The 57296-nt window shown below is 71.5% G+C and carries 52 protein-coding genes and 2 tRNA genes (2 of these 54 only partly in view); 27 read left to right on the top strand and 27 right to left on the bottom strand.

Features of this window, described 5'->3' with window-relative positions; all coding sequences use genetic code 11:
* Window positions 1–130 carry the 3' portion of a GNAT family N-acetyltransferase gene (locus OG776_RS24265; protein WP_148008850.1) on the top strand. 356 nt of this gene lie to the left of the window's left edge, so the window shows 130 of its 486 coding nt (coding positions 357–486); the start codon falls outside the window, past its left edge; it ends in the stop codon at window positions 128–130.
* Between the two features lie 93 nt (window positions 131–223).
* On the opposite strand, the gene OG776_RS24260 is transcribed toward OG776_RS24265, so the two are convergent.
* From OG776_RS24260 to galU, 7 genes are all read right to left on the bottom strand, one after another.
* Window positions 224–297: transfer RNA gene (locus OG776_RS24260), tRNA-Ala, on the bottom strand.
* Between the two features lie 129 nt (window positions 298–426).
* Window positions 427–1665 (bottom strand): divisome protein SepX/GlpR, encoded by a 1239-nt coding sequence (gene sepX / locus OG776_RS24255; RefSeq protein WP_148008851.1) that lies wholly within the window; start codon window positions 1663–1665, stop codon window positions 427–429.
* A 221-nt stretch (window positions 1666–1886) separates the two neighbouring features.
* Entirely contained in the window at window positions 1887–2525 is a 639-nt protein-coding gene (locus tag OG776_RS24250; protein ID WP_148008852.1) for a GNAT family N-acetyltransferase, read from the bottom strand.
* Window positions 2522–3034, bottom strand: a complete 513-nt coding sequence (locus tag OG776_RS24245; protein ID WP_148008853.1) for a MogA/MoaB family molybdenum cofactor biosynthesis protein — start codon at window positions 3032–3034, stop codon at window positions 2522–2524. The genes OG776_RS24250 and OG776_RS24245 overlap by 4 nt, the downstream gene beginning before the upstream one ends.
* Window positions 3031–3510, bottom strand: coding sequence for a cyclic pyranopterin monophosphate synthase MoaC (gene moaC, locus OG776_RS24240; protein WP_148008854.1), 480 nt, complete (start codon window positions 3508–3510; stop codon window positions 3031–3033). Before moaC ends, OG776_RS24245 begins: the two co-directional genes overlap by 4 nt.
* Before the next feature lie 119 nt (window positions 3511–3629).
* Window positions 3630–4952 carry a molybdotransferase-like divisome protein Glp gene (glp, locus tag OG776_RS24235; RefSeq protein ID WP_148008855.1) on the bottom strand — a complete coding sequence of 441 codons (1323 nt, stop codon included), beginning with the start codon at window positions 4950–4952 and terminating at the stop codon, window positions 3630–3632.
* Window positions 4949–5860, bottom strand: coding sequence for a UTP--glucose-1-phosphate uridylyltransferase GalU (gene galU / locus OG776_RS24230; protein WP_148008856.1), 912 nt, complete (start codon window positions 5858–5860; stop codon window positions 4949–4951). Before galU ends, glp begins: the two co-directional genes overlap by 4 nt.
* 93 nt (window positions 5861–5953) lie before the next feature.
* On the opposite strand from galU, the gene OG776_RS24225 reads away from it, so the two are divergent.
* Window positions 5954–6568 (top strand): 5-formyltetrahydrofolate cyclo-ligase, encoded by a 615-nt coding sequence (locus OG776_RS24225; RefSeq protein WP_329322526.1) that lies wholly within the window; start codon window positions 5954–5956, stop codon window positions 6566–6568.
* Between the two features lie 92 nt (window positions 6569–6660).
* Here OG776_RS24225 and OG776_RS24220 read toward each other — a convergent pair whose 3' ends face one another.
* A complete protein-coding gene (locus OG776_RS24220; RefSeq protein ID WP_148008858.1) occupies window positions 6661–9432 on the bottom strand; it encodes a penicillin acylase family protein in 2772 nt (923 codons plus the stop codon).
* 225 nt (window positions 9433–9657) lie between these two features.
* Here OG776_RS24220 and OG776_RS24215 point away from each other — a divergent pair, with 225 nt between their 5' ends.
* From OG776_RS24215 to mscL, 6 genes are all read left to right on the top strand, one after another.
* The gene (locus tag OG776_RS24215; protein ID WP_329322525.1) at window positions 9658–11193 is read left to right on the top strand and encodes a potassium/proton antiporter; all 1536 of its coding nucleotides are present in this window, start codon (window positions 9658–9660) and stop codon (window positions 11191–11193) included.
* A gap of 295 nt (window positions 11194–11488) precedes the next feature.
* Complete coding sequence (locus OG776_RS24210) at window positions 11489–12868, top strand: MFS transporter (RefSeq protein WP_148008859.1); 1380 nt, start codon at window positions 11489–11491, stop codon at window positions 12866–12868.
* 68 nt (window positions 12869–12936) lie between these two features.
* Window positions 12937–13269, top strand: coding sequence for an FmdB family zinc ribbon protein (locus OG776_RS24205; RefSeq protein ID WP_148008860.1), 333 nt, complete (start codon window positions 12937–12939; stop codon window positions 13267–13269).
* A gap of 122 nt (window positions 13270–13391) precedes the next feature.
* On the top strand, window positions 13392–14267 hold the full coding sequence (locus OG776_RS24200; protein WP_148008861.1) for an S-methyl-5'-thioadenosine phosphorylase: 876 nt from the start codon (window positions 13392–13394) through the stop codon (window positions 14265–14267).
* Window positions 14268–14423: 156 nt separating this feature from the next.
* The gene (locus OG776_RS24195; RefSeq protein ID WP_329322524.1) at window positions 14424–15272 is read left to right on the top strand and encodes a hypothetical protein; all 849 of its coding nucleotides are present in this window, start codon (window positions 14424–14426) and stop codon (window positions 15270–15272) included.
* A gap of 126 nt (window positions 15273–15398) precedes the next feature.
* Window positions 15399–15869, top strand: a complete 471-nt coding sequence (mscL, locus tag OG776_RS24190; protein ID WP_148008862.1) for a large conductance mechanosensitive channel protein MscL — start codon at window positions 15399–15401, stop codon at window positions 15867–15869.
* Between the two features lie 83 nt (window positions 15870–15952).
* On the opposite strand, the gene OG776_RS24185 is transcribed toward mscL, so the two are convergent.
* Entirely contained in the window at window positions 15953–16183 is a 231-nt protein-coding gene (locus OG776_RS24185; RefSeq protein WP_187285635.1) for a hypothetical protein, read from the bottom strand.
* Window positions 16184–16286: 103 nt separating this feature from the next.
* On the opposite strand from OG776_RS24185, the gene OG776_RS24180 reads away from it, so the two are divergent.
* The 4 genes from OG776_RS24180 (at window position 16287) to OG776_RS24165 (ending at window position 21599) form a co-directional block, all read left to right on the top strand.
* Window positions 16287–17519, top strand: coding sequence for a low temperature requirement protein A (locus OG776_RS24180; RefSeq protein ID WP_148008863.1), 1233 nt, complete (start codon window positions 16287–16289; stop codon window positions 17517–17519).
* 48 nt (window positions 17520–17567) lie between these two features.
* Entirely contained in the window at window positions 17568–18599 is a 1032-nt protein-coding gene (locus OG776_RS24175; RefSeq protein WP_329322523.1) for a P1 family peptidase, read from the top strand.
* A gap of 865 nt (window positions 18600–19464) precedes the next feature.
* Entirely contained in the window at window positions 19465–20691 is a 1227-nt protein-coding gene (locus tag OG776_RS24170) for a L,D-transpeptidase (RefSeq protein ID WP_148008865.1), read from the top strand.
* Window positions 20692–20849: 158 nt separating this feature from the next.
* Complete coding sequence (locus tag OG776_RS24165; protein WP_148008866.1) at window positions 20850–21599, top strand: DUF6227 family protein; 750 nt, start codon at window positions 20850–20852, stop codon at window positions 21597–21599.
* 54 nt (window positions 21600–21653) lie between these two features.
* Here OG776_RS24165 and OG776_RS24160 read toward each other — a convergent pair whose 3' ends face one another.
* From OG776_RS24160 to OG776_RS24140, 5 genes are all read right to left on the bottom strand, one after another.
* Complete coding sequence (locus OG776_RS24160) at window positions 21654–21911, bottom strand: hypothetical protein (protein ID WP_148008867.1); 258 nt, start codon at window positions 21909–21911, stop codon at window positions 21654–21656.
* Between the two features lie 140 nt (window positions 21912–22051).
* Window positions 22052–24253, bottom strand: coding sequence for a PTS fructose transporter subunit IIABC (locus OG776_RS24155; RefSeq protein WP_329322522.1), 2202 nt, complete (start codon window positions 24251–24253; stop codon window positions 22052–22054).
* 256 nt (window positions 24254–24509) lie between these two features.
* Window positions 24510–25463, bottom strand: coding sequence for a 1-phosphofructokinase (gene pfkB / locus OG776_RS24150; protein WP_148008869.1), 954 nt, complete (start codon window positions 25461–25463; stop codon window positions 24510–24512).
* Window positions 25460–26221 carry a DeoR/GlpR family DNA-binding transcription regulator gene (locus OG776_RS24145; RefSeq protein ID WP_148008870.1) on the bottom strand — a complete coding sequence of 254 codons (762 nt, stop codon included), beginning with the start codon at window positions 26219–26221 and terminating at the stop codon, window positions 25460–25462. Before OG776_RS24145 ends, pfkB begins: the two co-directional genes overlap by 4 nt.
* Before the next feature lie 408 nt (window positions 26222–26629).
* The gene (locus OG776_RS24140) at window positions 26630–28219 is read right to left on the bottom strand and encodes an MFS transporter (protein WP_148008871.1); all 1590 of its coding nucleotides are present in this window, start codon (window positions 28217–28219) and stop codon (window positions 26630–26632) included.
* A 62-nt stretch (window positions 28220–28281) separates the two neighbouring features.
* Here OG776_RS24140 and OG776_RS24135 point away from each other — a divergent pair, with 62 nt between their 5' ends.
* On the top strand, window positions 28282–29274 hold the full coding sequence (locus OG776_RS24135; RefSeq protein ID WP_148008872.1) for a helix-turn-helix transcriptional regulator: 993 nt from the start codon (window positions 28282–28284) through the stop codon (window positions 29272–29274).
* Between the two features lie 157 nt (window positions 29275–29431).
* Here the strand turns inward: OG776_RS24135 and OG776_RS24130 are convergent, their stop codons facing one another.
* Window positions 29432–30145, bottom strand: a complete 714-nt coding sequence (locus OG776_RS24130) for a TetR family transcriptional regulator (protein ID WP_148009446.1) — start codon at window positions 30143–30145, stop codon at window positions 29432–29434.
* Between the two features lie 690 nt (window positions 30146–30835).
* Window positions 30836–31837: a sigma-70 family RNA polymerase sigma factor gene (locus tag OG776_RS24125; RefSeq protein ID WP_148008873.1), complete on the bottom strand. Its 1002-nt coding sequence runs from the start codon at window positions 31835–31837 to the stop codon at window positions 30836–30838.
* 172 nt (window positions 31838–32009) lie between these two features.
* On the opposite strand from OG776_RS24125, the gene OG776_RS24120 reads away from it, so the two are divergent.
* On the top strand, window positions 32010–32564 hold the full coding sequence (locus OG776_RS24120) for a GNAT family N-acetyltransferase (protein WP_148008874.1): 555 nt from the start codon (window positions 32010–32012) through the stop codon (window positions 32562–32564).
* A 58-nt stretch (window positions 32565–32622) separates the two neighbouring features.
* Here the strand turns inward: OG776_RS24120 and OG776_RS24115 are convergent, their stop codons facing one another.
* Complete coding sequence (locus OG776_RS24115) at window positions 32623–33435, bottom strand: dioxygenase family protein (protein WP_148008875.1); 813 nt, start codon at window positions 33433–33435, stop codon at window positions 32623–32625.
* Between the two features lie 128 nt (window positions 33436–33563).
* On the opposite strand from OG776_RS24115, the gene OG776_RS24110 reads away from it, so the two are divergent.
* Window positions 33564–34073, top strand: coding sequence for a MarR family winged helix-turn-helix transcriptional regulator (locus OG776_RS24110; RefSeq protein WP_148008876.1), 510 nt, complete (start codon window positions 33564–33566; stop codon window positions 34071–34073).
* Between the two features lie 157 nt (window positions 34074–34230).
* Here OG776_RS24110 and OG776_RS24105 read toward each other — a convergent pair whose 3' ends face one another.
* The gene (locus tag OG776_RS24105; protein WP_148008877.1) at window positions 34231–35772 is read right to left on the bottom strand and encodes an MFS transporter; all 1542 of its coding nucleotides are present in this window, start codon (window positions 35770–35772) and stop codon (window positions 34231–34233) included.
* 286 nt (window positions 35773–36058) lie between these two features.
* Complete coding sequence (locus OG776_RS24100) at window positions 36059–36703, bottom strand: TetR/AcrR family transcriptional regulator (protein WP_148008878.1); 645 nt, start codon at window positions 36701–36703, stop codon at window positions 36059–36061.
* Window positions 36704–36970: 267 nt separating this feature from the next.
* Here OG776_RS24100 and OG776_RS24095 point away from each other — a divergent pair, with 267 nt between their 5' ends.
* The 6 genes from OG776_RS24095 to OG776_RS24070 all read left to right on the top strand — a co-directional run bounded on the left by OG776_RS24095 (window position 36971) and on the right by OG776_RS24070 (window position 44289).
* Entirely contained in the window at window positions 36971–38242 is a 1272-nt protein-coding gene (locus OG776_RS24095) for a M6 family metalloprotease domain-containing protein (protein ID WP_148008879.1), read from the top strand.
* A gap of 553 nt (window positions 38243–38795) precedes the next feature.
* Window positions 38796–40649 carry an IclR family transcriptional regulator domain-containing protein gene (locus OG776_RS24090; protein ID WP_329322521.1) on the top strand — a complete coding sequence of 618 codons (1854 nt, stop codon included), beginning with the start codon at window positions 38796–38798 and terminating at the stop codon, window positions 40647–40649.
* A gap of 389 nt (window positions 40650–41038) precedes the next feature.
* Window positions 41039–41317, top strand: a complete 279-nt coding sequence (locus OG776_RS24085) for a hypothetical protein (RefSeq protein WP_329322520.1) — start codon at window positions 41039–41041, stop codon at window positions 41315–41317.
* Between the two features lie 406 nt (window positions 41318–41723).
* On the top strand, window positions 41724–42761 hold the full coding sequence (locus OG776_RS24080; RefSeq protein ID WP_148008881.1) for an alpha/beta hydrolase: 1038 nt from the start codon (window positions 41724–41726) through the stop codon (window positions 42759–42761).
* Window positions 42758–43681, top strand: a complete 924-nt coding sequence (locus OG776_RS24075) for a hypothetical protein (protein WP_329322519.1) — start codon at window positions 42758–42760, stop codon at window positions 43679–43681. The genes OG776_RS24080 and OG776_RS24075 overlap by 4 nt, the downstream gene beginning before the upstream one ends.
* Window positions 43682–44216: 535 nt before the next feature.
* Window positions 44217–44289: transfer RNA gene (locus OG776_RS24070), tRNA-Arg, on the top strand.
* 374 nt (window positions 44290–44663) lie between these two features.
* On the opposite strand, the gene OG776_RS24065 is transcribed toward OG776_RS24070, so the two are convergent.
* Both OG776_RS24065 and OG776_RS24060 read right to left on the bottom strand, forming a co-directional pair.
* Window positions 44664–45002, bottom strand: a complete 339-nt coding sequence (locus OG776_RS24065; RefSeq protein ID WP_148008882.1) for an XRE family transcriptional regulator — start codon at window positions 45000–45002, stop codon at window positions 44664–44666.
* On the bottom strand, window positions 44999–45385 hold the full coding sequence (locus tag OG776_RS24060; protein ID WP_148008883.1) for a type II toxin-antitoxin system RelE/ParE family toxin: 387 nt from the start codon (window positions 45383–45385) through the stop codon (window positions 44999–45001). The genes OG776_RS24065 and OG776_RS24060 overlap by 4 nt, the downstream gene beginning before the upstream one ends.
* A 325-nt stretch (window positions 45386–45710) precedes the next feature.
* Between OG776_RS24060 and OG776_RS24055 the strand changes: the two genes are divergently transcribed.
* Window positions 45711–46157, top strand: coding sequence for a hypothetical protein (locus tag OG776_RS24055; RefSeq protein WP_148008884.1), 447 nt, complete (start codon window positions 45711–45713; stop codon window positions 46155–46157).
* Window positions 46158–46455: 298 nt separating this feature from the next.
* The gene (locus OG776_RS24050) at window positions 46456–47187 is read left to right on the top strand and encodes a FixH family protein (RefSeq protein ID WP_261994495.1); all 732 of its coding nucleotides are present in this window, start codon (window positions 46456–46458) and stop codon (window positions 47185–47187) included.
* 97 nt (window positions 47188–47284) lie between these two features.
* Here the strand turns inward: OG776_RS24050 and OG776_RS24045 are convergent, their stop codons facing one another.
* Complete coding sequence (locus OG776_RS24045) at window positions 47285–47446, bottom strand: hypothetical protein (RefSeq protein ID WP_329322518.1); 162 nt, start codon at window positions 47444–47446, stop codon at window positions 47285–47287.
* A 50-nt stretch (window positions 47447–47496) separates the two neighbouring features.
* Window positions 47497–47631 carry a hypothetical protein gene (locus OG776_RS24040; RefSeq protein ID WP_261994496.1) on the bottom strand — a complete coding sequence of 45 codons (135 nt, stop codon included), beginning with the start codon at window positions 47629–47631 and terminating at the stop codon, window positions 47497–47499.
* Between the two features lie 352 nt (window positions 47632–47983).
* Here OG776_RS24040 and OG776_RS24035 point away from each other — a divergent pair, with 352 nt between their 5' ends.
* The gene (locus OG776_RS24035) at window positions 47984–48526 is read left to right on the top strand and encodes a GNAT family N-acetyltransferase (RefSeq protein WP_148008886.1); all 543 of its coding nucleotides are present in this window, start codon (window positions 47984–47986) and stop codon (window positions 48524–48526) included.
* A 56-nt stretch (window positions 48527–48582) separates the two neighbouring features.
* On the opposite strand, the gene OG776_RS24030 is transcribed toward OG776_RS24035, so the two are convergent.
* Window positions 48583–49338 carry a rhomboid family intramembrane serine protease gene (locus OG776_RS24030; protein WP_329322517.1) on the bottom strand — a complete coding sequence of 252 codons (756 nt, stop codon included), beginning with the start codon at window positions 49336–49338 and terminating at the stop codon, window positions 48583–48585.
* 170 nt (window positions 49339–49508) lie between these two features.
* Window positions 49509–50780: an MFS transporter gene (locus tag OG776_RS24025; protein ID WP_329322516.1), complete on the bottom strand. Its 1272-nt coding sequence runs from the start codon at window positions 50778–50780 to the stop codon at window positions 49509–49511.
* Window positions 50781–51103: 323 nt separating this feature from the next.
* On the opposite strand from OG776_RS24025, the gene OG776_RS24020 reads away from it, so the two are divergent.
* The 3 genes from OG776_RS24020 to OG776_RS24010 all read left to right on the top strand — a co-directional run bounded on the left by OG776_RS24020 (window position 51104) and on the right by OG776_RS24010 (window position 53672).
* A complete protein-coding gene (locus OG776_RS24020; RefSeq protein ID WP_148008888.1) occupies window positions 51104–52069 on the top strand; it encodes an ArsR/SmtB family transcription factor in 966 nt (321 codons plus the stop codon).
* 47 nt (window positions 52070–52116) lie between these two features.
* On the top strand, window positions 52117–52614 hold the full coding sequence (locus OG776_RS24015) for a glutathione peroxidase (protein WP_148008889.1): 498 nt from the start codon (window positions 52117–52119) through the stop codon (window positions 52612–52614).
* A 209-nt stretch (window positions 52615–52823) separates the two neighbouring features.
* Window positions 52824–53672: a MerR family transcriptional regulator gene (locus tag OG776_RS24010; protein WP_384962845.1), complete on the top strand. Its 849-nt coding sequence runs from the start codon at window positions 52824–52826 to the stop codon at window positions 53670–53672.
* A 206-nt stretch (window positions 53673–53878) separates the two neighbouring features.
* On the opposite strand, the gene OG776_RS24005 is transcribed toward OG776_RS24010, so the two are convergent.
* Both OG776_RS24005 and OG776_RS24000 read right to left on the bottom strand, forming a co-directional pair.
* Window positions 53879–55888: an MFS transporter gene (locus OG776_RS24005; protein WP_148008891.1), complete on the bottom strand. Its 2010-nt coding sequence runs from the start codon at window positions 55886–55888 to the stop codon at window positions 53879–53881.
* A gap of 245 nt (window positions 55889–56133) precedes the next feature.
* A protein-coding gene (locus OG776_RS24000; RefSeq protein ID WP_329326487.1) for a D-alanyl-D-alanine carboxypeptidase crosses the window boundary here: on the bottom strand, window positions 56134–57296 show its 3' end. Its footprint extends 1666 nt past the window's final position; the window shows 1163 of its 2829 coding nt (coding positions 1667–2829); its start codon lies beyond the right edge, outside the window — the gene reads right to left on this strand; the stop codon is at window positions 56134–56136.

Raw genomic sequence — 57296 nt, 5'->3', positions numbered from 1 at the left:
GACCGGCGCCAAGCAGCCCGAGGCGGTCGCCCTCTACACGTCCAGCGGCTACGAGCCCTGCGTCAAGTTCGGCTACTACCGGTTCCACGACCTGAGCATGTGCTTCGCCAAGCCCCTGTCCGCCTCCTGAGCCGGGCGCGCCGCGTTCCCTCCGCGTGCGCGCCGGAACATCCGGGCATACAGAAACCCCGCCGGACGAATCCGGCGGGGTTCTGAATTGCGGTGGACCTGTGGGGATTTGAACCCCAGACCCCCTCGATGCGAACGAGGTGCGCTACCAGACTGCGCCACAGGCCCTTGCAACGAGTGAAACTCTAGCATCCCGATCCGGGTGCTTGGAAATCCGTTCCTGGCTGGTCAGCCGCCGCTCCCGGAGAGACGGCCGCCCGGCCCGTACGGAGCGGGCCGGGCGCCGAGGGTGCCGGGTCACTCGTTGGCCGCGCGCGGCCGTTCGCCGTCCTCGTACTGGTCGAAGAGCGGGGTGCGTCCGCGCTCGCGGGCCCGCCGGGCGGACGCGGCGCGCCGGGCGTCGCTGCGGCCGTCGCACTCGGCCCCGGCCTCGTCGGCCGCCTCGGCCGGGTGGCCCTCGTCCGCGGGCTCCGCCTCCGGTTCGGCCGGTTCCACGGCGCTGGAGCGCGCGGAGCTCCACGCGTCCGGCGCCCCCAGGTCGACGCTGGAGGTGGCCCGCGGTGCGACGGGGGCGGTCACGTACGTCGGCAGCGGCACCGGGACCGGGTCCCAGCTGTCACCCCGGCCGGGGCCCTGCCGGCGCTCGCGCTGCTGGTCGACCCACTCGGCGTGGTCGGTCTGCTCGACGAGGGCACGCCGGTCGGCCGCGAGCGTGGAGATCCCGGTGTCGGTCTCCGGTTCGGGGCCCTCTTCCTGGTCCTCGGCGTTCTGGTCGAGCCCGGCCGCCCGGCGGCGCGGCTGCCGCTCGCGCAGCCGCTGCGCCGCGGCCTCGGCCCGGCGGCGGTCCATGACGTAGGTGAAGCGCCGACGTTCCTGGGCCCGCAGATAGACGATGTACGCGCTCAGCATCACGGCGGGGACCCCGGGGGCCCACAGGAACGCGAGTCCGCCGACGGCCGCCACGATCGCGCCGCAGGTGAACGCGAGGAAGATCAGGACGGTCGTGCGCCGACGGCGCGCGAGCACCTTGGTGCGCCGGGCGCGTGCTGCGGCCTCCGCCGCGGAGACCCGCCGCTCGGCGGGAAGCCGCGAGGCCGCGGGCGCGTTCGGCGCCGCCGGGTGTTCGTCGTGCGCGGACTGCGGCGGCACCGGTCTGGCGGTCGCCGCGGAGCCCTGCGGGGCACTGTGCCGGGTGCCCGGCTGGGGTGCCTGCCGGGGCTCCGGGTCGGCGGACTGCGGGAGTTGGGCCTTGGTGTGTTCCCGGGCCGGAGGCATGGCGAAGGCCCGGACGTCCACCGAATCGGTGACGCCGCCCGGGTCGGCGCTGGGCTCCCCCTCTTCGGTGGAGCGCGCCCGCAGGTCCTTGGCGTACCGGCGCTCCATTCCCGCCCGTCCGGACAGCAGCCGGATGGCGGTGCTGAAGCGTTCCGTCGGACGGGCTTCGTTCAGCTCGTCCTGCCTACGGAGCCACATCGGCACCAAGTAGGCGGCCCAGGCCCCGACGATGACTGCGTAGATGAGGCCGCTGCTGCTCACGCCTCACACGGTAGAGGGGTTTGCGTGAGGCCATCTGCCAATTGAGCCGGTGTGTCGCACGATCTGGCTGATATTTCGAGCTTTTTTTGTGACCGATGCGATCAGCAGGCCGCCGAGACCCGTGAATTTAATGCCGTGGGACGACTCCGAGAGACATCGAGATGATCCCGAGATGGTTCCGAGGTGATCGCCGGCCGATCAATTTCGAACACGCATTTCATTTACTGGGTACTCGGCCTGCTCCGGTTCTGGGAGCGTGCCCGCTGCCAGCGTCCGAGAAGCCCTTCGGGCACCTCTTCCGCGGTGAGTGCGAAGACGAGATGGTCGCGCCAGGCCCCGTCGATGTGGAGATAACGCGGCCGGAGCCCTTCCTCACGGAATCCGAGTTTCTCCACGACGCGGCGGCTGGGACCGTTCTCCGGGCGAATGCACACCTCGATCCGGTGCAGTCCGACCGTACGGAAGCAGTGGTCGGTCGCCAGCGCCACGGCCGTCGGCATCACCCCGCGTCCGGCCACCGCCTGGTCCACCCAGTAGCCGACGTGCCCCGAGCACATCGAGCCCCAGGTGATCCCGGCGACGGTCAGCTGACCCACCAGACGGCCCTGGTACTCGATCACGAAGGGCAGCATGCGGCCCGCGTTCGCCTCGGCGCGCAGATGGCGGACCATCTGCCGGTACGTCGGCCGGTGCGCTATCGGCCCGCTGGGTGTGGGCGGCGGAATGGTCGCCTCCCACGGCCGCAGCCAGTCGCGGTTGCGCCGGTTCACCTCGCGCCAGGCCCGCTGGTCGCGCACCTTTATCGGCCGGAGGACGACATCGCCGTCCGCCAGCTCGACGGGCCAGGACGGGCTGTTCAGCTCGCACCCCCATTGCTGCTGGGTCTGGGGTGGTCGCCGCCGCGGATCTGCTCCACGGCGTGGACCAAGAGGGGCTCCAGGACGGCCAGACCGTCCTTCACCCCGCCGGTGGAACCCGGCAGGTTGACGATGAGCGTCCGTCCCGCGACTCCGGCGAGCCCCCGGGAGAGGGCCGCCGTGGCGACCTTCTCCCTTCCGAACGCCCGGATGGCCTCAGGAATGCCCGGCACCTCGTGATCGACCACCCGTCTGGTCGCCTCGGGCGTCCGGTCGGTGGGCGAGATCCCGGTGCCGCCGGTGGTCACGATGACGTCGTACCCGGCCTCGACACCGGCGCGCAGCGCCGCCTCGACCGGGTCGCCGTCGGGAACCACCCGGGGGCCGTCGACCGTGAAGCCGTACGAGGTGAGCCCCTCGGCGATCAGCGGGCCGCCCCGGTCCGCGTAGACGCCCGCGGAGGCCCGGTTGGAGGCGGTGACCACGAGGGCCCGGTAGGAGGGGGACGTCATGCCCGGCTCCAGTCGCCCGACTTCCCGCCGGTCTTCTCCTCGACGCGCACGTCCGTGATGACCGCCGCCTTGTCGACCGCCTTGACCATGTCGATGACGGTGAGGGCGGCCACGCTGACCGCCGTGAGCGCCTCCATCTCGACGCCCGTGCGGTCGGTGGTCCGCACGGTCGCGAGGATCTCGACGGCGTCGTCCGCGACGGTCAGGCCGACCTCGACACCCGACACCGCCAACGGGTGGCACAGGGGGATGAGATCCGGGGTGCGCTTGGCGCCCATGATGCCCGCGATCCGCGCGGTGGCCAGGGCGTCGCCCTTGGGCACTCCCCCACCGCGCAGCAGTTCGACCACACGGGGGGAGACCAGGACCCGGCCGCTGGCGCGGGCGGTGCGCGCGGTCACGTCCTTCCCGGAGACGTCGACCATGCGGGCGGCGCCCGCCTCGTCGATGTGGGTCAGTCGGTCCTGCGTACTCATGTGCGGCAGCGCTCCCGGTCGGGCCTGTTGTGCGCGACACGGTACCGCCAACTCGGGGCGGGCAGCCGGGCAGGACCCTCCCGGGCCCCGGTCGGGCGGCCGGGCACGACCGCCTCGGCTCAGCCGAGCAGGACCACTTCGACCTCGGTGCCGGGTTCGACCGACGTGGTGTCCTCGGGTACGACGATCAGCGCGTCGGCGTGCGCGAGCGCCGCGACCAGGTGGGACCCGGCGCCGCCGACGGGCGTCACCGCGCCGTCCGTGTACGTCCCCCGCAGGAACTGCCGGCGTCCCGAGGGCGAGGTCAGCGCCTTTTCGGCGTCGAGCGTCGCGCGCACGGTGGGGCGGTGGACGTCGCTCAGGCCCATGAGGGTGCGGATCGCGGGGCGGACGAACAGTTCGAAGGAGACGTACGACGACACCGGGTTGCCCGGCAGGGCGAGCAGCGGGGTGTGGTCGGGGCCGATGGAGCCGAAGCCCTGGGGCTTGCCGGGCTGCATGGCGAGGGTGCGGAAGTCCACGCCGCCGCCCTCCTCGTCCTCGTCACCCACCGAGGAGAGGGCCTCCTTGACGACGTCGTACGCGCCGACGCTGACGCCGCCGGTGGTGACCAGCAGGTCGGCGCGGATGAGCTGGTCCTCGATGGTGGAGCGGAGGGTCTCGGCGTCGTCGGCGACGGCGCCCACCCGGTAGCCGATGGCTCCGGCGTCGCGGGCGGCGGCGCACAGGGCGAAGCTGTTGGAGTCGTAGATCTGGCCGGTGTCCAACGGCTCGCCCGGCTGCACCAGTTCGCTGCCGGTGGAGAGCACGACCACCCGCGGGCGGGGGCGCACCCGGACGGTGCCGCGGCCGATCGCGGCCAGCAGGCCGAGCTGCGGGGGGCCGAGGATCGTGCCCGCGCGAAGGGCGAGGTCGCCCGCGCGGACGTCGCTGCCCTCGGCCCGTACGTGGGCGCGCGCCTCCGCCGGGCGGTGCACCCGCACCTGGCCGGAGGCGCCCTCGGGGGAGGCGCTGTGGGCGCGCATCCCGGAGACCGGGCCCTCGCCGAGTCCCCCGTCGGTCCACTCGACCGGGACGACGGCCTCGGCGCCGGGCGGCAGCGGGGCGCCGGTCATGATGCGGGCGGCCTGCCCGGGGCCCACGTGCGGAAGCTCCGCGCCGCCCGCCGCGACGTCGCCGACGACGGTGAGGACCGCCGGATACTCCTCGCCGGCGCCCGAGACGTCCGCGACCCGCACCGCGTACCCGTCCATCGAGCTGTTGTCGAACGGCGGCAGGGAGACCGGCACCGTGACGTCCTCGACCAGGACGCAGCCCTGGGCGTCGAGGAGTTGCAGCTCGATGGGTTCGAGGGGGCGGACGGTGGCGAGGATGTCCTCCAGGTGGTCGTCCACCGACCAGAGGCGGTCCTGGCCGGTCGGGCGGGCGGCGGCGCTGCTCAAGATCCCTGCATCTCCTCGGCTACGTAACTGCGGAGCCAGGCACGGAAGTCCGGGCCCAGGTCCTCACGTTCGCACGCGAGTCTGACAATGGCACGCAGATAGTCGCCGCGGTCCCCGGTGTCATAGCGCCGGCCCTTGAAGACGACGCCGTGCACCGGGCCGCCGACCTTCTCGTCGGCGGCGAGCTGCTGGAGGGCGTCGGTGAGCTGGATCTCGCCGCCGCGGCCCGGCTCGGTCTTGCGCAGTATGTCGAAGATGTGCGGGTCGAGGACGTAGCGCCCGATGATCGCGTAATTGCTGGGGGCGTCCGCCGGGTCCGGCTTCTCGACCAGGCCGGTCACCTTGACCAGGTCGCTCTCGGCGGTGGTCTCCACGGCGGCGGAGCCGTAGAGGTGGATCTGCTCGGGCTCGACCTCCATGAGCGCGACGACGCTGCCGCCGTGCCGCTCCTGGACCTCGACCATGCGGGCGAGCAGGGGGTCCCGGGGGTCGATCAGGTCGTCGCCGAGGAGGACCGCGAAGGGTTCCTGGCCGACGTGCGGGGCGGCGCACAGGACCGCGTGGCCGAGGCCCTTGGGGTCGCCCTGGCGCACGTAGTGCATGGTCGCGAGGTCGCTGGACTCCTGGACCTTGGCGAGCCTGCGCGCGTCGCCCTTCTTCTGGAGGGCCGACTCCAGTTCGTAGTTGCGGTCGAAGTGGTCCTCGAGGGGGCGCTTGTTGCGTCCCGTGATCATCAGGACGTCGTCGAGACCCGCCGACACGGCCTCTTCGACCACGTACTGGATCGCCGGCTTGTCGACGACCGGCAGCATCTCCTTGGGAGTGGCCTTCGTGGCCGGCAGGAACCGGGTGCCGAGGCCCGCTGCGGGGATGACAGCCTTGCTGATCCTGGGGTGCGACTCAGTCATGCCCGTAACCATATCCGGTGGCTATGAGCAGAATCTGTGGCTCCGGTCAGTTGGCTCTCATATGAGCGCATAAAGAACCAACGGGAGCGATCCATGAACCACGTCGGACGTGAGGCAGAGCCTGACAAGCGAATGTTGCGTCAGGGATTCCTCGCGGTGAGAAGCAGGTTGACAGCCGGTGACCTGCGGGAGACGGCCGAAGCGCTGGCCGTGCGCGCGCTGGAGCTTCCCGAGTTGGCGCGGGCGCGCACCGTCGCGGCGTACGTCTCCGTGGGGAGCGAGCCGGGCACCCTCGCGCTCCTGGACGCGCTGCACGCCCGGGGCGTACGCGTCCTGTTGCCGGTCCTCATGGCCGACGACGACCTGGACTGGGGCGCGTACGCGGGCGGGGGCTCGCTGACCCGTGTCCGACACGGCGGGCGGATGGCCCTCTTGGAGCCCGCTGGTGAACGCCTGGGCCCCGGGGCCGTACTGGCGGCCGACACCGTCCTGCTGCCCGGCCTCGCGGTGGACCGGCACGGACTGCGGCTGGGGCGCGGGGGCGGCTCCTACGACCGCGTACTGGCCCGCCTGGAGCGCGCGGGATCGGATCCGGCCCTGGTGGTGCTCCTGTACGACACCGAGGTCGTGGACGACGTGCCGCGCGAGCCGCACGACCGTCCGGTGCACGCGGTGGTGACGCCTTCGGGGGTACGCCGCTTCCGATGACGTCACCCCTCGCCCCAGGCCGCCCGCGGGACGCGTGAGGGGCCCTCCACGCGTGCGTGGAGGGCCCCTCGGGGCGATGCGCCGTCAGCGCCTCATGGCTTGAGCACCAGGGTGTCGCTCGTGCTCTCGTCGACCGCCTTGGCCGAGAAGGCCCAGGGCAGCAGCTCGCCCTTCGCCCACTTGTCCGTCTGGTCGGTGTAGTGGGCGCTGTAGGCGTGCCCGGACGCTCCGGAGAGGTTGATCCACTTCGACTTGTCGAGGTCGTCGAGGTTGACCACCATCCGCATGGACGGCACCCAGACCACTCCGTAGCCGCCCGCGGCGTTCCAGCCGGTCGCGTTGACCGTCGCCTCGCCGCCGCTGAGCTTCCAGGGGCCGCGGTTGAGCATGTACTTCAGGAAGGACGGGCCCTCGGTGCCCAGGGTCTGGTTCTTCAGGAACAGGCGGTGCAGCCGGCCCCAGCTCCAGCTGTCGAGGTCCTTGCCGAGCTTGGCGGTCAGCTCCCACCGGGCGTCCTTCATGGCCCGCGCGAAGAGCCCGTCGCGGGTGTCGATCGCCTTGTCGAGACGCGTCTTGGGCGCCTTCCACCAGTCGTTGTGCTCGTCGTCGATGATGTTGCGGACCACCTCGAACCAGCGGTCGCCGCCGTCCGGCTGCGCCTGGTCGGCGTCGCGCTGACCGCACTCGACGACCTTGCGGTCGTCGTCCGCGGGACCCGTGGTGTCGACCGGGTCGACGTACAGGCACTGGCCCTTGACCCGCAGCTCCTTGGGCAGCTTGTTGCCGAAGGCGAGCTTGAGGATGTTGCGCCAGACCGCGTTGAAGTACGCGGCCGCCGCGGAGTCCGCGTCCTGGGTGTAGTCCCAGCCCTCCAGGAGCTTCTGCGCCTGGCGGACGTTCTTGTCGGCGATGTCCAGCTTGAGCAGCTTCGGCACGATCAGCTTCGCGATCTCGCTGCTGTTGTCCAGCTGCATCTGCCGCATGTCGTCGGTCGACATCTTGCCGCCGCCGTCGGTCTTCGTCTTGATCAGATCGGTGATCCGCTGGCTGCGCGCGCCGTAGCCCCAGTCCGTGGTGAGCGTGTAGGGGTACTTGTCCTTGTCGACGACGGCCTGGTTGGCGGTGACGATGTAGCCGCGCCCCGGGTCGAACTCGTAGGGCAGTTCGGACTGCTTGATGTAGCCGGTCCACCGGTACTTGGAGTCCCAGCCGGGCGAGGGCAGCGAACCGTCGTCGCCCTTGGCGCGGGTCGGGATCTTGCCCGGCAGCTGGTAGCCGATGTGGCCCTTGGCGCCCTTGCCGTCGGCGTAGACCAGGTTCTGCGAGGGGACCTCGAAGGACTCGGCCGCCTTGCGGAACTCGTCCCAGCCCGACGCCTTGTCGAGCCGGAAGACGGCGTCCATGGAGGTGCCCGGGTCCAGAGCGGTCCAGCGCAGCGCGATCGCGTAGCCGTCGCCGCGGTCGGGGGCCGCCGCGTCGACGGTCGCCTTCTTGCCGACCTTGACCAGTTCGTCGTCGCGGTCGGACAGCAGCGGCCCGTTGTTGGTGGTGCGCACGACGATCGTCTTGCTGCCACCGCCCGCGATCTTGATCGTCTCCTTGCGGGTGGTGAAGGGCAGCACCTTGCCGTCGAACTGGTAGCCGGCGCCGGTGATCTTCTCCAGGTACAGGTCCGTGACGTCGACCCCGGAGTTGGTCATGCCCCAGGCGATGTTCTGGTTGTGGCCGATTATCACGCCGGGCATACCGGCGAAGGTGTACCCCGAGACGTCGTACTGGCACTTGCTGGAGACCGCGGTGCAGTGCAGGCCCATCTGGTACCAGACCGAGGGCAGCGAGGCCGACAGGTGCGGGTCGTTGGCGAGCAGCGGCTTGCCCGTGATGGTGCGGTCGCCCGCCACGACCCACGAGTTGGAGCCGATGCCGTTGCCGTTGACGCCGACGGCCGTGGGCACGTCGTCGAGGACGTCGTAGAGCTTGGAGAGCTGGCTCTGCAGCCCGTCCGGCGCCGTCGTGTTCCCGGCCAGTCCGGTGCCCGCGCCCGACCCCCCGGTGCTCCCGGAGGTCTGCGCCCCCTTCTGGACGTACGACTGCGTGACGCTGTCGTACGCGCCCTCCTGCGTGATCGCCTTGTTCCGGTCGTACGGGTACTCCGGGTACAGGTCGGCGATCTGCTTCGGGCCCAGACGGCTGGTCATCAGGGAGCGGTCGATCTCCTCCTGCATGTTGCCGCGCAGGTCCCAGGCCATTGCCTTGAGCCAGGCCACCGAGTCGACCGGGGTCCACTGCTCGGGCTTGTAGTCGTTGGTGAGACCGAGGGCCGCGTACTCCAGGGAGATGTCCTTGCCGTCCTTGCCCTTCAGGTAGGCGTTGACTCCCTTGGCGTACGCCTGCAGGTACTTCTTCGTGGAGGCCGACAGCTTGGCGTCGTACTCCCGCTGGGCGACCCGGTTCCAGCCCAGGGTGCGCAGGAACTCGTCGTTCTTGACCTGGCCCTTGCCGAACATCTCGGACAGCCGGCCCGAGGTCATGTGCCGGCGCACGTCCATCTCGTAGAACCGGTCCTGCGCCTGGACGTAGCCCTGGGCCATGAACAGGTCCGCGTCGGAGGACGCGTAGATCTGCGGGATCCCGTAGCCGTCCCGCTTCACGTCGACGGGCCCGGAGAGCCCTTCGAGCGTGAGCGAGCCCTTGGTCTGCGGGAAGGAGGCCCGGACGGTGCTGACTCCCCAGTACCCCCCGTAGGCCACGCCCCCGATCAGGGCCAGAACCAGGACGATCAGGATCAGACGGGCGCGGCGCCCCTTCTTCCTGCCGGACTTGCCGGGCTTTTGGCCGGAAGAGGCGGTGGTGTTCGGGGGCATCGCTGTCCTTGCTGTCCTAACGCGAGCGGCAGGCGGTCCTGGAGTGCTGGAGCAACCATAGGCGCAGGGCCCGGCGCGCCTTGACGCGGAGTCGGGTACCCGGACGGCCGAGCGTTTGATCTCGGCCCCGAGAGCGTCAAGAAAGCGTCAAGAGTTAGGTAAGGTAACGAAGTACTTGGATCGCTGTACCGACTTCCGGCGCCCGGATCGACAAGCTCGGACCCCGTGCCCGGATCGGCGAGAAGGGAACGGCCGCTGACTGTCCACCACCTCAACCAGCTCCTGCTCGTCTGCTCGCTCGTCCTGCTCGTCGCGGTGGCGGCGGTTCGGATCTCCTCCCGCAGCGGGCTCCCCAGCCTGCTCGTCTACCTCGGCATCGGCATGGCCATGGGCCAGGACGGCGTCGGCGACATCCACTTCAGCAACGCCGAGATGACCCAGGTCATCGGATACGCGGCCCTCGTCGTGATCCTGGCCGAGGGCGGCCTCGGCACGAAGTGGAAGGAGATCAAGCCGGTCCTTCCGGCCGCCGCCTCGCTTGCGGTGGCCGGTGTGGCGGCGAGCGTGGGGGTCACGGCCGCCGCCGCCCACGTCCTGATCGACCTGGAGTGGCGGCAGGCGCTCATCATCGGCGCGGTGGTCTCCTCTACGGACGCCGCGGCGGTCTTCTCGGTGCTCCGCAAGGTCCCCCTCCCCTCCCGCGTGACGGCCGTCCTGGAGGCCGAGTCGGGCTTCAACGACGCCCCGGTGGTCATCCTCGTCGTCGCGTTCAGCACGGCGGGCCCCGTGGAGCACTGGTACGTGCTGGTGGGAGAGATAGCCCTGGAGCTGGCGATCGGCGCGGCCATGGGGCTCGCGGTCGGCTGGCTCGGCTCCTGGGGGCTGCGGCACGTCGCGCTGCCCGCCTCCGGCCTCTACCCGATCGCGGTGATGGCGATCGCCGTCACCGCCTACGCGGCCGGCGCCCTCGCGCACGGCAGCGGCTTCCTGGCCGTCTATCTCGCCGCGATGCTGCTCGGCAACGCCAGGCTGCCGCACTGGCCCGCCACCCGGGGCTTCGCCGAGGGACTCGGCTGGATCGCCCAGATCGGCATGTTCGTCCTGCTCGGCCTGCTCGTCACACCGCACGAGATGGGCGACGACATCTGGCCCGCGCTCGTCATCGGCCTCGCGCTGACCGTGGTGGCCCGGCCGCTGAGCGTCTTCACCGCCCTGCTGCCCTTCCGCGTCCCCTGGCAGGAACAGACCCTCATGTCCTGGGCGGGCCTGCGCGGCGCCGTGCCCATCATCCTGGCGACCATCCCGATGGTCAGCGGCATCGAGGAGAGCCGCCGGATCTTCAACATCGTCTTCGTCCTGGTCGTCGTCTACACCCTCGTCCAGGGGCCCACCCTGCCCTGGCTGGCCCGCACCCTGCGGCTGGGCGAGTCCACCGGCCCCGCCGACCTCGGCATCGAATCAGCGCCCCTGGAACGGCTGCGCGGGCACCTGCTGTCCGTGGCGATCCCCAAGGGGTCACGCATGCACGGCGTCGAGGTCGCCGAGCTGCGCATGCCCCCGGGCGCCGCCGTCACCCTCGTCGTGCGCGACGGGACCTCCTTCGTACCGCTGCCCACGACGGTGCTGCGACGCGGTGACGAACTGCTGGTCGTGGCCACCGACCCGGTCCGCGACGCCGCCGAGCGACGGCTGCGCGCGGTGGGCCAGGGCGGCAAGCTCGCGGACTGGCTGGGCCCCCTGGGCGGCGGCAGCGGACGCTGAGCCGGCGGGGCGGGGCGCCGGGGGCGGGAGCGGCACCTGCCGGGGTGGGCCCGCCTGCGCGGGGCCCGCCCGGACGGCCGAGGGCCGGCGCGCGCCGGGACAGTGGGCGCTGGACGGCCCGAGGACGGCGGGCGTCGGAGCCGCGGACATCCGCCGTTCATCCACCCGTTGCGGATTCACAGGCGAGCGGCGCGGTGGTGCTCGTTTTCACAGGCACCGCACCCCGCTCCCCCTGTACCATCAAGGCACACTTTGATCGAACCAACTCTGCCTGACGCAGAGCTGGCGCGACCGTATGGCGGCCGCGGTGCCCTCGCAGCGGGCGGCGCGGCATCTACCGCAGTTCCGCGCAAGAGGACAGCTCTCGGCGCCCCCGCACGGGCGCGCTACCAGGCGGCAGAAAGGCACGGCCGTGGCATCCACGGTCACCTCCCGCCCCGGGTACGGACAGCTGCTGCGCACCCGCGGCGCCTGGACGTTCCTGCTCCCCGGTTTCGCGGCGCGCCAGCCGTTCGCGATGCTGACCATCTCCCTCGTGCTCCTCGTCCAGCACACCACCGGCTCGTACGGAGCCGCCGGCGCCGTCGCCGCGGCCACCGGCGTCTCCATGGCGCTGTTCGCGCCCTTCACGGGCCGTCTCGCCGACCGCCACGGCCAGCGGGCCGTCCTGCTGCCCGGCGTCCTGGTGCACGTCCTGGCCGCCCTCTGCCTGACCGCCCTGGCCCTGTCGGACGCCCCCCTGTGGGCCCTCTTCCTCGCCGCCGTGCCGACCGGCGCCTCGGTACCCCAGATCGGGCCGATGGTGCGTGCCCGCTGGGGTGTGAAGCTCAAGGACTCACCCCTGATGAGCACCGCCGCGGCCTTCGAGTCCGTCACGGACGAGCTGACCTTCGTCGTGGGCCCGCTCCTCGCGACCGCCCTGTGCACCGCCGTCCACCCCTCGGCGGGCCTGCTGACGGAAGCCGCGCTGACCCTGGTCGGCGGCCTTCTCTTCGCCGCGCAGAAGAGCACCCAGCCCGCCACCGCCGGCGAGGGGCACGCGCGCGTGGAGCACGCCTCCGCGCTCCGCGTCCCCGGGGTGCGCGTCCTGATCGTGACCTTCCTGGGCATCGGCTCCGTCTTCGGCGGCATGCAGGTCTCCCTCGCCGCGTTCAGCGAGTCCATCGGCGAGCCCGGCATGAACGGCGTCCTGTACGGCGTCTTCGCCGCCGGCAACATGCTGTCCGGTGTCGTCTGCGGCGCCGTGGCGTGGAAGGTCGCGCCGCGTCGCCGCCTGGTCGTCGGGTACGCCGCCCTGACGCTCACCGCCTCCGGACTGTGGGCCGCCCACTCCGTGGCCGTGCTCGTCGGCCTCGGCCTCCTGGTCGGCATGTGCATCGCCCCGGCCCTGATCACCGGCTACACGCTGGTCGAGGGACTGGTGCCGGCCGGCGCCCGCACCGAGGCCTTCACCTGGCTGACCGGCGCCGTCGCGCTCGGCCAGGCCGCGGCCGTCACGGTGGCCGGACAACTGGAGGACCGCCTGTGGGACGGCGCCGGATTCCTGGTGCCGATGGGCGGTACCGCCCTGGCGCTGATCACCCTGGTGGCCCTGCGTTCACGGCTCGCCGCACCCCACGCCGGCCGCACCGTCGCACGTGGCGTCGGTCACCGAGTGCCGGTGACAGTGGACTGATCTCTCGGAATACGTCAGTATGGACCGTCGTTAGCACTCACTGAGTGAGAGTGCCAGGAGGAAGACAAGTGCCGACCTACCAGTACCAGTGCACCGAGTGCGGCGAGGGCCTCGAGGCGGTGCAGAAGTTCACCGACGATGCCCTGACCGAGTGCCCCAACTGCGGTGGCCGCCTGAAGAAGGTGTTCTCGGCCGTCGGCATTGTCTTCAAGGGCTCCGGCTTCTACCGCAATGACAGCCGTGGCTCCTCGTCGACCAGCTCGCCGGCGTCCAAGCCGTCGACGACCTCGGCGTCGTCCGCTTCTTCTTCGTCGTCGACGTCCTCGTCGTCCTCGGAGTCGAAGTCGTCGAGCGGCGGCTCGTCGTCGGGCAGCGGTTCGTCCAGCAGCTCCGCCGCGTAGTCTGTCGATCGCGCGGTCCGTCACGCGCGCGGTCCGTCACGCGGACGCGATTCCCACCGGACCCTGCCGTCACCCGACGACAGGGTCTTCGGTCTGTTCCGGGCCCGGTTAGGGTGCGGTCCATGGCGAACACGGAGAACCCACTGACCCCGGCCGGGAAGCAGCCGCCCGCCGCGGAGATCGGCGTCATCGGCGGCTCGGGCTTCTACTCCTTCCTCGACGACGTGACCGAGATACAGGTGGACACCCCCTACGGGCCGCCCAGCGACTCCCTGTTCCTCGGCGAGATCGCCGGACGACGGGTCGCGTTCCTGCCGCGCCACGGCCGCGGCCACCACCTGCCGCCGCACCGCATCAACTACCGGGCCAACCTCTGGGCACTGCGCTCCGTCGGCGCCCGGCAGATCCTCGGGCCCTGCGCGGTGGGCGGTCTGCGCCCCGAGTACGGGCCGGGAACCCTGCTCGTGCCGGATCAGCTGGTCGACCGGACGAAGGCGCGGGCACAGACGTACTTCGACGGACTGCCTCTCCCGGACGGCGCCGTGCCGAACGTGGTGCACGTGTCCCTGGCCGACCCCTACTGTCCCGTCGGCCGCAAGGCCGCTCTGGAGGCGGCGCGCGGCCGGGACTGGGAGCCGGTGGACGGCGGCACGCTCGTGGTGGTCGAGGGTCCCCGGTTCTCCACCCGTGCGGAGTCGCTGTGGCATCAGGCGCAGGGCTGGTCCGTGGTCGGCATGACCGGCCATCCCGAGGCGGCGCTCGCCCGTGAACTCGAGCTCTGCTACACGTCGTTGACCCTGGTCACCGATCTCGACGCGGGCGCGGAGGCCGGCGAGGGCGTCTCGCACGACGATGTCCTCAAGGTGTTCGCGGCCAACGTGGACCGGCTGCGGGGCGTGCTGTTCGACGTGGTCGCGGCGCTGCCGGGGAACGGCACGCGGGACTGCCTGTGCACGACGGCCATGGGGGGCATGGACCCGGGGTTCGAACTGCCCTGACGGCCGGCGGCGGGGAGCGACCGGGTTCGGAACTTCCCGTTCGGGTGAGGGAGTTGTCCACAACCCGTCGGTGATCCACCGGCTCCGGCGGGTTCTCCGGCGAGGCCTCATCGTGGGATCGCAAGCCCGGTCCCTCGTCACAGGTGGTGGTTCCCCATGCTCCAGCACTTCCCTTCCGTCCACCCGCTCGCCACGGCCGCCGTCCGGCCCACGGACGCGGCCCTCCCCACGGGGGCGGTCCTCACCTCAGGCCCCGGCCCTTCCGTGGTTCTCGCCCGGCACGCGGAGATCCCCGTGGGTGTGCCGGTGGACCGACCCGTCGGGCCGCCTGTCCGCCCGCCGCTCGGCCCGTCCGTCTGCTCGTGCACGGGCCCGTCGGCGGGTCCGGACCTGGGCCCGCCGGACGCGCTGGACCCCTACGACTGGGACGGTCCGCGTCCGCCGGGCGTGGACGCGCCGCCGACCTGCGAGGTGCCTTGGTTCCCGCCCGTGCGCGTCCACGGCGGCCGATGGCGGCCGGGGCCTCTCACCCGGCACCGGCGGCGGGCCGTGGCCGCGGGTCTCGCGGTCACCGCGGCGGTCCTCGTGGCGGCCGGCCCCCGAGCCGTCGAACGGGCGCGTGGCCGACCGGCGTCCTCGGCCCCGGTCTCTCCGTCGTTCACGCACCGATCCGCCTCCTCCCCCTCCTCCGGCTCCGTTTCAGCTTCCGGGCCCTCCTCTCCGTCCGTACGGACAGGCGACGAGGCCGAGAAGGTGACGGCGGCCGTGCGGATCGCCGACGCGGCTACGGTGCGGCTGCTCAGGCCCGGTGACCGGGTCGACGTGATCGCTTCGGACGGCCGCGGACAGGGACGCGTGGTCGCGGGCAGGGCGCGGGTGAGCGCCGTCCCTGACTCCGAGGTGACCGGGACCGGCGCGCTGGTCGTCCTGTCCGTACCCCGGTCCACCGCCGCACGGTTGGCGGGCGCGGGCATCACGTCACAGCTGGCGGTGACGCTGTGCTGAGGACTCCGCCCGATATCGAATGGGTGTCAAGTCCCGTTCCGGAGGTAGGTGAGGGAACAGCTCCGGCATGCCCTCGCGTAGGTTGCGGAGCTGTTTGTTCCACAACCTGTGCAGAGGGGCCTCTTGGTGAGCGAGAAGCAGCAACCCGGCGTCTGGGAAGGCTTCAAGGCCTTCCTCATGCGGGGCAATGTCATCGATCTGGCCGTCGCGGTGGTCATCGGAGCGGCCTTCACCAATATCGTCAACTCGGTGGTGAAGGGCATCATCAACCCGCTGGTCGGTGCGATCGGCACGAAGAACCTGGACAGTTACAGCTACTGTCTGAAGAAGCCGTGCCAGGGCACCGGGGACACCGCCACGGGCGTCCGCATCCTGTGGGGCTCGGTGCTGGGCGCCACGCTCAGCTTCGTGATCACCGCGGCAGTCGTCTACTTCCTGATGGTCCTGCCGATGTCGAAGTTCCTCGCCCGGCAGGCGGCCCGCCAGAAGGCGAAGGAGGGCACGCAGGAGATCATCGAGGTGTCCGAGCTGGAGGTGCTCAAGGAGATCCGCGACGCCCTGCTGGCTCAGCGCGGTTCGGGGCAGCGGCCCGACTAGGGTCCGCCGTCACGGCGACCGGGGACGGCCGGGGGGCGGCCCCGAAGGCGGTGGGGCCGCGTCCGGCGGCGCCACCGCCCGGTTCAGATGTGGTGGGGCGGCTTCTCGTCGAGGAAGCGCCTCAGGTCCGCCGCGCTGTCGGCGTCACCGTCCGGCCGCTCGCCCCAGCCCCGGTCCGTGTCGTCGGAGGACTGCCGGTTCAGCGGGTCGTCGAAGACCAGCGTCGGCTTCCGGGGCGCGGGTCGTGCCTGCCCGGAGGGCTCGCCGTTCGGCTCCGGGGCGTCGCCCGGCTCGGGCTCGGGGGTCGTACTCATGGCTCCAGGGTACGCCGGGGGCGTGCCGGCCCCACTCGCCACGACCTGCGGATCAGGCCCCCCGCGTGCGCGTTCCGGGTTCTTTTCTGCTGTGCTTGGCCGCATGACGTCCAGTTCCGCTTCCGAATCCGCCCCGCCGCCGGACAGGTCCCGGCCGGGACCCCTGCGCAGGATGACCGCCCGGGGGCGGGACGAGGCGCACCGGGTCGCGACGCCGCTCGAGCTCTTCTTCGACCTGTGCTTCGTCGTGGCGATCGCCCAGGCGGGCGCCGAACTGATGCACTTCATGGCCGAGGGCCACGCGGGCGAGGGCATCCTCAACTACGTGATGATCTTCTTCGCCATCTGGTGGGCGTGGATGAACTTCACCTGGTTCGCCTCGGCGTACGACAACGACGACGCGCTCTTCCGGGTGGTCACGCTGGTACAGATCGCCGGTGTGCTGGTACTCGCCGCCGGGGTGTCGCGGGCGTTCGAGAACCATGTCTTCCTGGCCGTCTGGCTCGGCTACGTGATCATGCGGCTCGCGCTGATCACCCAGTGGCTGCGGGCGGCGCGCTCCGCGGAGGGTGCCGAGCGGACGATGGCGCTGCGGTACGCGGTCGGCGTGCTGCTGTGCCAGGTCGGCTGGCTCGGGCTGCTGGTCCTGCCGGAGTCCGGGCGCGCCTGGGTCTTCCTGGTGATGGCACCCCTGGAGATGTGCGTCCCGCTCTTCGCGGAGCGGAACTACGTCACCTCGTGGCACGCGCACCACATCTCCGAGCGCTTCGGACTGTTCACGATCATCGTGCTCGGCGAGTCGGTCTCGGCCGCCACGGTCGCCGTGAAGACGGGTGTGGACGAGCACGACGCGCTGGGCCATCTGCTGCCGATCGCCGTGGGCGGGCTGTTGATCGTCTTCGCCGCCTGGTGGATCTACTTCGCGGTGCCGATCCACGGCTTCCTGCGGTCCAACAGACAGTCGTTCCTGTGGGGATACGGCCACTACCTGATCTTCTCGTCGGCGGCCGCGATCGGCGCGGGTCTGGAGGTCGCGGTCGAGCAGGCGGTCGGCAAGGCACACATCTCGGCACTCGCCGCCTCCGCCGCCGTGACGCTTCCGACGGCGCTGTACCTCCTCACGGTGTGGATCCTGCACGCACGTCACTTCAAGGTGGGCATCACTCAGCAACTGGTGCTGCCGGTCACCGCGTTGCTGGTGATCCTCTGCACCTTCCTGGGCGAGTGGGCGGTGCTCGTGGCGGGAATCCTGGCGGCCCTGGCGGTGGCGTTCGGAGTGATCCTGACGACTCGCGGGAGCGCGCCGCGGGGGCGGGGGACGGCGGCGGCCGTATAGCGGACGGGAGGCGAGCGTCGTGGGTCCGGCGGGGGAAAGACTGGACTCATGACAGTTGACGCTCTGACAGATGTCGTGGGGCTGCGCGTGGGACACGCGACACGTGCCGGCGGCGGTTGGCTCACCGGCACCACCGTGGTGCTCGCTCCCCCGGGCGGCGCCGTCGCGGCCGTCGACGTGCGCGGTGGCGGGCCGGGCACCAAGGAGACCGACGCGCTCGACCCGCGCAACCTGGTGCAGAAGGTCGAGGCCGTGGTCCTGACCGGCGGCAGCGCGTACGGGCTGGACTCCGCGTCCGGAGTGATGGCCTGGCTGGAGGAGCGGGGCCGGGGCGTGCGGGTGGGCGTCGATCCGGCACACGTCGTGCCGGTGGTGCCCGCCGCCTGTGTCTTCGACCTGGGCCGGGGCGGCGACTTCCGGGCCCGCCCGGACGCGGCCACCGGCCGGGCCGCGGTCGAGGCGGCCGACGCGAGCGGGCCGGGCGCCCCGGTGACGGAGGGGTGCGTGGGGGCCGGCACGGGTGCGACGGTCGGGCCGGTCAAGGGCGGGGTCGGGACGGCCAGCGCCGTGCTCGACTCGGGGATCACGGTGGCCGCGCTGGTGGTCGCCAACGCGGCGGGATCGGCGCTGGATCCGGGGACGGGGGCGCTGTACGGGGAGTTGCTGGGCGGCGGCCGGGTGGAGTACCCCGCGCCCGGAGTCCACGAGAGGGCCCGTGAGCGGCTCGCCGCGGCCGCCGCGAAGAACACGCCGCCGCCGTTGAACACCACGCTCGCCGTCGTCGCGACCGACGCGGCCCTCACCCGGGCGCAGGCCCACAAGCTGGCCGGGACGGCACACGACGGCATCGCCCGCGCGGTCCGGCCGGTGCATCTGCTCAACGACGGGGACACGGTGTTCGCCCTGGCCACCGGCGCTCGCCCGCCGGCAGCCGGGGATCCCCTCGCGCTCAACGAGATCCTGGCCGCCGGCGCGGACCTGGTGACCCGGGCGATCGTACGGGCGGTGCGCGCGGCGGAGTCGGTGGACGGTCCGGGAGGGACGTGGCCGTCGTACGAGGAGCTGTATGGGAAGGGGTAGTCGACGGCCGGTGGTCCGCAGCGGATGCCTACCGGCCGACGGTCGTTGGTCAACGGGTGTTGGTCAACCGGTGCTGGTCAACGGCCGTCGGTCAACTGGCGCTGGTCAACGACCGTCGGTCAACGCCCGTTGGTCAACCAGCGCTGGCCAACAGCTGTTGGTCAACGACCGTGTGCCGCAGGGCCGGTGACCGCGCGGCGAAGACCCCGCGCCCTGCGCAGGAGGCCGGGTGACCACACGCCGAAGACCGACTGTCCTGCCCCTGAACCCCGGCGACCACGGGCTGCGAACCGGATGACCACCCGCCGGAACCCCGGTGCCCGCGCGCCGGAGACCTCGTCCCCTGCGCCGGAGGTCCGGTGACCACCTGCCGCGAACCGGATGACCACCCGCCGGAACCCCGGTGACCACGCCCCGCGAGCCGGATGACCACCCGCCGGGTCACGGGTGACCGCACGCCGGGGCCCCGGTACCACGCACGGGAGGCCCGGTGGCCACGCGCCGGAGACACCGTGCCCCCTGGGCCGGGCACCCGCTGGCCGTGTAACGCAGGCCTGCCGGCCGTCGGTCCTCGCCCGTCGGGCCTCGGCCGTCGGCCGGTGGACGTCGGCCGGTGGACGTCGGCCGGTGGACGTCGGCCGGTGGCCGGTGGACGTCGGCCGGTGGCCGGTGGACGTCGGCCGGTGGCCGGTGGACGTCGGCCGACGACCGGTGAGCCCCGGAGGGTGCCCGCTCGGGGGCGATTGTCCCGGTTCTGTCACCGGACGGCGTCAGGCGCGGACGCCGGGAACCCTTCCCCGCACCGCGCGCTCTTTCCCCACGCACCGGAGCGGATCACCCACACCTCGAAGAACTGGAGAAGCCCGTGAACACGCCGAACTCAGCAGCGCGGCGCGCACTGGGGGCCTGTGCCGCCCTGATGGTCGGCGCCCTCGCCCTCACCGCCTGCGGCGGCAACGCCAACGCCGAGACCGACGGCAAGGGCGGCAAGAACGGCAGCGGCTCGGCCAGGACGTCCACGGCGAAGATCGCCATCTCGGCCGAGGACGGTTCGACGAGCGCGTCCATCAACGCGACCGGCGTCAAGGTCAGGGGCGGCAGACTGACCGACGTGAAGATGACGGTGTCGGGGAGCGGGGCCGTCGTGCCGGGGGCGATAGCCGCGGACGGCGGCAGCTGGCAGCCCGAGGCACAGCTGGAACGCGGGACGAAGTACCGGATCTCCGCCACCGCGAAGGACGCCAACGGGCGCACGGCCGCCGCCAACTCCATCTTCACGACGGTCTCCACGGGCAACAGCTTCATCGGCACGTACACGCCGGACAACGGCACCACGGTCGGGGTCGGGATGCCGGTCTCCTTCACCTTCGACAAGGCGATCAGCGAGCGGAAGGCCGTGCAGTCGCACATCAAGGTGACGTCCAGCAGCGGGCAGCAGGTGGTCGGGCACTGGTTCGGCGCGCAGCGGCTCGACTTCCGGCCCGAGGAGTACTGGAAGGCCGGCTCCAAGGTGACGATGAAGATCGACCTGGACGGCGTCGAGGGGGCGAACGGCGTCTACGGCGTGCAGAAGAAAAGCGTCACCTTCACCATCGGCCGGTCGCAGGTCTCGACGGTCGACGTCGGCACGCAGACCATGACCGTGGTGCGGGACGGCAAGACCCTCAAGTCGGTGCCGATCTCGGCGGGCAGCCCCGAGCACACCACGTACAACGGGCAGATGGTCATCTCCGAGAAGTTCACGCAGACGCGGATGAACGGCTCGACGGTGGGCTACGGCGGCGAGTACGACATCCCGGACGTGCCGCACGCGATGCGCCTGACGACGTCGGGGACGTTCGTGCACGGCAACTACTGGTACAACCGCGGGAATCCGCCCTTCGGTCGCGAGGGCACGAGCCACGGCTGCGTCGGGATGGCCGATGTGCAGGGCGCGCAGGGGGACACGACCGCGAAGTGGTTCTTCGACAACTCCCTGGTCGGGGACGTCGTGACGGTGAAGAACTCGCCGGACAAGACGGTCGCGCCCGACAACGGGCTGAACGGCTGGAACATGTCGTGGAGCGCGTGGACCGCGGGAAGCGCCGCGTGACACGGCGTCGTTGACGCCGGAGCGGACCGTGTGGGAACTTGCCGCGCGGTCCGCTCGTTTTTGTGTCCGTACGTTTTCTCGGTTCCCAGGAATGATGTCGGACCGAGGGGCTACGGTATGCACCCACAAGGTGACATGCAGCAACGCCGGGAGAAACCTTGAGCGTTCCGTACGAGACAGCAGCGTACGAACCACCCGAGTCGCCCGAGTCTCCGGAGGAGCACCTCGCGCGACTCCTCGGCCGTGCCCTGAACTCCTTCGAGCTGCCCGACGAGGCGATACGGCGGCTCGACTGCGCGCTGGCGCACGACAGTTCCCTGCACTCCGCGCACCACAGCGCGGGCCTGCACCGGGAGACGTACCGGCACACCTGGCTGCTCGCCGACGGCTCCGCGGTCACGCTGTGGGAGCTCGTGCACAACACCGCGCCGGGCAGCGTGCCCCAGCACGAGGTGTACGCCGACGAGGAGGAGCTGCGCGCGGCCACGGCGCGGCTGCCGTTGCCGCCGGACGCGCCGGACTTCGAGCTGCCGGTGACGGTCGGTCTGCCGCCGGTCCCCGAGCCGCGCCACGCGTACGTGCCCGACGACTCGGCGGATCACGCGCGGCGTCTGCTGCGGCGCGCGGAGAACGTGGACCTGCCCGGTCCCGAGCTCGCGTCCTTACTGTTGCGGACCGCGTTCGCGCACCAGATCACCCAGGCCTTCGGCCGCCCCTGCCGGGCGGGGCAGGTGGGCCTGTGCTTCTCGCTCTACGAGCACGCGTTCCTGCTCCGCGACGGCCGGGAGATCTCCCTGTGGGAGGTCGAGCACACGGCGACGCCGGACGGGCGGCACATGTGCGAGGTCTACCCGACGGAGGACGCGGCCCGCGCCGCGATGGAACGCCGGGCGGCACGGCTCGGCTGACAGAGCCGCCCCCGCCCCGGCGCACCCGGCGTCGACTCCCCCGCGTTCGCGCCGCTACGGGCGGCTGTCGCTGAACTGACGTACCAGGCCCGCGAACGCGGCGCGCTCCTCGGGAGTGAGCTCGACGGACTCGGCGACGGGGCCGGTGCGCCGTTGGCCGGGCATCGCCCGCAGCACGGTCCGGCGCGGCCCCAGGAGTCCCGCCGCGCGGGCCCGGCGCGTCAGACGGATCAGACCCACGGCCCAGATGACGGTCACGAGGGCGAGGACCGCCAGGCCTATCAGCTGGGAGATCGAGGCATGCTCAGGCATACGCTCCAGTAGACACCACGGTCCGGGGCCTAGGCCCCGGACCGTGACGTATATCGCAGATGCCTCGAAGGCGCAGATCTCTCGCAGGTGCGGTGAACGGCTCACCACCGCACCAATCGGGCGGACAGTGGCGGCGCGTCTCAGACCGCGACCGGCGCCGTGGTGTCGGCCTTCGCCGCTATGGGGCCCTCCGCGGCGCCCGCGCCGGCGCCCGCGCCGGCGGAGACCTGCTTCCGCATGCCCTTCAGGACGATCACCAGGGCGGTGGTGACACAGACACCGGCCGCGATGGCGATCAGGTAGAGGAACGGGTTGCCGATCAGCGGGACCACGAAGATGCCGCCGTGCGGGGCCCGCAGCGTGGCACCGAAGATCATCGACAGGGCTCCGGTGACCGCGCCGCCCGCCATGGCGGAGGGGATGACGCGCAGCGGGTCGGCGGCCGCGAACGGGATCGCGCCCTCCGAGATGAAGGAGGCGCCCAGGACCCAGGCCGCCTTGCCGTTCTCGCGTTCGGTCGGGGTGAAGAGCCTGCCGCGCACCGTCGTGGCGAGGGCCATGGCGAGCGGCGGGACCATACCCGCCGCCATCACGGCGGCCATGATCTTCATCGCCGAGTCGCTGGGGCTCGCGACCGCGATACCGGCGGTGGCGAAGGTGTACGCGACCTTGTTGACGGGGCCGCCCAGGTCGAAGCACATCATCAGGCCGAGCAGCGCGCCCAGCAGGACGGCGTTGGAGCCGGTGAGGCCGTTGAGCCAGTCGGTCATGCCCTTCTGCGCGGAGGCGATGGGTTTGCCGATGACCACGAACATCAGGAACCCGACGACCGCCGCGGAGATCAGCGGGATCACCACCACCGGCATGATGCCGCGCAGCGCCGCCGGGATCCTCACCTTCTGGATCCCGAGCACCACCCCACCGGCGAGGAGACCGGCGGCCAGTCCGCCGAGGAAGCCCGCGTTGATGGTGAGGGAGATCGCCCCGCCGACGAAGCCGGGCACGAGACCCGGCCGGTCCGCCATGCCGTAGGCGATGTAGCCGGCCAGCACCGGGACGAGGAACCCGAAGGAGACGCCGCCGATCTGGAAGAGCAGCGCGCCCCAGCTGTCCGCCTGGGTCCACACGAAGTGGTCCATCACGGACGGCGCCTTGTTGATCTGATAGCCGCCGATCGCGAACCCGAGGGCGATCAGCAGACCGCCTGCGGCGACGAACGGGACCATGTAACTCACGCCGGACATCAGCCACTTGCGGAGCATCGTGCCGTAGCCCTCGCCGGAGACTCCGGCGCGCTCCACCGGCGTGCCCGCGGCGGAGCCCGCGGTGACCTCGCCGCGCTCGGCCTTGCCGCGGACCTCGGAGATCAGCTCGGCGGGACGGTTGATGCCCGCCTTCACCCCGACGTCCACGGTCGGTTTCCCGGCGAACCGGTCCTTGTCCCGTACGGGCACGTCGTGCGCGAAGATCACGCCGTCCGCGGCCGCGATGACCGCCGGGTCGAGCCGGGTGAATCCGGCCGATCCCTGGGTCTCGACGACGAGTTCGACGCCCGCGGTGCGGCCCGCGTTCTCCAGCGACTCGGCCGCCATGTAGGTGTGCGCGATACCGGTGGGGCAGGAGGTGACGGCGACGATACGGAACGGACGATCGCCGCTGGTGCCCGTGGCGGTGTCGGCGGAGGCCGCCGCCGACACCGCCACGGAGTCCTGGGAGTCCCCGGCCGCCCTCGCGGTATCGGCCGCGTCGGCTCCCTTCGCGCCGCCCCCGGTCGCCCCCGAGGGCGCGCCCGCGTCGACGGCCGGAGCCGAACCGGTGGCCGGTGCCGAACCGGTGGCCGAGGCCGAACCGGTGGCCGAGGCCGAAGCCGAGCCGGTGCCCGGAGCCGCGGTCGCCGGGACCTCGTCGCCGCGGATGAGCGCGGCCGCCGTCGTCGCGTCGTCGACTCCACGCAGCGCGGTCGTGAACTCGGCGTTCATGAGCTGGCGGGCCAGCGACGACAGGATCGTCAGATGCGCGTCGTCGGCGCCCGCCGGAGCGGCGATCAGGAAGATCAGGTCGGCGGGTCCGTCCGGCGCCCCGAAGTCGACCCCGGCGGCGCTGCGGCCGAAGGCGAGCGTCGGCTCGGTGACATGCTCGCTCCGGCAGTGCGGGATGCCGATGCCGCCGTCGAGACCGGTCGGCATCTGCGCCTCGCGGGCGGCCACGTCGGCGAGGAAGCCGTCGAGGTCGGTGACCCGGCCCTCGGCAACCATGCGCTCGGCGAGGGCGCGTGCCGCCGCCTCTTTGGTCTCGGCGGACAGGTCGAGATCGACCAGGTCCGCGGTGATCATCTCGCTCATCGCGGGCTCCTTCGCACGCGTATCGCCCCTGGGGAGTGGGCGGGGGTGGGGACGGGGGTGAAATCCGGGGCGGGGCGGGGGGTGGGGACGGAAGTGGCGCGGGCGGGACCGGGGAAGTCCCGCCGTTCCGGGGCTCGTTCGGGAGGCACCTCGGGAGGGCCCCCGGGAACCGGGCCGGGAGCGCGGCCCGGCGTCCGCGACGGCGGCCCGGGAGGCGCGCCGGGGCGAGTGGGCCCGCTGCCGGCGACGGCACCCGTCATGACACCGGCTCCCTGAGGACGCGGTCCACGGGGATCTCCGTCGTCACGGTCACGGCGGAGGGGTCGAGATCGCCCGGCCCCGGCATGACGCTGCCGGGCAGCTGCACGGCGGCGGCACCGTGGGCGACGGCGGAGGCGAGGGCTTCCGGTCCGCGGCCACCGGCGATCAGGAACCCGGCGAGCGAGGAGTCACCGGCGCCCACGTTGCTGCGTACGGCGTCCACCTGGGCGCTGCCGAACCAGGCTCCCGAGTCGTCCACGAGCAGCTGCCCGTCCGCGCCGAGGCTCGCGAGCACGGTGCCCGCGCCCATCGTGCGCAGCTCCTCGGCGGCCTTGACCGCGTCGCCCACGGTGATCAGGGGACGGCCGACGGCTTCCGCGAGTTCCTCGGCGTTCGGTTTCACCACGTCGGGCCGCTCGCGCAACGCCGCGAGCAGCGCCGGTCCCGAGGTGTCCAGGGCGATCCGGGCGCCCGCCGCGTGAGCGCGGGAGACGAGGTCGGCGTACCAGGAGGGGCCGAGGCCGCGCGGCAGGCTGCCGCAGCAGGTGATCCAGTCGGTGTCGCCGGAACGGTACTGCCGGCGCACCGTCTCCAGCAGCTCCTCGGCCTCGGCGGCGGAGAGTTCGGGGCCGGGCGCGTTGATCTTCGTCAGGGTGCCGTCGGGTTCGGCGACCGAGATGTTCGACCGGGTGGCTCCCGCGACCGGGACCGGCGCGACCTCGATGCCCTGGGCGTCGAGCAGTTCGGCGACGAGCGCTCCGGGCGCGCCGCCCAGGGGCAGCACGGCGACGGTGCGGCGTCCGGCCGCGGCGACGGCGCGTGAGACGTTCACGCCCTTGCCGCCCGGGTCCACACGCTCGCCGGTGGCCCGGTTGACCTCGCCCCGGTCGAGCGAGGGGACCTCGTAGGTGCGGTCGAGGGAGGGGTTCGGGGTGACGGTGAGGATCATGCGCGTACTACTTCCGTGCCCCCGCGCTCGATGGCGGTGGCGTCTTCCGGGCTCAGACCCGTGTCGGTGATCAGCAGGTCCACGTCGCCCAGGTCGCCGAAGCGGGCGAAGTGCTCCTGGCCGTGCTTGGAGGAGTCGGCGAGCAGCACCACCCGGCGCGCCGCCCGGACGGCCGCGCGCTTCACGGCGGCCTCGGCGAGGTCGGGGGTGGTCAGCCCGTACTCGGCGGAGAAGCCGTTGGCGGCGATGAACAGGACGTCGGCGCGGATCTCTCCGTACGCCCGCAGCGCCCAGGCGTCGACGGCGGCGCGCGTACGGTGCCGGACGCGGCCGCCGACCAGGTGGAGCTGGATGCCGGGATGGTCCGCGAGGCGGGCCGCGATCGGCAGGCTGTGGGTGACGACGGTGAGCGTCGCCTCCAGCGGGAGATCACCGGCGAGGCGGGCGACCGTGCTGCCCGCGTCGAGGATCACCGTGCCCTCGCCGGGGAGTTCGGCGACGGCGGCCAGCGCGATGCGGTCCTTCTCGTCGGCTGCGGTGGACTCGCGCTCGGCGAGGTCCGGCTCGAAGTCCAGGCGCCCGGCGGGTATGGCACCGCCGTGCACCCGCCGCACGAGGCCCGCTCTGTCGAGGGTCTTCAGGTCCCGCCGGATGGTCTCCGCGGTGACCTGGAACTCCTCGGCCAGCGACAGGACGTCGACCCGTCCGCCGTCGCGGGCCAGCCGGAGGATCTCCTGCTGCCGCTCCGGTGCGTACATGTCCGTTCGCCTCCGACTGGTGCCCGAATCTGTGGTTTCAATCGGAGGCTACGCCTGGATTTCGGGAAAGTAAACAGGTTCGGATACGCGACGGACACAAACGGGCATCCATGCTTCGTGAGGGGGCGGCCCGGAGGCAGGGAGTGGCACGCGGTGCCGGGCTCTCACCGACGGCCGTCCGGTCCCGCGGGCGTCCGCCAGGGACAGAAGCCGGAGCCGGAACCGGAACCGGAGAAGAGCGCAGGGGGCTCACGCAGGCATCGGCAGAACCCGAGGGAGCGTCCGAGGCTCGCACCTGGACACCGCCCGCGCCCAACGGCCCGTGCCCGCCCTCCGGTGACGGAGAACGGGCACGTGACCTGGGCGCGGACCCTCGGCGGGCGCTCGCCGCCGGACGTCCCGGGAGGATCAGCCCGTCATCGCCGGCCGGCTGTCCTCGGGGTCGGACACCGCGGCACCCCCCACCGGACCCGACCCGCCGTCCCGCGCGTCGGCCGGGGAATCCTCGGCCATGCCCTCCACGTGCTGTGCCGGCCGCTTCGGCAGGGCGAACATCAGCAGGAAGATGGCCGCCATGACCGCCGCGACCCAGCCCAGCGCGTACTCGAAGGCGTTCCCGAAGGCCGGGCCAACCTGAGGCGGGGTGAGCCGGTCGGCGATGCGGCCGAAGAAGAGGACCGAGACCAGTCCGAGGCCGAGCGCGTTGCCCATCTGCTGCACGGTGTTGATGAGACCGGAGGCCGAACCGGCGTGCTCGCGCGGCACCTCCGACAGCACCGCGTCGGTCAGCGGGGCCACGATGAAGCCCATGCCCGCGCCCATGACGACCAGCGGAAGGGCCATCTGCCAGGAGGCGATGGACATGCCGTACCGGTCGGACTCCCAGATGTAGAGCAGGACGCCGACCGCCATGATCAGCGCGCCCGCCTGCAGCACCTTGCGCCCGAAACGCGGGACGAGCAGCTGGACCGACATACCGGCCGCGGCCGAGACCGCGATCGAGAACGGCACCCCGGTCAGTCCCGCCCGCAGTGCGCTCCAGCCGAGCCCGACCTGCATGTACAGCGTCCAGACCAGGAAGAAGACGCCGAGGGCCACCCCGAAGACGGTCTGCACCGCGATGCCGGCCGCGAAGCTCTTCACCCGGAACAGCGACATCTCGATCAGCGGCGACCCGTCCCGTGCGGCCTTCCGCCTCTCGTACATCACCAGTCCCCCGAACACGACGAGGGATCCCGCCATCGACAGATGTCCCCACAGCGGCCAGCCCAGCTCGCGCCCGCGGGTCAGGGGGTAGAGCAGCATCAGCAGGGCCAGCGTCACGAGGGCCACGCCGACGAGGTCGAGCTTGAGGGCCTTCGGGGCCCTGGACTCACCGATGAAGCGCCGTCCCAGGATCAGCGCGGCCACCCCCACCGGCAGGTTGATCAGGAAGATCGGCCTCCACTCCAGGCCGAACAGGTTCCACTCGGTGAGCAGCGCGCCGAGGAGCGGACCGGACACGGCCCCCAGGCCGATGACCGCACCGAAGAGACCGAAGACCTTCCCCCGCTCGTGCGCCGGGAAGGTGGCGTGCACGATCGACAGCACCTGCGGCACCATCATCGCGGCCATCCCGCCTTGGAGGATCCGGGAGGCCACCAGCATCTCCGGGTTCGCGGCGAAGCCGCACAGCGCCGAGGCGACCGTGAATCCTCCTATGCCGAGGAGGAAGACCCGCTTGCGGCCGTGGATGTCGCCGAGCCGTCCACCCGTGATGAGCCCGGCGGCGAAGGCCAGCGCGTAGCCGGCGGTGATCCACTGGATCTGGCTGAACGAGGCACCCTCGTCCCGCTGGATCGAGGGGATGGCGATGTTGACGATCGTGACGTCGACCAGGTCCATGAAGGCCGCGGTCATCACGATGGCCAGCGCGAACCAGCGCCGCCGGTCGGCCGCGCCGCCCGGGCCGTGCGTCTGCTCGGCCGCGCCGAGGGGAGGGGTGTCCGTGGAGGTCATGGGAGAAACGTAAGGGCCCGTTAGGCCAGATCGTGTCCTAGATGTGCGGCACGCTGGGAAACATGACGACGGACACGCCCGCCCGGCTTCTCCAGCTGCTCTCGCTCCTCCAGACGCCCCGCGAGTGGCCCGGCGGTGAGCTGTCGGAGCGGCTCGGGGTGTCCCGGCGCACCGTTCGCCGCGACATCGACCGGCTCCGCGAGCTGGGCTATCCCGTGCAGGCGACGAAGGGCGCCGACGGCGGGTACCGGCTGGTGGCGGGCAAGGCGATGCCTCCGCTGGTGCTCGACGACGAGGAGGCGGTGGCCATCGCGGTGGGTCTGCGGGCGGGCGCCGGGCACGCGGTCGAGGGCGTGGACGAGGCGTCCGTACGGGCCCTTGCCAAACTGGAGCAGGTGCTGCCGTCCCGGCTGCGGCACCGCGTGTCCACCCTGCAGGCCGCGACCACCCCGCTGACCAGCGGCGACGGGGCGAGCATCGCACCCGAGACCCTGACCGTGATCGCCTCCTCGGTGGCCGGCCACGAGCGGCTGCGGTTCGCCTACCGCTCCGGGGACGGGACGGCCTCGCGGCGGCAGGCCGAGCCCTACCGGCTGGTGTCCACCGGCCGTCGCTGGTACCTCGTGGCCTACGACCTCGACCGCGCCGACTGGCGCACCTTCCGCGTCGACCGCGTCAGCGAACCCTTCGCGACGGGCGTCCGCTTCACACCGCGCGAGCTGCCGACCGGGAACGCCGCGGAGTATCTGCGTCAGTCGGTGTACCGGCGCCAGGAGACGTACGAGTTCGACGTCACCTTCGCCGCGCCCGCCGCGTTCGTCGCGGCCCGGCTGCCCCGGTGGCTCGGCTCACCCGAACCGATCGACGAGCACAGCTGCCGGCTGCGGACCTCCTCCGGCGACTCGGTGGAGTGGCTGGCCGTGCGGATCGCCCTGGTCGACTGCGAGTTCACGGTCCACCGGCCCTCGGAACTGGTGCGCCACATAAGGGACTTGGGCGAACGCCTGACGCGGGCGACGGGCGGGGCGGAGGACTACGAGAACGTCGTCGGGTGAGATGCCGCTCCCCGGACACGGCGAGGCAAGGGGGACGCCGGGCAGGCCGGGCACACCGAGTGCGCCGGACATGCCGCGTGCGCCGAGTGCGCCCGATTCGCCGGGGATACGAGACGTGTCGGGGTGCGCCGACACGCCGGTCCCGGGCCGTGCCCGTTCAGGCGGCGTCCCAGGGGAAGTCGCGCAGCGCCTCGAGGTGGCTCAGCGCTCGCGGTACCGGCCCGGCGGGGCCGTCGGCCGGATCGTCCCCGGCGGCCCAGGTCTCCACCGCCACGCGCACCGCCGCACCGGCGACCGCGGCACCGAACCGGACCCCGGCGGCCGCCACGTACGGGCCCGCGCCCCGGGACACCGCCCCACCGAACACCGCCCCACCGGAGGCCGCATCGCCGGACACCGCGCCTGCGGACGCCTCCCCGTCCGCCGGCACCGCGCCGCCGCGCGCTCCGGCCTCCACGGCGTCCCGTGTCGCGGAGAGCCGCGCCGCCAGGACCTCCACCAGCGTGCGCTCCGCCCCCTGGCACGCCTCGCCCCACACTCTGCGCAGGGCGGGGCTCCCCTCGGCCAGGCGGAGCAGGGAGCGGACCCACTCCATGGACTCAGGCCGCACCCCGACCCCGGGGGTGAGGGTCCGGACGACCGCGTGGCGCAGCGCGTCGGGGACGGACAGGCCGGCCGGGGCGTCGCGTACCGCCTCGGCCCACTTCTCGGCGCCCGCGGAGAACAGCGGGCCGAGGGCCTCCTCCTTGGAGGCGAAGTAGCGGTAGAAGGTGCGCGGCGCCACCCCGGCGGCGCGGGCGACGTCCTCGGCGCGGGTGGCCCGCAGTCCGTGCCTCATGAAGAGTTCCGCCGCGGCGCGGGCGATCTCCATCCGGGTGGCGGCCTTCCGCCGCTCCGTCAGCGAGAGACCGGCGACGGCACCGGCACCCTCGTGGAGGGAGTTCCCGGCGTGGGCGGCAGAGGCACGGGCGGCGGAGGCCGTGCGTTCGGTACCGGTCACGGTCGGCAGGTTATGCCTTTGTGGCAGACTCTGCCATCCGGGTCACCCCGGGGTTCAGGTACGGGGTGGCCCGTCGGCCTGCCCGGAACCCGTCGGCCTCCCCCGCACGAGGACAGCGACGAGGACGGTCATGACGAACACAGGGCAGGCACGAGGACGGACACGAGGACAAAAAGGAGCCGAGCCCCGGCGCCAGGGGGGGGAAGGCGCCGAAGCTCGGCTCTGGAAGAGTCCCGGCGCGGGGGGGGAGTGCGTCGGGACTCGGTTCTGGGGGGTCTGGGGCTGCGCCCGGGACCCTGAACCCTGGGCCCTGAGGTCTTGTGCCCCGGGCCCAGCGTGTTGAAGCGGCGTTACACGGCCATGTGCGGCCGGCTGTGGCCGCCCTCGAGCGGATACGGACCGGTGGCACCGCCCGGACCTGCCGGGCGGGTGCTTCGATCCCTACGAACCATACGCGGAACGGACCGGTATGAACCGCACGAACCGCGCGAACCGCGCCTCCTCATTACGTCGCTCTCGTCACGTGACCGCCGTCACGGCACCCGCGTCCCGCCGGCCTCGTCAGGCCGCCGCGTCGAAGCCCGTGTCACGGGCCAGTTTCTTCAGCTCCAGCAGCGCGTGCTTCTCGATCTGGCGGATGCGCTCACGGGTGAGACCGTGCTCCTTGCCGACCTCGGTGAGCGTGCGCTCGCGGCCGTCCTCGATGCCGTACCGCATCTTGATGATCGAGGCCGTGCGCTGGTCGAGGCGGCCGATCAGGTCGTCCAGCTCCTCGCTGCGCAGCAGCGTCAGCACCGACTGCTCGGGCGACACGGCGGAGGTGTCCTCCAGGAGGTCGCCGAACTGGGTGTCGCCGTCGTCGTCGACCGCCATGTTCAGCGAGACCGGGTCGCGGGCCCAGTCCAGGACGTCACCGACGCGCTCCGGGGTCGAGTCCAGCTCGGCGGCGATCTCCGTGTGATCGGGCTCGCGTCCGTTCTTCCGGTTGAACTCGCGCTGCACACGCCGGATCCGGCCCAGCTCCTCGACGAGGTGCACGGGCAGCCGGATCGTGCGCGACTGGTCGGCTATGGACCGGGTGATGGCCTGACGGATCCACCACGTCGCGTAGGTCGAGAACTTGAAGCCCTTGCGGTAGTCGAACTTCTCGACGGCGCGCACCAGGCCCGCGTTGCCCTCCTGGATCAGGTCCAGCAGCGGGAGGCCGCTGCGCGGGTAGCGGCGCGCCACCGCGACGACCAGCCGCAGGTTGGAGCGGATGAAGACGTCCTTGGCCCGCTCGCCCTCGGCGATGAGCGCCTCTAGTTCCTCACGGGTCGCGTCCGCCTTGGGGGCATCCACCTCGCCGTCGATGATCTGCCGCGCGAACACACCCGCCTCGATGGTCTGGGACAGCTCGACTTCCTTGGCGGCGTCGAGCAGGGGTGTGCGCGCGATCTCGTCGAGGTACATGCCGACCAGGTCGCGGTCGGCGATTTCGCCGCCTCCGGCGCGAACACTGCGGGCCGCGTCGCCGGTCTCGCCGGTGGCGGACTGACGACGGGCGACGGCACGGGTTGCCATGCGTGCTCCCTTGCGATGGTTGGCTTGCGGGTCCTGGTGGCGGATCGGCCACTCATCCGAGTGCCCGGCATCCGAAGGAAACAACGACTGGAATCCGGACAGAATTCCCAACCCGATCCCCTATTTTTCTGACCATGCAGTACCCTATGCCGCCACAGCAGGGGGTCAGACGATGCCAGAACGTACAGATGTGCAGGTCAGAGCCGGAACCGAGGGCGATCTCGACTCTCTCACCGAGATCTACAACCACTACGTACGGGAGACGCCCTGCACGTTCGACACCGTGGTCCTCACACCGGAGGAGCGCCGTCCGTGGCTGCTCTCCCACCTGCAAGACGGCCCACACCGCCTGATGGTTGCCACGGACACGGCCCCAGGGCCGGGGGGCGCGGGACCGGCGGGCGCGGGGCCGGCCGGTCGGATTCTGGGATACGCCACGTCCAGCGGCTTCCGCCCGAAGCCCGCCTACGCGACCTCGGTGGAGGTCTCCGTCTACCTCGCCCCCGGCGCCGGGGGCCGCGGCGTCGGCACGCTCCTCTACGAGGCGCTCTTCAGGGCGCTCGCCGGTGAGGACCTGCATCGCGCGTACGCGGGCGTCGCCCAGCCCAACGAGGCGTCCGTGCGGCTGCACGAACGCTTCGGGTTCCGGCACGTCGGCACGTACCGGGAGGTGGGCCGGAAGTTCGGCCGCTACTGGGACGTCGCCTGGTACGAGAAGGACCTCTGAACCGTCCGAGGACGACCGGGTCCCGCCCCCGGGCCGGGCCGCCGGGCCCGAGGCGGACTCAGCCGAACTGGACCGACCGTTTCGCCAGCCCCATCCAGAAGCCGTCGATCACGGACTTCTGACCGTCGAGCTCCCCCGTGGCGTCGGCCGCGCCCATCGTCACGAACAGCGGGGCGAAGTGCTCGGTCCGGGGGTGGGCCAGCTGCCCGGCCGGCGACTTGCGGGTGAAGTCGAGCAGCGCGTCCCAGTCGTGGGCGTCCAGCGCCCGGTGGCCCCAGTCGTCGAACTCCGCCGACCAGGACGGGACGCCGCCCTGCCGCAGCGCCGCCAGGTTGTGGGTGAAGAATCCGGAGCCGACGATCAGGACGCCCTCGTCACGAAGAGGGGCGAGTCTGCGGCCGATGTCCATCAGCTTCACCGGATCGAGGGTCGGCATCGAGATCTGCAGGACGGGGATGTCGGCCTCCGGGAACATCTCGACCAGGGGCACGTAGGCGCCGTGGTCGAGGCCCCGGTCCGGGATGTCCTGGACGGGGACACCGGGTGCGCGCAGCAGCTTGCGGACGGACTCGGCGAGCCGGGGAGCACCGGGGGCCGCGTAGCGCACGCGGTAGTAGTGCTCGGGGAAGCCCCAGAAGTCGTACACGAGCGGTACGGTCTCCACCGCGCCGAGCGCCAGCGGCGCCTCCTCCCAGTGGGCGGAGACCATCAGGATCGCCTTGGGGCGGGGCAGTTCGGCGGACCAGGCGGCCAGCTGGCCGGGCCACACCGGGTCGTCGGCCAGCGGCGGGGCGCCATGACTGAGATAGAGAGCGGGCATGCGCTCCTGCGGGGCGCGCTCCTCGGTGACGTCAGACGGGGCGACAGACATGGCGGCTACTCCCTCCGGGGGATTCGTCGTAGGACCGATCAGCCAGTTGTTTGAACTCTCAAGCTTTTATCCCGGACTCTACCCCTGACTTGTTCAATATTCAAGAAGAGGCTCGTACAGTGGAGTACATGAACACGGCATCCGCACCGGCCGAAGAGCCGCGCTGGCTCACCGACGAGGAACAGCGCACCTGGCGTGCCTACATGCACGCCGCGACCCTCCTCGAGGACCATCTCGACCGGCAGCTGCAGCGCGACGCGGGAATGCCGCACGTCTACTACGGTCTGCTCGTCCAGCTGGAGGAGGCGCCGCGCCGGCGCCTGAGGATGACCGAGCTGGCCATGAGCGCCAAGATCACCCGCTCCCGGCTCTCGCACGCGATCGCCCGTCTGGAGAAGAACGGCTGGGTGCGCCGGGAGGACTGTCCCTCCGACAAGCGCGGCCAGTTCGCGGTGCTCACCGACGACGGCCGGGAGATGCTGCGCAAGGCCGCCCCGGGCCATGTCAGCGCCGTACGCCAGGCCTTCTTCGACCGGCTCACCCCCGAACAGCACCAGGCCCTCGGCGACGCCATGCGCGTCATCGCCGAGGGACTCCAGCCGAAGGACGCGGGCGCGGACCTGCCCTGGCTGCGGTAGCCACCGCGGCGACGCCCCGCCGGACGCGCGCGGACCGGACGCGGACGCGGGTCCGCCCCGGCTCCGACGAGGTCGGAACCGGGGCGGACCCTGGGATTCGTACGGGCGAGGCGTCCCCACCCCGCGCCCGTACGCGAAGTACCCGGGGGACGGGTGATCAGTGGGCGATCACCGGCACCTTGATCTCGTCCTCGCTGCCCTCACCGGAGCCGACGGTCGACGACATGTCCGGGCGGCCGGTGTTGACGAGGGTCACGGCGATCGTGGCGGCGACCACCAGGATGCCGACGGCGAACCAGATCGCGTTGGTGTACCCGTCCACCAGACCCTGCAGCTGGACCAGCTGCTGCTGCGGCTTGGAGGTGGCACCACCGATGTGGTCGGCGATGTACGAGGTGGTCGCCGAGGCGGCGATCGTGTTCAGCAGCGCCGTACCGATCGCGCCGCCGACCTGCTGCGAGGTGTTGACCATCGCGGAGGCGACACCGGCGTCCTGCGGCTGGACACCGTACGTGGCCAGGGACATGGCCGGCATGAACGCCGTACCCATGCCGAGGCCGAGCAGCAGCTGGGCCGGGAGCAGCAGACCCGCGTACGAGGAACCGATCTCCATCTGGGTCAGCAGCAGCATGCCGATCGCGGCGGTCAGGAAGCCGGGGGCCATCAGCAGCCGGGGCGGGACCCGGGTCATCAGGCGGGCGCCGATCTGCGTGGAGCCCGTGATCATGCCCGCGATCATCGGCAGGAAGGCGAAGCCGGTCTTCACCGGCGAGTAGCCCTTCACGATCTGCAGGTAGTAGGTCAGGAAGAGGAACAGGCCGAACATCGCGATGATCGCGAGGCCGAGGGAGAGGTAGACACCGCCGCGGTTGCGGTCGATGACCACGCGCAGGGGCAGCAGCGGGGCCTTGACCTTGGACTCGACGAGGACGAAGGAGGCGAGCAGGACCACCGCGGCGACGAACAGGCCGATCGTGCTGGAGTCGCTCCAGCCGGCCGACTCGGCGCGGGTGAAGCCGTAGACGAGGGAGACCAGGCCGAGGGTGGACAGGACCACGCCCGGGATGTCGAGCGCCGAACGGTTGCGGCCGCCGGCCGGCTCACGGATGACGAAGTAGGCGCCGAGCGCGGCGATGATCGCGAACGGGATGTTCACGAAGAACGTCCAGCGCCAGTTCAGGTACTCGGTGAGGAATCCGCCCAGGATCAGACCCACGGCACCGCCACCACCGGCGATCGCACCGTAGATGCCGAAGGCCTTGGCGCGCTCCTTGGCGTCCGTGAACATCACGGCGAGCAGGGAGAGCGCGGCGGGCGCGAGCAGCGCGCCGAACGCGCCCTGCAGGGCACGGGCGCCGAGCAGCAGGGCCTCGCCCTGTGCGGCACCGCCGAGCGCGGAGGCGCCGGCGAAGCCGATCAGGCCGGTGACGAAGGTGCGCTTGCGGCCCCACAGGTCGGCGATGCGGCCGCCGAAGAGGAGCAGGCCGCCGAAGGCGAGGGCGTAGGCCGTGATGACCCACTGCCGGTTGCCGTCCGATATTCCCAGGTCACGCTGGGCGGAGGGCAGCGCGATGTTCACGATGGTCGCGTCGAGGACGACCATCAGCTGGGCGAGCGCGATGAAGGCGAGGGCCTTCCAGCGGTTGGAATGCGCGTCGGCCGCTGCCGCCGCCGCTGTCGGTGTTGCTGATGAAGACATGGGGATACCCACTCCGGTACTTCGCAGTGAAAAAAGGTGAGGGAAAGAGACGGCTCGTCCTCGTCGACGGCCGAAGGCTTCGGGGACGTCCGGAACCCGGATCACGGGCTGCCGGACTGTGCGTCATGAACTACGCGCCTGGGACTACGGGCTCATGAACGGGAGGTCATGGATCACGGACTACGGGCTATGGACTGGGGGCCGCGGGTCACGGGCCGGCGGTCGGACGGCCGGGCGGCCGGACTGTCGACCGGTGTCGCGCCCCGCACTCGTCGCTCGGGATCGGTCAGGCTGTTCTCAGGCCCTCCATGGTGGCCGCCACTCCGGGCAGTTCGGAGCGGGCCGGTGCCCGCAGACCGTCCAGGAACAGCTGCAGATGACGGTGTACGAACCGGTCGATGCCCTGGCACGCGGTGCCGGGCAGCGGCCGGGTGAGCTGGCTGACGGCGACCATCAGGTCACCGGACTCCACGTCGGAGCGCAGTTGGCCGGCCTCCCGGGCACGCTTCATCAGCGCTTCGATCAGGTGCACGGTCCGCTCCCGCGCCGCGTACAGATCCGGGTGGTTGTGACCGAAGGCCGTGGAGAGCATGGGGCACAGGGCGCCGATCCGCTCGTCCGCCGCGAAGTGCACGAAGCGGCTCAGCGCGTCGAAGGCGTCGCCGCCCTCGGCGAGTGCCGCCTCGATCCACTCCGACGTGCGGTCCATGACCGAGCAGACGACCTCTCGCGCGAGCGCGTCGCGGTCGGGGAAGTTGCGGTACACCGTGGCGTTGCCGACACCGGCACGGCGGGCGATCTCGTCGAACGGCACCTCGGAGCCGAACTCGACGAACATCTCGCGTGCGGCGGCGACGATCCGCTCCCGGTTGCGCAGCGCATCGGCCCGGGGCCGGGGCATCCGACGCTTCACGGGGGTGGCGGTCTCCACGGCGTCCTCCTCGGAAGCAGGTAGGGAATCTGGGTGCGATCCGGGGATTCGCTCCCCGTTTCACTCGGACACCTATGCCAAACGGGGAAACCATCCCCGGTTATTTCCCCGACCTCCCCCCATTTCCTGTGACCCGCGTCACACCTCCTTCGCCGAGAAACCCACGATCGGGCTCCTCCAGCGAGCGCCCGCGCATCCGCAGACACAGGGTGATCGCACAGGGCGCAGTCGGTGAACGGGCGGCTGCCGTGAGCGAAGGACCCCTGCATGGAGCCGACCTGCCACCGGATACGCCGGCGCCGCGTGGCCGCCCTGGCCACGGTGACCCTTCTGACGCTGGCGGTCAGCACCTCCGCCGGCACCGGGCACCTCACGGCGGGCTCCACGGCGGCGGGCTCCACGGCGGGCCGCTCGACAGCACTCGGTCCCTGCATGATCAGCGGCTCGAAGGGCGTACAGATGGGGGAAGGGATACCCACCCTGCCCGGCTACGCCCGCTCCACCGGCACGGTCCGGGCCCTCACCCTGATGGTCGACTTCTCCGACGCGCCCGGTCAGGGCAGCGCGCTCGACCGGCTGGGCGAGTTCTTCCCGCAGACCCAGGACTGGTTCCGCACCAGCTCCTACGGCCGCCTCGACTACCGCCCCGAGACCCCGATACGCCACTGGCTGCGCATGCCGAAGCCCTTCAGCGCGTACGGCATAGAACGCGGCGCCCCCTTCGATCCCGGGTACCGCGGCCTGGTCCAGGACATCGTGGCGGCGGCCGACCCCGAGGTGGACTTCCACGCGTACGACCTTCTGAACGTGCTGGTGACGCCGAACGCCGGGCCCTCCGCCCTGGACACCGTCCTGTCCGTCACCTTCGCCGGCAACGCCGAGGCCCCGGTCGCCGACGGCGTCGCCGTCTCCAACGCGTCCTTCGTCTACAGCCGCCAGGACGACGGCTCCGGCTCCTACGCCGACACCGGTTACCGGGTGCTCCCCCACGAGAACGGGCACACCTTCGGCCTGCCCGACCTCTACACCCAGGACGGCGGCGGCTCGGTCGGCCACTGGGACATCATGAGCGAGGACTGGGGCGCCGACAACGATCTGCTCGGCTGGCACAAATGGAAACTGGGCTGGCTCGACGACACGCAGGTCGGCTGCGCCGCACGGCCCGGGACCACGCGGTACACGCTCACCCCGCTGTCCCGGCCGGGCGGCGCCAAGCTCGTCTTCGTCCCCACCGGCGCCCGGACGGGCTTCGCCCTCGAACTGCGCACCGGCGGGGGCAACGACACCGCGGTCTGCCGCCCCGGCATCCTCGTCTACAAGGTCGACGCGGGCGTCGACACCGGGAGCGGCCCCATCACCGTCTACGACTCCCACGAGAACAGCGGCGGCTGCACCCGCAGCCCCAACGTCCACGCGGAACTCTCCGACGCGACCTTCACCCCCGGCGAGTCCTTCAAGGACCCGAGGACCGGCGTCACGGTGGCGGTCACGGGGACGGACTCCGCCGGGGACTACCAGGTGTCCGTGACACGGAGCTGAGGCCGCCGCGGGGGCGTGCGCGGGGGTGCCGGGTTCTCGTATCCGCGCCGGCGCCAGTGCCCGTGCCGGGCGCGCGTCGAGGGCGGGCGCGGGCCTCCCGTCGACGTCCGGCCGGCCTTCCACCCACGTCCGGCCGGTGTCCGGGAGCGTCCGGCCGGACCGGGCACGGAGGCCGCCGACCTGCTGAGTCGACCGGTCACGCACTACCGTGTCTCTTCCGGGTCCCCCGCGTCCGGAGAGCCCCGCCGGTCTCCGCCGGTCTCCGCCGGTCTCCGCCGGTCGCCTTCGATCCCCGTCCGATCCCCCGCCGATCCCCCGCCGATACCGCGCCGACCTTCCGCAGATCCCTTCCGGTCCCGGTCGAGTTCCGTTCCTCCGATCCCCGTCGACCCCGTTCCGCACCGAATCCGTCCCGAGCCGAATCCCGTTCCCACAGCGAACCCTGTTCCGAATCCTGCCGAGGGCCGCAATGAGCGAACCTTCCCCGAGAACCGCAGCGGGTCCCGGGGACCGGTCGCGCCGGGCCTCTCCCGAGAGCCGCAACGGAGAGCACATGCCATCGAACGTCGGGGCGGACGCGGGCAGCGGGGCCGGGCACGAGCGGGCCCGGGGCGAGCCGACCCGGAACGGGCGGGCCGGACCGGCGCGAGGCGCGGCAGGCAGGGGCCTCGACGGCGACGAGGGAGCGACCCTCTCCGCCGTGCCCACCGAGGCCACTGAGGCCACTGAGGCCACCGTGCCCGCCGAGGCCGTCACCCCGTTGATCCGGGGTATCGCGGTGCTGCGGCGGCTGACCGAGGCCGACGGGGTGTCGAGCCTCAGCGGCCTGGAGCGGTCCACGGGGCTCGCGCGGTCCACCGTCGACCGCATCACGGCCACCCTGGCGCGCAGGGGGTACGTACGCCTCGACGGCCGGGACGCCGTACTGGCTCCCCGTCTGATGGAGCTCGGCAACGCCTACCTGGCCGCGCTGCGCCTGCCCCGGCTCCTCGACGCGCACGCCGACGCCCTGGCCGACGAGCTCGACGAGTCGGTCTCCCTCGCGGTCGGCGACCAGGACGGCGTCCGCTTCATCCACCAGGCGACCCGGCGCCGCGCCATGTCGCTGAGCTTCCGCATCGGCGACCTGCTGCCCGCCGAACGCACCGCGCCGGGCCCGCTGTTCGCCACCGAATGGGGCGAGCCGGAATGGGCACGGTGGCGGGAGCGCCGCGCGGCGGACCCCGAGGACCGCGGCTTCCCTGCCGTCCCGGCGCGCAGCCGTCCGATCGAGACGGACGTGCGGGGCCCCGCCTCCCCCGACGCGGACCCGTCGCCCCCCGCGCTCGGCGACGACTTCGAGCGGCGTACGGCCGAGGCGCGGGAGGACGGCTGGGCGCTGGACGACCAGCTGATCGAACCGGGACTGGTCGCCCTCGCCATGCCCGTACGGGAGGCGGGACGGATCGCGTGCGTGGTGAGCGTGGTGAGCCACACCAGCCGGCACACCGCCGCCGATCTGCGCGACACCCTGCTGCCGAGGCTGCGGGCGGCCGTCGCCGCGATGGAGCGGGAACTGCGCGAGACCCCGGAAGGGGCGTCCGCCGCGCCGGCCGCCCCTTCCGGCCTCGCCGTCTGGACCGGGGAATCCAAGCAGGAACTGGGCCGGGAGTTCGTCGAATCGCTGGCCCGCGGCCTCACGGTGATCACCGCCTTCGGCGAGGGCCGCTCCGCGCTGACCCTCAGCGAGGTCGCGCGGGCCACCGGACTGGCCCGCGCGACGGCCCGACGCGCGCTGATCACCCTGGAACACCTCGGCTACGTCACCGCGCACGAGCACGTCTTCCGGCTCACCCCGCGTGTGCTGGGCCTCGGCTTCCCGCCCCTCTCCCGCACCTCGCTCGCCGAGATCGCGACCCCGCATCTCACCGGGCTCTCGCAGCGTCTGCACGAGTCGGTGTCACTGGCCGTGCTGACCGGCGAAGAGATCCAGTACACGGCCCGCCTCACCACCAGCCGCATCCTGAGCGTCCACATCACGGTCGGCACCCGCCTGCCCGCGTACGCGACCTCGCTGGGCCGGGTGATGCTGGCGGACCTGCCCGGGCCCCCGCTCCCCGAACTGCGTCCGCTGACCCCGCACACGATCACGGACCCGGACCGGTTGAGAGCGGTCCTGGACCGCGTACGGGTCGAGGGGTACGCCCTCGTCGACGAGGAGCTGGAGCAGGGGCTGCGCTCGATCGCCGTCCCGGTGCGGGGGCGCGGCGGGCGCGTGGTGGCCGCCGTCAATGTCGCGATGCACAGCAGCCGTCGCACCTCCGCGCAATGCGTCGACGAACTCCTGCCGGAACTGCTGACCACGGCGACGGCCATCGAGGCGGACCTGCGGGTCGCGGGGCGGTTCCGGCGGGTTCCGCGGGGGTGAGGGGGGTGAGGGGACGGTGGGCCGGGGCGGCCTCGACGTCCGGCCGCGGTGGCGGCGACGGCGCCCTCCGACTCGGGCCGGGCATCGGCGTCGCCGTACTCCTCGGAGGAGCGATCACGGCCCTCGCCGTCGCCCGGAAGCGTCGGCGGCTCCTCGCATCACTGTCGGCATCTCCGACTCCCGCGGATCAACTGCTCTATTCCCACTAGCCGTTCGTGCGCCGTCCCAGCGAATCAGCCAACGGCGGGCCGCCCAGCCGAGGAAAGCGGACCTGATCCCCACGACTCACTGACAGCAGCGCGCCACAGGAACCTCACGCTGCATGAGTACGGATACTCAGCCGACCTGGTCGTGGGAGCGGATGGGACGCACGGCGAAGGACCGCTACCGTGCGTATCGGTCGTGGCGATGTGACTGCTGCGAACATGTGCGACGTTCCGGTCGAGGATTCCGGATGTCTGAGTGCCGCCGCGCAACGGGACGTCCACGACTCCTGGGAGCGCTGCGTCAAGGGTGTGAGCGCGCGCTGCGACGCGCTGGCGGGGTTGTTCGAGAAGGTGGGCAACGACCAGATGAGGACTGATGAGGCGATCGAGGCCGAAATCGCCGAGCTGAAGGTCCAGTACGCGGACACACCCGCCGTCGGCGGCCAGACCGGGGGCCGGTGACGAGAAGTCATGGACTTCGCGACCCTCAGGGCCCTGAAGCCGTCGGAGTTCTCGGACTCGGCGGACGGATACCGCAGGATGCGCGACATGGCCAGTGCGGCCGAGGAACGTATCGAGCAACAGATCACTGTTGCCATGCGCAACGCCAACCAGGGCGAGGCTGCGACTGCGGCCCTGAAGCAACTGCGCGAGCTGGCGCGGAACTTCCATTACACCCAGGCGGAATGCGGTCTGGTCGGTGCGGCACTCGACGGGTTCGCGTACGACCTGGAGGCGGCGAAGAAGAAGCTGGACGCGGCGGTCGGCAACGCGCGGGCGGAGAAGATCACCGTGCACTCCGACGGTTCGATCAGCTATCCGTCCGGCGGTCAGGAAGTTGACGGCAAACTTCCTGGGGGGTGGCACGGTGACCGGTCTGACCGACTCGACGGCTTCGGCGGTCGGCCGCCAAGCGGCCGGCTTCGACCCCAACCCGCACCACCGCCGTGCGCAGGAGTACGCCGACCAGATCGCGGATGCCCTCAAGGAGGCCACGGAGGCCGACGAGAAGTGGGCGCCGAAGCTTCGGACGCTGAAGGCCGACGACGATCTCACGGTCTCCGGCCGGGAACTCCAGAAACCTCTCGACGGTATGAACGCGATCCAGTCCCGCTTCGACAACTACCTGGATGAGAGCACACGTCCATATCTTCTCTGGTTCGACGACAAGAAACTCGGGCATGTCGTCATGTCCGTGGGAAATCCCGATACCGCCGACAACGTGGTGACTTATGTTCCGGGAACCGGGAGCAAACTGAGCAGCATTGACGGTGATATTTCGAGAGCCGAACTGCTGCAGGACCAAGCGACCACCACGGACCCCACGCATTCCACGGCGTCGGTCATGTGGCTCGGTTACGACGCACCGCAGAGCCTCCTGGGCGACGCGACCGACGCCACGTGGGCCGACCACGCCCGTGGGCCGTTGAGCGGCTTCCTGAACGGAATCGACACCGCTCACGGTGGACACGTCAACTCAACGGTTCTGGGTCACAGCTACGGCACCCTCGTGGCCGGCGAGACGATGCGCGATCACCCGGACCTGCCGGTGGACAACGCGATCCTGGTCGGGAGCCCGGGCGTGGGGGTCAGCCACGCGAAGGACCTGAACATTCCCGCGGACCACGTCTGGGCGGCGACAGCGAAGAACGATCTGGTCAACATGGCCCCGCCACCGGCAGGGCAGTGGGCACCGTTGAACCCCATGGCCTACCGGCGCCTCTTCGACGACCACTCGGTCATGTACGGGAACGACCCGACGTCCGATGAGTTCGGCGGCCGGACTTTCGGCGTCGCCGACGGGAAGTTTCCTCTCACGGACGGCCTCATGCCCGCTCATTCTCAGTATTGGGAAGGGGATTCCCTGGCTGACATGGCGAAGATCGCGACTGGAGGAACCACGTGAAACCGAACCGAATGATGTCAGCCATTGCACTGTTGTGTTTGACAGCCGCACTCACGGCCTGCGGGACTCAACAGGATGGAAACGGGAACGGCGCATCCAAATCCAAGCAGGTCACCATGAATGAGAAGCAAGCAGCCGAGCGGGCCGAGGAGATCGTTCACGAGGCGGTGGACGGCATGTCGCCCGAGCCGGCCCTCAAACGAACCGGGCTCCGCCCCTTGGGCGCATGCGTTGCCCGGGACGACGGCGGCGCGGAGGACCGCGTCCAATACCGACTCACCTATCAGCTGACCGGGGTCCCGGGCAGCAAGGCCAAGGCCCTCGTGCGGCACGCTCGGGACGCCTGGGTGAAACTGGGCTACAAGTTCCAGTCATCGGACGCCGACTGGTCCGAAGCCTTTCCCTCGGTGAGCATGCGGACCGAACCGGATGACTTCTGGATGACCGCCCTCACCGGCGTCGTGGACCGTGCCAAGGGCGAGGGCCTCGCAGCCATCTCCGTGACCTCCCCCTGTTTCGCCCGCGCCGGCGGATCCACAGCCGAGTCCGCAGCCCTCCCCCTCCGGCGCACACAGGTCGACGAGCGCGCCGAGCACCGGGCCCTCGACCATTCCAGCCGGATCTACGAAGCTCTCCGAGCTCCGCACGCCGCACCCCGGACCGGTGAGGGAATCGGCATCCACCAAGACTCCGAGGGACGCTACATCCACCACGCCTGGTCGACCCAGCCTCTTACGGGAGAGGAGACGTTCCAGGCGATGGCGCGTGCACGGACGCATTTCGAGGGCACCGGCGAGCCCGCGATCGTCGCCCGCAACGCCGAGGACCAGAGCGTGGCCCAGGTCGCCCCGTCGCACACCGGCACCGTGCGTGTCGCCGTGACATCACCCGTTGCGCCGGGGGAGACCGAGATGGCCTGAGCTCGTCCCTGACCGGGACGAACCGCGACGGGAACAGCGATCATCCCGCGCTCTTCCCCGACGGTCCGGCCGAGGCTGCTCCCGTGCCGACCCGGTAGACGATCGAAGTGCTCGCACCCGCCCTCTCGACCGAGCGGGAGCGCTTCAACCGCACCGAGCGCCTGAGGCGGATACCGGCGGACACCCGTGCCGGCCGCCGGCTCAAGGACTTCCGCCAGGACAGCGAGGTCCCGCGCTCCCGCTTCGACCGGAGCTGCGCCCGCGAGAGAGTCCCTGCCGACGGGCCAGAGGTCGCGCTGCTGGCCCCCATCGGCTGCGCCTGGCTGAGCAACTCCGTCGCCCGACCCAAGATCCACCCACGCGCTCGTCGTCTGAGCCGGTGCGCACGTCTCTCCTCCCTCGGATCAGACACCACCCGCTACACTGACCGCGGTGGCTACGCCCTCACGGCTGCCACCACGACCTGTCGCCAAGCAGGCCTGAGCGGTCCGCCGATCTCGGTAGACTTTTCAGACACGTTTTCCGACAGATCCCCGCCTTCGTAGCTCAGGGGATAGAGCACCGCTCTCCTAAAGCGGGTGTCGCAGGTTCGAATCCTGCCGGGGGCACATGGGGAAAGGCCTCGGACCGATCGTGGTCCGGGGCCTTCGGCATTCACTTCTGGCACAAGGTGGCGCCGGACGTACGCCTCGTACTTTCGGTCAGGCAGCCTCGTCGATCCGGCCTAGCAGGACGTTGCACCGACAGGACGGCCAGAGGCCACGGCCGCGCGGGGATCAGTCGTGACTGACGTGACGGCAGGACAATCTGGTTGCGCGTCGACGGGTGGGCCCGGTGAGGTTACGTGCGGCGGACAACACCGCGCCGGGCTCCCACACCTGGGTCACGAGCAATGGGCCAGGTCACAGACCCGAGCCTTCCTGTTCATCGAGAGCGTCGGCCTCCGCTGGACCCAACTCCACGGCCGCCGGCGGCAAGCGTCTCAGGCGACGGTGTATTCGGCGTCCCCGAAGTCCGCGACCACACGCAGCCGACCGCCGAGCGCTTCCACGTAGGCCCGGAGAGTCGCGACCTCCGCGCGATCCAGCTCACCATGCTCGATCGCGGAGACCCGAGGTGCCGAGACCCCCATCGACGCGGCCACTTGGCGCTGAGTCAGCGCCTGTTCACGCCTGACCTCTGCGAGCTTGTGAGCACGCACTTCAGCGGTCAGCCGGTCCATTGCCGCTTGCTTCTCCTGGTCCGACCGCACCGGCAGCCCAGTGGCCGCACGCCGCTCGCGCGCCTTGCGCTTGGTCTCCTCCCAGCTCACGGCACTCATTCGTACTCCCTTGTTTCAAGATCGGCCAGATGCGTCCGGTACCGCTCCTCAGCGAGCGGAATGTTGATGTCGTACCAGCGCTGCCAGTTCCCAGCCTTGTCGCCGGCCACCAGCAATACCGCCCGGCGCACCGGGTCGAAGGCGAAGAGGATGCGGATCTCGCTGCTCCCGGACGATCCCGGCCTCAGCTCCTTCAGGTGATGATTCTCGGCACCCTTGATTCGATCGACCAGGGGACGGCCGAGCGTAGGACCCGTGACCGTCAGCATGTCGATAGCGTCTTCTACCTGTTCAGCGCTGTCCCAGTCCGCTTCGGCCAGCGCCTCGAACCACGCCGCGACCTCCCCGACAAGGACCACTTCCCATTGAGCCACGGCCGCCATGTTAATGCAAGCGTTAACATGTCGGTGATGTTCCAAGGGGACCTGAGAAGCGCACCAGCTCGATCGGAGAACAGCGGGGGACCATGATGAAAGCGACCGCGCCCGACGAAGCCGCGCCACGGCCTTTCACCTTGACCAGTGATCGAACCGCCCAGGTGATCACGGTTTCCCTAGCTGATGCGCGTGGTGGGTGGTGGGTGACGGGTGATGCGAGCGGACCGTCCGTGTGTGACTCCGGATGCGAGGGACGCGGGTCAGGGATACCCTGCCCGGGTATGGTCCGGTGGGGCGGTACGCGGACGGCGAGGAAGGAAGGGGAGCGACTGTGGGCGGCGGACAGGCGGGCGACCGGGGAGTGACCCGGCTGCTCGCGGTGTGCGCGGTCCTGTTCGGGCTGTTCCTCATGCATGGCGCTCCGGCCACCGCCGCCGGCGGCTGCCACGGGTCCATGCCGGCGACGTCCTCGTCGATGTCCGGTGGCCATGACCTCGCCCCGGCGGCCATGCGCCATGCGGCGCCGGACACGCATCAGCCGGGCCTGAGCCTGCGCCATGCGGATGCTTCGGGGATGTCCGGGGAGCTGTGCGTGTCCACGCCGGCGCCCAAGCGGATCCCTCTGCCGGCACCGGGCCTGCTCGCGGTGGCCGCTGTCGCGGTGTCGGCTTTCTGGATGCCCGCGGGACTTCGGGCGGCGATCAGCCGGACGGGGCGGCGCGGTCCTCCGACCGGCGGGCGAGATCTCCTGCTTCAGGCGTGCGTCGCGCGGACGTGACAGACACGACGCCGAACTTCGGCAACGGCCGGTTCGGCCCCGTGTCCTGCTCACTCTCGCGCGCCACCGGTGTGGTGCGCCCACCCGGAAAGACCACCGTTCGATGTTCACTTCATCTCGTTCCACCGTGCGCCGCCGTGCTGTCGCCGTGGCCGGTACGGCAGTTGCTCTCGCGCTGACTCTGGCCGCTTGCGGGTCCTCGGACGACTCCTCGTCCATGCCCGGCATGGACCATGGCGACAGGCCCTCCGTGTCGTCGTCGCGGAGCGCGTCACCCTCGATGGGTGACATGCCGGGCATGGACAACACGTCCGACGGAAACGGACTGTCCGACACCCGGGACGGCTACCGCCTCACCTCGAAGGACACGACCCTGCCGTCCGGCGAGCAGGCCGTCTACCGGTTCACGGTCACCGGCGCAGGGGGCAAACCGGTCACCGGCTTCGCCCTCGACCAGACCAAGCGGATGCACTTCTACGCCATCCGCTCCGACCTGACCGGCTTCCAGCACATCCACCCCACGATGGCCCCGGATGGCACCTGGACCGCCGATCTGACCGCCCTGGCACCCGGCTCCTGGCGCACATTCGCGAGCTTCACCCCCGACAGCGGGACGGGGAAGGGCAAGGGCTTCGTTCTCAGCCGTACTGTCACCGTCCCCGGGAACGCGACGAGGACCCCGCTGCCCGCGCCGGCCACCACCGCGGAGGTCGACGGGTACACCGTCACCGTCGAGGGCGAACCGATGGCCGGCATGGCCCACCCCCTGAGCGTCAGCGTGTCCAAGGACGGCAGGCCGGTCACCGACCTCCAGCCCTACCTGGAGACCTACGCCCACCTGACCGCTTTCCGTGAGGGCAACCAGGAGTTCGCTCATCTCCACCCGACCACCAAGGTCACCGGTGACAGTGGAGGCCCGGACCTGGCCTTCCACGCCGAACTCCCCACCGCAGGCGACTGGCGACTGTTCCTGCAGTTCCAGACCGGCGGCAAGCTCCACACCGCCGCGCTGACCCTGCACGTCGGCTGACGCCCGGAAGGGGCGCTGTCCAGGCGGCGGCGCCCCTTCCGAGTCACGGGTCTCTGTGACCGGCCTGATGAGGACGCGTCCTCCCCGGCCGTCTGCTCTAGAGCTCCGCGTTCCAGCGCGCCCGCAGTGACGCGCCGCCGGCAAGGCTGTCGTCGAGGAACCCGGACAACTCCTGGAGGGCGTCCAGGGCGCGCTGCAGGTTCTGGCGACGCTCGCCCTTGGCGACGGCGAGGTGGAACCAGATGAGGGGGTCGGCCAACACCCGCTGGTCTGGCCGCGAGAGGAGCTCGCAGAATTCCCTGTAGCTCCTCAGCCGTCCTTCGGGGGGGCGAGGAGGACGTCGGTGCCGATGCTGGACTGCGTCGCGTAGTAGACGTCACAGGCGGCCATGGAGATCGCGCCTGAGGTCAAGGCCGAGACCAGGGTCACCGAGAGGGTGTCCACTCAGCTGTCTCCTCGTATGCGGCAGCCGGACCACCCGTCCTGGAAGGGCCCGCTGGGACGGACTTGTTTCTCGATGCGGACCCGGCACGACGAACGGGTCCGGGTACGCGCCACAAGTCCACCAGATGAAGCGGAGGAACAGCGGGGGAACGGAGGGACATCTCGGGGAATGCGGTCCGGTCCGGATGTACCGAGGGCTCCGAAACCGCGTTCACGACGCTCGCCGAGACATGGACGGAGGTGCTCGGGTGTGCGGTCCGGAAGGTCTGGGACCCCACGCCCGCCGGGTGCCATGGATCTCGGCCCGCTAATTCGTTTGTCGGCCGCCGAGCCGGTCGGATAGGAAGCTCGCATGCTTAGTGGCAGCAAGGTCGGGCTCAGGGCCCGGCACGAGGACGACATCCCGGTCCTTCAGGCCGAACTCCACGACGACGTGGTCAACCACTCGCGGTCCGACAGCCGGCCCTGGCGGCCGATCACGCCCGGTTCGAAGCACTCGCGGCTGATCGTGGACGACACGGAGGAAGGGCACGTCCCGTTCTCCGTGGTCGAGCTGGACGGCGGCACCCTGGTCGGCAGCGCGGTGCTGTGGAACATCGACACCCACAACCGGTCCGCGCACATCGGGCTGGGGCTGCTGCCGTCCTGCCGCGGCAAGGGCTACGGCACCGACGTGGTCGCCGTGCTCTGCCGGTACGGGTTCGTCGTCCGCGGTCTGCACCGGCTGCAGATCGAGACGCTGTCGGACAACACCGCGATGCTGCGCTCCGCCGAGCGCAACGGCTTCGTCCGCGAGGGTGTGCTGCGGTCCGCGGCCTGGGTGATGGGCGAGTTCCTGGACGAGGTCCTGCTCGGACTTCTGGTCCAGGACTGGAAGCCGGACGCCCGGGGCTGAGGGAGACCCGGGGCGTCGGCAGCAGGGGGACCGGGGGTACGGGTCGGCCGGCGGGCCTAGAGAAGGCCCAGGTCGCCGAGTTCCTTGTGCAGGTCCGCGCGCGGGTTGCCGGCGTCCGTCCGCGGGGCGCGGCGGCCCGCTCCCCCGCCTCTCCCGTCGCCGCCTGCCCCGCCTCCGGACGGGGAGGCCGGCACCGATCCCGGGCGCCGGTCCCGGAAGAGCCACGCCCCCAGCAGGCCCCCGATCAGCCCGCCGAGATGACCGAGCCAGCTCACCCCGGGTGTCCCGGGGACGGCGACGGTCAGCAGATAGGCGAAGGAGGCCCCCATCACGATGCCGATCAGCGTGTCGATCAGGTGGCGGTCGAAGATCCCGCGGACCACGACGTAGCCGAAGTACCCGAAGATCAGACCGCTGGCCCCCACCGTGTCGACGCCGCCCCGCTCGAAGAACCAGACCGTGAGTCCGCTGGTCACCGCCACGAGCAGGCTCAGCCCGAGGAAGCGGACGACACCGCGGTACGCCGCGAGGAACCCGAACACGAACAGCGGGCCGGAGTTGCTCTCGATGTGTGCCCAACTCCAGTGCAGGAAGGGCGCGCTGAGGATGTCGGGCAGCGTCCCCAGGTCTCCGGAGACCACCCCGTAGTCCCGTGAAAGGGCGTAGTGGCCGGTCGAGTTGGCCAACTGCACGGTCCAGACGACCACAAGGAACCCGAACATCACGAAGAACGCCTTCCGCGCCTCCGCGATCATCTGCTCGGGGTCGGCCGGTCCGCCGCCCGCCCGCCCCTGATCCGGTCTGCCGCCCATCGCGCGTTCCCCTCCCCGGCGGATCCGTATCCGCTCCATGGCGAACTCTACGAAGCCCGGGGACGCCGCCCAGAGGATGCGTCCGGGGCGCCGTCGGGAGGAACGCGGGGTCACGGGGGCGGGGTGCGCGGAGCAGCGCGTACGTGACGTGGATCGCGCGGACCCGTCCGCTAAGGGCGGGGCTTCGCCCGGCCGGGCGTCGGCTCGGGCGCGGGTCCGGCGGCGGGTCCGGCGGCGGTTCCGGCGGCGGTTCCGGTGGCGGTTCCGGTGGCGCTCCCCCGGGAACCCGGCACCGGCGCCGTCAGCGTGACCGCCGCCGTGACGGCGACCGATGCCGCCGCCATCGCCGTCATCGCCGCGCCGGGCGAGGCCAGTTGGGCGATCGAGCCCGCCAGGGCCGCGCTGACGCCCTGCAGGGTCAGCATCCCGGAGGAGTGCAGCCCGAGGGCGTGGCCGGCGAGTTCGTCGGGGGTCAGCGCCATCAGGCGCTCCTGCTGGATCAGGCTCGACCCGAAGCCCACGGAGGCGACGGCGGCGCAGGCCGCGGACACCACGATGCCCGGGCGGAGGACGAAGACGAGGTACGGCGTCGCCAGGAGCAGCAGGAACGGGACGCCCAGCCGTGCCCGGACGCGCGGTGCGAGGAGCCGGCCCGTGGTCACGTCGCCCACGAGCATGCCGAAGGCCGCGGAGGCGAAGAGCACGCCCGCGTGCTCGGGAGCGTAGGAGACGAAGAGGGACTCGCAGCCGACGACCAGGCCGTTGGGGATCCAGAGGAGCAGATAGACCGTGCGGCGGGGACCGTCGGACCACAGGAGGGCGTTCGTCCGCCAGGTCCGGGCGATCGACGGACGGCCGGAGGCACGGGGCGCGCGGCGCGTCAGGCCGAAGCGGGTCCCGGCCGCCGCCGCCAGATACAGCGCGGCCGCCGTCAGGAGTCCGACACGCGGGGACACGACCGCCACCAGGACACCGCCCGCCGCGTACCCGGCGACCTGGGTGAGGCCGTTCATCATGTTGAAGACGGAGCGGCCCAGCAGATAGCCGTCGCGGGGAAGGATCTCGTTCAGCAGACCCCAGCGGACCCCGCCGCCCAGGGACGCGACGAGGCCGAGTGCGAAGAGGATGCCGAAGATCGCGGCCACCGGGAGACCCGGCAGCGCCACCGCCGCCGTACCGAGCGCGAAGGCGAGGGCGATGCCTGTCGTCGTGGCGCGGGGCGGCAGCCGGTCCGCGGCGGAGAGCAGTGTGGTCGCGCCCAGGACCTGGGCGAGGGACGGGCCGAACATGCTCAGGGCGGAGAGCAGGGGCGAGTCCGTCGCCCGGTAGACCAGGGTGCCCAGGGCCAGGCCGCCCACCGTCGAGGCCGCTCCCTGGAGCGCGGACGTCAGGAAGAGCGGGGTGAACTCCGGGGTGCGGAAGAGGTCGGAGTAGCTGCGCATGGGCGCAGTCTCGGGCGGAGCACGGGGTCGTCGTTATTGTTTCGCCGAGCGGCGAAAGCAAGGGTGCGCGGGTCGGTACGACGCTGTCCCGCGGCCCTCGGGCGTCCGGCCCGGCCTCACCGCGCGGACGGGACGCCGGGACGCCCGGGACCAGCGACGATGCCGGGCCCGGAGGAATCCCGGGACCGGAGGGATGCCGGGGCGACCGGCTGGGCAGGACCACGCCTGGGGGCCAGGTGCGGACCGGCACGGGGACCGGGAGAACATGTTCCGGCCGGGCCGTGCCTCGATGCCGGTACGACGGAAGGGACGGGGAGCGGGTCATGGGGTGGTGGCAGGTCAACGCCGACACTCTGGCCCGCAGCCGCTTCGTGCTCTCGCCGCTCGCCGAGACCTTCGCCAGCCTGAAGGTGCTGCAGTCGGGCCAGGCCGCGCACCCCGGGGAGCGGGCCTGGCTCGACGTCCATCTGTCCGCGTACCGCCGCCGGCTCGCCGAGGATCCCGTCACCGCGCTGCTCATCCGTTCCGGGCTGGGCCGGGAGTGGATCGCGGACTTCCTGACACCCGCGCCGCGTGGCGAGGCCGGTTTCGAGGAGGAGGTCGCACGGGTCAGGGCGGTGCCGGCCGCGGACGCCCGCGCCCATCTCGCCATGTCCCTGCGCGGGCCGCTCCCGGCCGCCCTGCACCGCGACGACCTTCCGGAACGGGCCGCCGATCTCCTCACCGACGTCTGGGCCGAGACCGTACGCCCCTACTGGGCGCGGCGTCGGCGCGTCCTGGAGGCCGACGTCGTCGCCCGCAGCGCGCAGCTCAGCCAGGGCGGCTGGGCGACCGCGCTGGACACGCTGCGGCCCGGGATGCGCTGGCTCGGCGACAACCGGCTGCAGGTCAACGCGCACGAGTACCCGCCGCGCGAGATCTCGGGTGCCGAGCTGTACTTCGTACCGGTCACACCGCAGACCCACGGATGGGTGTCGTGGGAGGAGCCGCACCGGTACGCGGTGGTCTACCCGTGCGCCGGGGCGCTCGCCCACGCCGGGCCCGATGCCGTGCCGGAGAGCCTGGGCGCGCTGCTCGGTCCCGCGCGCGCCGGGGTCCTCGTCCTCCTCGGCTCTCCCCTCAGCACGACCCAGCTGGTGGCGCTGACCGGGCAGGGGCTGGGCTCGGTCGGCCGGCATCTGAAGGTGCTGCTGGACGCCCGGCTGATCCAGCGGCGGCGTGCCGGGCGGTCGGTCCTGTACTCCCGTACGGCCGCCGGCGAGGTGCTCGTGAAGGCTCAGAGCGGCTGAGGCGGGCGGGCGCACCGGGCCGTACCGGGCGGAGTTAGCATCCGTCCATGACTACTGACAACTCTGTGTTCGACGTCCGGATGGATTCCCTGCAGGGCGGCTCCGCGGATCTGGAGCAGTACCGCGGCAAGACCGTGCTCATCGTGAACGTGGCCTCCAAGTGCGGGCTGACCCCGCAGTACGCGGGTCTCGAGCGGCTGCACGAGCGGTACGCCGACCAGGGCTTCACCGTGCTCGGTGTGCCCTGCAACCAGTTCATGGGGCAGGAGCCCGGTACCTCGGAGGAGATCGCCGAGTTCTGCTCCGCGACCTACGGGGTGACCTTCCCGATGACCGAGAAGGTCGAGGTGAACGGGGACGCGCGGCACGAGCTGTACCAGCGGCTGGTGGACACCGCCGACGGTGAGGGCCACACCGGTGACATCCGCTGGAACTTCGAGAAGTTCCTGATCGGGCCGGGCGGCGATGTGGTGGCGCGGTTCTCGCCGCAGGTCGAGCCGGAGTCGGTGGAGGTCGTGGCGGCGGTGGAGAAGGCGCTCGCGTAGGTCGCGCCCGGGTACGCCGCCCTCGCGCCGGGTGGGGCTCCGCACGGACACGCCGGGGACGGGGGCGGCCGCGGGCCGGGCCCGCTGCGGGCGGGCGCGGGGCCGTGGTCGTGGCCTTCGGCCCGTAGAAGGTTTGACCTTGCCCCTGGGGCAGGGGCCAGCGTTCCTCGTCACCGGGCGGACCTCGTCCGGTGACGGAGGATGGGCCCGTGCATCAGGATCTGCTCACCATCGGCGCTTTCGCCGCCCGCGCGCGGCTCTCGCCGAAGGCACTTCGGTTGTACGACCGCCTCGGACTGCTCGCCCCGGCCCACGTCGACGAGGTCAGCGGCTACCGCTACTACCGCGCCGACCAGGTCGAACGCGCCCGCACGGTCGCGCTCCTGCGCCGCCTCGACATGCCGCTCGCGCGGATCGCCGAGGTGGTGGAGGCCGGGGGCGCGGTCGGTGCCGCGCGGCTCGACGCCTACTGGGCCGAGGCCGAGACGCGGTTCGCCTCGCAGCGGACGCTGGCCGAGTACCTCCGTGGACGTCTGTCGGGAAGGAGTTCCGAGATGTACGGGAAGTTCGTGGTCGAGACCGTGGACGTGCCGGAGCGGGTGGTGCTGACGGAGCGGCGGCACACGCTGGCCGATGAGCTGCCGGTGTGGATCCCCGCCTCCCTCGGGCGGCTGGAGGAGGGGGCGCGGGAGTGCGGGGGGACCGCCGGTGCGCCCTTCGTCGTCTACTACGCCGAGGTCAGCATGGAGAGTGACGGACCCGCCGAGTCGTGTGTGCCCGTCGCCGACGAGGAGGCGGCGCGGAGCTGGGCCGAGCGGTGCGGGCGGGGGTCGGGGGTCGGCGTGCGGGTGGAGCCGGCGCGGCGGTTGGCGTACACGCGGATCGCCAAGGCGCAGGTGGCTCATCCGCAGATCGTCGCGGCGTTCGAGGCGGTGGAGGTGTGGGTGCGGGAGCGGGGGCTCGTGGTCGACGGGCCCTGCCGTGAGGTGTACTTCGCGGACTGGGACGCGGCGGGGCCGGAGGACGCGGTGTGCGATGTGGCGTTTCCGGTGACGTGACCTCCGGGGGGTGCGGGGGTGTTCGTCCGCCCCCGCCGCCCCTACCCGACCCATCCCGTACCTGGGGGCTCCGCCCCCGGATCCCCGCCTTCGCCCGAAGGGCTCGTCCTCAAGCGCCGGACGGGCTGACATACCCAGCCCGTCCGGCGCTTGAGGGCGAGGCCGTCCAGGCCGACACGGGGGTCTGGGTGCGGAGCCCCCAGGGGTCAGCGGAGTTCCTCGGGGCACGGGGTGCCCCGGGGCAGCTGGTAAGGCGCCGCCAGGCGATACGTTCCGGGCCCCGGTGCCAGCAGCTCCGTCCATTTGTCGCCGGAGGCGTTCTCCTGGGTCTCCATCAGGCAGCCGTTGAGGTTGTCGTACGTCTTCGGGGTGCCGTCGGCCCGGTGCTTGGACTTCTCCGTCTCCTGGGGCGGCTTCACGCTCTTGCCGTCGGCGTCGACGAGGCCCAGCCACGGTGAGTAGGGAACGCGGATGAGGACTCGGCCGGCCTTCTTCACCTCGATGGTCAGCTCGCCCTGCTCGGCACGGTCGACGACGGCCGGCGGGTCGGCGAGCTGCGTCGGATCGGTCACCGCGAAGAGCTGCCAGTTCGCGTCGCCCCAGATCTGCCGGAGATAGGGCATGCCGCGCTGGACCAGCTGCCGTTCGCGTTCACCGCCGTTGCCGTCCGGCTCCCCCTTGGGCAGCACCACGTAGTGGACGGCCCAGCGCTGGAGCCAGTCGTGGTAGTTCGCGGAGTTGAGGGTGTCGTCGTAGAAGAGCGGGTTGCGCTCCATGTCCGCCTGCCGGTTCCAGCCGCGGGCGAGGTTCACGTACGGCGCGAGGGCGGACGCCTCCCGGTGCGAGCGGGCCGGTACGACCTCGACGCGGCCCTTCTCGGCGCCGACCACCTGCAGCTGGTTCACCAGGGGCGCGAGCTCCCGCGCCCAGGACGCCGCCGGTGTCGTGTGCACGATGTCGTCGACGGACTTGAACCCGATCCACCCGGTGAAACCGGCGATGGCGACGACGGTCACGTACCACTTGCGGGTCTTCGGCACCGTGAAGGGAAGGGCGGCGAGCAGCACCACTCCCGCGAACAGCATCGCCAGCCGGGTGATGTTGGAGCCGATCTGCGAGTTGATCAGCCAGACGAGGAGGACGCCGAGGCCGTACACCGCCGACGTGATCCGTACCGTCTTCCACTCCTTGGGCACGAGCGCGAAGACCAGCACGGAGTAGACCAGCGGCAGCGAGGCCGAGCCCAGGGACATCGGCTGGGTCCCGGAGAAGGGGAACAGCCAGGCCGACGCGGCGACGACGAGGGTCGGCGCGATCCCGAGCGCGTACGCCCCCGGGCGCCGCTTCTGGAGGAAGAGGGCTGCCGCGACCAGGCCGACGAACAGTCCGGCCACCGGCGACGCGGCGGTGGCGAGCGCGGCGAGCGGCGCCGCGCACAGGGCCTTCGCCCAGCGTTTGTGGCGCCAGCGGTAGGGCCAGCAGAACACGACGGCGGCCGCGGCGAGCGCGAACACCATGCCCAGGCCGTACGTGACACGGCCCGACGCCGCGTTGCACAGCAGGGCGAAGACTCCGGCGAGCGCGGGCCACAGCGGCTCACGCACCGCGCGGCTGCGGATCAGGATCATCGTCAGCAGCCCGGCGGAGAGCGTCCCCGCGATCATCATCGTGGTCCGGACGCCGAGCACGGACATCAGATACGGCGACACGACGCTGTACGACACCGGGTGCATGCCGCCGTACCAGGCGAGGTTGTACGCGGAGTCCGGGTGCCGTCCGACGAACTCGGCCCAGGCGTCCTGCGCCGCGAGGTCCCCGCCACTGTTCGCGAACGAGAAGAACCAGGCGAGGTGGAGCAGCCCGGCCAGCGCGGTGACGACGGCGACGGGGTGCCGGTGCACGAAGCCCCTCAGCCGGGCGGTACGCGTCGCCGACCCCTCGTCGGCGCCGCCCGACCGGTCCCGGCCGCTCGATCCGGACCGGCCGCTCGATGCCGGCCCGTCGTCCGATCCGTCGCGGTTGTCCGATCCGGGGCCGTCGCCCGATCCGTCGCGGCCTCTCGTTCCGCCGACGCCGTCCGGGACCTCAGGGCCGTTCGAGGCGCTCGGGCCGTCCGGGGTCCCGGTGTCGGGGGAGCATGCGGGGAGCCGTATTCGCGAGCCCGCCTCGGGGCCCGGATCGGCGTCGTCGGCGTGTGTCGGCTCCGCTGTCGCCACTGCAACGCACTCCTGTGTCCCGTTTCCTCGCGTTCGCCCCGGGACCCGCGACCCGCGACCAGCCCCGATCTCGCGACGCTAGCACGCACCCCGCCGGGGAGCGCCCGGACGGGGCGACCCCGACGGGGTGCGGCACGTTCGCGCGGTGCTCACCGCGCGTTCGCGTGGTGTTCCGGGGCGCTCGCGGCGTACGCCGTGACCAGCGCGCCCGGTGTGTCCGTTCGTCCGCGCACCGGTACGCCCACTCAGCCCACGCGGGTCAGCTTGGACGTGAAGCCCGGCTCGGCGAGATCCTTCTGCAGCGCGACGGGGATCTGGACGGCGCGGCTGGAACCGTCGCCGACCGTCAGTACGCCGACCGGATCGCCCGCCTTGCCCGTGTGCGGGACCGCCTTGTCGCCCGCACCGATGGACAGCTTCGTCTTCAGACCCGGCCAGCCGACCGCCGTCATGTTCTTGGTGGCGACGACCGGGGTCCGGCCGCCGAGCTGGTCGTCCACGTACCCGACGACGTCGCCCTTCTTCACCACCGTGGCGGAGGTCAGGCTCTTCTGGACCTTGTCGATCAGCTTCTGGCTGTTGGAGAGGGCGAGCTGGAGGCTGTCCCAGACCTTGCCGGTCCCGGCGTTCTGGCCGAGGACCGCGCCGTAGACCGTCTGCTGCTTGCCGTTGACCGTCTTGGTGGCGGCCCACACCAGGTTGCCGCCGGCGGGGGTCGACGAGCCGGTCTTCAGACCGATCACACCGACCTGCTTCACCAGCAGGTCGTTGTTGTTGTAGATCTTGGTGTCGAGGCCGGGGATCTGGGCGCTGGCCATCCCGACGATGCCGCGGAACACGTCGTTGCGCATGACCTCCCTGGCCAGCTTGAGCTGGTCGGTCGCGGTGCTCACCGTCGTCTTCTGCAGACCGCTCGGGTCCGTGTACGTCGAGTTCGTCATGCCGAGCTTCTTGGCGGCGGCGTTCATCTTCGCGACGAAGGACTTGCTGTCGGAGTCCCAACGGGCGAGCAGCCGCGCCGCGTTGTTGCCCGACGGGATCATCAGCATCTGGAGCATCTGGCGCTCCGTGAACTGCTGCCCCTTCGACATGGCGGCCGTCGACTCGTCCGGCAGTTTCGACTCGTCCTCGGCCTGCTGGTCGACGGTGATCTTCTCGCCTCCCTCGTTCCCCTTCAGCGGGTGCTCCTGGAGGATCACGTACGCGGTCATGATCTTGGCGACGCTCGCGATGGGGGCCGGCGTCTGCTTGCCGTCCGTGCCGAGGCTGCCGACGCCCTCGACCTCTATGGCCGACTGCCCGTGACCCGGCCAGGGCAGGTCGAGGGTGCCGCCCTCGAAGGTGTACGTGTCATCGGCGCTGAGCCCGAGAGCGGCGCTCGGCAGCGGACGTACGGCCTGCGCGATCG

Source organism: Streptomyces sp. NBC_01689, from assembly GCF_036250675.1.
GTDB lineage: Bacteria > Actinomycetota > Actinomycetes > Streptomycetales > Streptomycetaceae > Streptomyces.
Note: the sequence above shows the minus strand (reverse complement) of the source record. Positions and strands in the feature narration are given on the sequence as shown.

Coding starts and splice junctions, on each gene's coding strand:
- moaC (WP_148008854.1), bottom strand. CDS start 3,510: ATGAGTACGCAGGACCGACTGACCCACATCGACGAGGCGGGCGCCGCC.
- OG776_RS24195 (WP_329322524.1), top strand. CDS start 14,424: ATGCTCCAGCACTTCCCTTCCGTCCACCCGCTCGCCACGGCCGCCGTC.
- OG776_RS24065 (WP_148008882.1), bottom strand. CDS start 45,002: ATGAGTGCCGTGAGCTGGGAGGAGACCAAGCGCAAGGCGCGCGAGCGG.
- OG776_RS24015 (WP_148008889.1), top strand. CDS start 52,117: ATGACTACTGACAACTCTGTGTTCGACGTCCGGATGGATTCCCTGCAG.
- OG776_RS24095 (WP_148008879.1), top strand. CDS start 36,971: ATGGAGCCGACCTGCCACCGGATACGCCGGCGCCGCGTGGCCGCCCTG.
- OG776_RS24160 (WP_148008867.1), bottom strand. CDS start 21,911: ATGCCTGAGCATGCCTCGATCTCCCAGCTGATAGGCCTGGCGGTCCTC.
- OG776_RS24050 (WP_261994495.1), top strand. CDS start 46,456: ATGGACAACACGTCCGACGGAAACGGACTGTCCGACACCCGGGACGGC.
- OG776_RS24135 (WP_148008872.1), top strand. CDS start 28,282: ATGACGACGGACACGCCCGCCCGGCTTCTCCAGCTGCTCTCGCTCCTC.
- pfkB (WP_148008869.1), bottom strand. CDS start 25,463: ATGATCCTCACCGTCACCCCGAACCCCTCCCTCGACCGCACCTACGAG.
- OG776_RS24125 (WP_148008873.1), bottom strand. CDS start 31,837: ATGGCAACCCGTGCCGTCGCCCGTCGTCAGTCCGCCACCGGCGAGACC.
- OG776_RS24020 (WP_148008888.1), top strand. CDS start 51,104: ATGGGGTGGTGGCAGGTCAACGCCGACACTCTGGCCCGCAGCCGCTTC.
- OG776_RS24140 (WP_148008871.1), bottom strand. CDS start 28,219: ATGACCTCCACGGACACCCCTCCCCTCGGCGCGGCCGAGCAGACGCAC.
- OG776_RS24220 (WP_148008858.1), bottom strand. CDS start 9,432: ATGCCCCCGAACACCACCGCCTCTTCCGGCCAAAAGCCCGGCAAGTCC.
- OG776_RS24090 (WP_329322521.1), top strand. CDS start 38,796: ATGCCATCGAACGTCGGGGCGGACGCGGGCAGCGGGGCCGGGCACGAG.
- OG776_RS24130 (WP_148009446.1), bottom strand. CDS start 30,145: ATGGAGATCGCCCGCGCCGCGGCGGAACTCTTCATGAGGCACGGACTG.
- OG776_RS24110 (WP_148008876.1), top strand. CDS start 33,564: ATGAACACGGCATCCGCACCGGCCGAAGAGCCGCGCTGGCTCACCGAC.
- OG776_RS24025 (WP_329322516.1), bottom strand. CDS start 50,780: ATGCGCAGCTACTCCGACCTCTTCCGCACCCCGGAGTTCACCCCGCTC.
- OG776_RS24105 (WP_148008877.1), bottom strand. CDS start 35,772: ATGTCTTCATCAGCAACACCGACAGCGGCGGCGGCAGCGGCCGACGCG.
- OG776_RS24030 (WP_329322517.1), bottom strand. CDS start 49,338: ATGGGCGGCAGACCGGATCAGGGGCGGGCGGGCGGCGGACCGGCCGAC.
- OG776_RS24200 (WP_148008861.1), top strand. CDS start 13,392: ATGGCGAACACGGAGAACCCACTGACCCCGGCCGGGAAGCAGCCGCCC.
- OG776_RS24210 (WP_148008859.1), top strand. CDS start 11,489: ATGGCGGCCGCGGTGCCCTCGCAGCGGGCGGCGCGGCATCTACCGCAG.
- OG776_RS24060 (WP_148008883.1), bottom strand. CDS start 45,385: ATGGCGGCCGTGGCTCAATGGGAAGTGGTCCTTGTCGGGGAGGTCGCG.
- OG776_RS24225 (WP_329322526.1), top strand. CDS start 5,954: ATGAACCACGTCGGACGTGAGGCAGAGCCTGACAAGCGAATGTTGCGT.
- OG776_RS24115 (WP_148008875.1), bottom strand. CDS start 33,435: ATGTCTGTCGCCCCGTCTGACGTCACCGAGGAGCGCGCCCCGCAGGAG.
- OG776_RS24185 (WP_187285635.1), bottom strand. CDS start 16,183: ATGAGTACGACCCCCGAGCCCGAGCCGGGCGACGCCCCGGAGCCGAAC.
- OG776_RS24120 (WP_148008874.1), top strand. CDS start 32,010: ATGCCAGAACGTACAGATGTGCAGGTCAGAGCCGGAACCGAGGGCGAT.
- OG776_RS24180 (WP_148008863.1), top strand. CDS start 16,287: ATGACGTCCAGTTCCGCTTCCGAATCCGCCCCGCCGCCGGACAGGTCC.
- OG776_RS24035 (WP_148008886.1), top strand. CDS start 47,984: ATGCTTAGTGGCAGCAAGGTCGGGCTCAGGGCCCGGCACGAGGACGAC.
- OG776_RS24155 (WP_329322522.1), bottom strand. CDS start 24,253: ATGAGCGAGATGATCACCGCGGACCTGGTCGATCTCGACCTGTCCGCC.
- galU (WP_148008856.1), bottom strand. CDS start 5,860: ATGACTGAGTCGCACCCCAGGATCAGCAAGGCTGTCATCCCCGCAGCG.
- OG776_RS24175 (WP_329322523.1), top strand. CDS start 17,568: ATGACAGTTGACGCTCTGACAGATGTCGTGGGGCTGCGCGTGGGACAC.
- OG776_RS24145 (WP_148008870.1), bottom strand. CDS start 26,221: ATGTACGCACCGGAGCGGCAGCAGGAGATCCTCCGGCTGGCCCGCGAC.
- OG776_RS24245 (WP_148008853.1), bottom strand. CDS start 3,034: ATGACGTCCCCCTCCTACCGGGCCCTCGTGGTCACCGCCTCCAACCGG.